General features: G+C 58.7%; 42 protein-coding genes and 1 pseudogene (1 of these 43 only partly in view). 27 read left to right on the top strand and 16 right to left on the bottom strand.

Annotated features, from left to right (window positions below; all coding sequences use genetic code 11):
* The first annotated feature begins 303 nt into the window (after nt 1-303).
* From A4E19_14410 to A4E19_14385, 6 genes are all read left to right on the top strand, one after another.
* A complete protein-coding gene (locus A4E19_14410) occupies nt 304-3906 on the top strand; it encodes a hypothetical protein (protein ID OQW37344.1) in 3603 nt (1200 codons plus the stop codon).
* 137 nt (nt 3907-4043) lie between these two features.
* On the top strand, nt 4044-4709 hold the full coding sequence (locus A4E19_14405) for a hypothetical protein (GenBank protein OQW37343.1): 666 nt from the start codon (nt 4044-4046) through the stop codon (nt 4707-4709).
* 152 nt (nt 4710-4861) lie between these two features.
* Nucleotides 4862-10933: a hybrid sensor histidine kinase/response regulator gene (locus A4E19_14400; GenBank protein OQW37342.1), complete on the top strand. Its 6072-nt coding sequence runs from the start codon at nt 4862-4864 to the stop codon at nt 10931-10933.
* A 19-nt stretch (nt 10934-10952) separates the two neighbouring features.
* Nucleotides 10953-12926, top strand: coding sequence for a hypothetical protein (locus A4E19_14395; protein OQW37341.1), 1974 nt, complete (start codon nt 10953-10955; stop codon nt 12924-12926).
* Nucleotides 12883-13323: a two-component system response regulator gene (locus tag A4E19_14390; protein ID OQW37358.1), complete on the top strand. Its 441-nt coding sequence runs from the start codon at nt 12883-12885 to the stop codon at nt 13321-13323. The genes A4E19_14395 and A4E19_14390 overlap by 44 nt, the downstream gene beginning before the upstream one ends.
* Nucleotides 13323-14954: a hypothetical protein gene (locus A4E19_14385; GenBank protein ID OQW37340.1), complete on the top strand. Its 1632-nt coding sequence runs from the start codon at nt 13323-13325 to the stop codon at nt 14952-14954. Before A4E19_14390 ends, A4E19_14385 begins: the two co-directional genes overlap by 1 nt.
* A 59-nt stretch (nt 14955-15013) precedes the next feature.
* On the opposite strand, the gene A4E19_14380 is transcribed toward A4E19_14385, so the two are convergent.
* The 4 genes from A4E19_14380 to A4E19_14365 form a co-directional block, all read right to left on the bottom strand.
* Nucleotides 15014-15637: a hypothetical protein gene (locus tag A4E19_14380; GenBank protein ID OQW37339.1), complete on the bottom strand. Its 624-nt coding sequence runs from the start codon at nt 15635-15637 to the stop codon at nt 15014-15016.
* Between the two features lie 37 nt (nt 15638-15674).
* Nucleotides 15675-16529 carry an NAD(P)-dependent oxidoreductase gene (locus A4E19_14375; protein ID OQW37338.1) on the bottom strand — a complete coding sequence of 285 codons (855 nt, stop codon included), beginning with the start codon at nt 16527-16529 and terminating at the stop codon, nt 15675-15677.
* 14 nt (nt 16530-16543) lie between these two features.
* A complete protein-coding gene (locus A4E19_14370; protein OQW37337.1) occupies nt 16544-17428 on the bottom strand; it encodes an MBL fold metallo-hydrolase in 885 nt (294 codons plus the stop codon).
* 81 nt (nt 17429-17509) lie between these two features.
* Entirely contained in the window at nt 17510-17974 is a 465-nt protein-coding gene (locus tag A4E19_14365) for a hypothetical protein (protein OQW37336.1), read from the bottom strand.
* 69 nt (nt 17975-18043) lie between these two features.
* Between A4E19_14365 and A4E19_14360 the strand changes: the two genes are divergently transcribed.
* Nucleotides 18044-18298, top strand: coding sequence for a hypothetical protein (locus tag A4E19_14360; GenBank protein OQW37335.1), 255 nt, complete (start codon nt 18044-18046; stop codon nt 18296-18298).
* A 190-nt stretch (nt 18299-18488) separates the two neighbouring features.
* On the top strand, nt 18489-20612 hold the full coding sequence (locus A4E19_14355) for a hypothetical protein (GenBank protein OQW37357.1): 2124 nt from the start codon (nt 18489-18491) through the stop codon (nt 20610-20612).
* On the opposite strand, the gene A4E19_14350 is transcribed toward A4E19_14355, so the two are convergent.
* From A4E19_14350 to A4E19_14300, 11 genes and pseudogenes are all read right to left on the bottom strand, one after another.
* A complete protein-coding gene (locus tag A4E19_14350) occupies nt 20590-21525 on the bottom strand; it encodes a hypothetical protein (GenBank protein ID OQW37334.1) in 936 nt (311 codons plus the stop codon). The genes A4E19_14355 and A4E19_14350 overlap by 23 nt on opposite strands.
* Nucleotides 21525-22223, bottom strand: coding sequence for a hypothetical protein (locus A4E19_14345; protein OQW37333.1), 699 nt, complete (start codon nt 22221-22223; stop codon nt 21525-21527). Before A4E19_14345 ends, A4E19_14350 begins: the two co-directional genes overlap by 1 nt.
* 16 nt (nt 22224-22239) lie before the next feature.
* Nucleotides 22240-22776, bottom strand: coding sequence for a hypothetical protein (locus A4E19_14340; protein OQW37332.1), 537 nt, complete (start codon nt 22774-22776; stop codon nt 22240-22242).
* 59 nt (nt 22777-22835) lie between these two features.
* Complete coding sequence (locus tag A4E19_14335) at nt 22836-23837, bottom strand: hypothetical protein (GenBank protein ID OQW37331.1); 1002 nt, start codon at nt 23835-23837, stop codon at nt 22836-22838.
* A 49-nt stretch (nt 23838-23886) separates the two neighbouring features.
* Nucleotides 23887-25623: a carbamoyltransferase gene (locus A4E19_14330; protein ID OQW37330.1), complete on the bottom strand. Its 1737-nt coding sequence runs from the start codon at nt 25621-25623 to the stop codon at nt 23887-23889.
* Nucleotides 25604-26689: a glycosyl transferase gene (locus A4E19_14325; protein ID OQW37356.1), complete on the bottom strand. Its 1086-nt coding sequence runs from the start codon at nt 26687-26689 to the stop codon at nt 25604-25606. Before A4E19_14325 ends, A4E19_14330 begins: the two co-directional genes overlap by 20 nt.
* A 47-nt stretch (nt 26690-26736) precedes the next feature.
* Nucleotides 26737-27357, bottom strand: coding sequence for a hypothetical protein (locus A4E19_14320; protein ID OQW37329.1), 621 nt, complete (start codon nt 27355-27357; stop codon nt 26737-26739).
* Nucleotides 27354-28088: a short-chain dehydrogenase gene (locus tag A4E19_14315; GenBank protein ID OQW37328.1), complete on the bottom strand. Its 735-nt coding sequence runs from the start codon at nt 28086-28088 to the stop codon at nt 27354-27356. The genes A4E19_14320 and A4E19_14315 overlap by 4 nt, the downstream gene beginning before the upstream one ends.
* Before the next feature lie 119 nt (nt 28089-28207).
* Nucleotides 28208-30025, bottom strand: a pseudogene (locus A4E19_14310) (phosphoheptose isomerase).
* An 8-nt stretch (nt 30026-30033) separates the two neighbouring features.
* Nucleotides 30034-31026 (bottom strand): transferase, encoded by a 993-nt coding sequence (locus A4E19_14305; GenBank protein OQW37327.1) that lies wholly within the window; start codon nt 31024-31026, stop codon nt 30034-30036.
* Complete coding sequence (locus A4E19_14300) at nt 31023-32153, bottom strand: hypothetical protein (GenBank protein ID OQW37326.1); 1131 nt, start codon at nt 32151-32153, stop codon at nt 31023-31025. Before A4E19_14300 ends, A4E19_14305 begins: the two co-directional genes overlap by 4 nt.
* Here A4E19_14300 and A4E19_14295 point away from each other — a divergent pair.
* The 12 genes from A4E19_14295 to A4E19_14240 all read left to right on the top strand — a co-directional run bounded on the left by A4E19_14295 (nt 32146) and on the right by A4E19_14240 (nt 43656).
* The gene (locus A4E19_14295) at nt 32146-32364 is read left to right on the top strand and encodes a hypothetical protein (protein OQW37325.1); all 219 of its coding nucleotides are present in this window, start codon (nt 32146-32148) and stop codon (nt 32362-32364) included. The two genes, A4E19_14300 and A4E19_14295, sit on opposite strands and share 8 nt — an antisense overlap.
* On the top strand, nt 32361-32759 hold the full coding sequence (locus A4E19_14290; protein OQW37324.1) for a hypothetical protein: 399 nt from the start codon (nt 32361-32363) through the stop codon (nt 32757-32759). The genes A4E19_14295 and A4E19_14290 overlap by 4 nt, the downstream gene beginning before the upstream one ends.
* Nucleotides 32760-32837: 78 nt before the next feature.
* The gene (locus tag A4E19_14285; GenBank protein OQW37323.1) at nt 32838-33359 is read left to right on the top strand and encodes a hypothetical protein; all 522 of its coding nucleotides are present in this window, start codon (nt 32838-32840) and stop codon (nt 33357-33359) included.
* Between the two features lie 60 nt (nt 33360-33419).
* Nucleotides 33420-34616 carry a hypothetical protein gene (locus tag A4E19_14280; protein OQW37322.1) on the top strand — a complete coding sequence of 399 codons (1197 nt, stop codon included), beginning with the start codon at nt 33420-33422 and terminating at the stop codon, nt 34614-34616.
* 123 nt (nt 34617-34739) lie between these two features.
* On the top strand, nt 34740-36629 hold the full coding sequence (locus tag A4E19_14275) for a malto-oligosyltrehalose trehalohydrolase (protein OQW37321.1): 1890 nt from the start codon (nt 34740-34742) through the stop codon (nt 36627-36629).
* A complete protein-coding gene (locus A4E19_14270) occupies nt 36626-38674 on the top strand; it encodes a hypothetical protein (protein OQW37320.1) in 2049 nt (682 codons plus the stop codon). The genes A4E19_14275 and A4E19_14270 overlap by 4 nt, the downstream gene beginning before the upstream one ends.
* Nucleotides 38667-39404: a hypothetical protein gene (locus A4E19_14265; GenBank protein OQW37319.1), complete on the top strand. Its 738-nt coding sequence runs from the start codon at nt 38667-38669 to the stop codon at nt 39402-39404. The genes A4E19_14270 and A4E19_14265 overlap by 8 nt, the downstream gene beginning before the upstream one ends.
* A 27-nt stretch (nt 39405-39431) precedes the next feature.
* Nucleotides 39432-39908, top strand: coding sequence for a hypothetical protein (locus A4E19_14260; protein OQW37318.1), 477 nt, complete (start codon nt 39432-39434; stop codon nt 39906-39908).
* A gap of 37 nt (nt 39909-39945) precedes the next feature.
* Nucleotides 39946-41697 carry a pyruvate oxidase gene (locus tag A4E19_14255; protein ID OQW37317.1) on the top strand — a complete coding sequence of 584 codons (1752 nt, stop codon included), beginning with the start codon at nt 39946-39948 and terminating at the stop codon, nt 41695-41697.
* A gap of 238 nt (nt 41698-41935) precedes the next feature.
* Nucleotides 41936-42541, top strand: a complete 606-nt coding sequence (locus A4E19_14250; GenBank protein OQW37316.1) for a bacterioferritin — start codon at nt 41936-41938, stop codon at nt 42539-42541.
* A 47-nt stretch (nt 42542-42588) separates the two neighbouring features.
* Entirely contained in the window at nt 42589-43107 is a 519-nt protein-coding gene (locus tag A4E19_14245; protein ID OQW37315.1) for a hypothetical protein, read from the top strand.
* 105 nt (nt 43108-43212) lie between these two features.
* Entirely contained in the window at nt 43213-43656 is a 444-nt protein-coding gene (locus A4E19_14240; protein ID OQW37314.1) for a hypothetical protein, read from the top strand.
* 176 nt (nt 43657-43832) lie between these two features.
* Here A4E19_14240 and A4E19_14235 read toward each other — a convergent pair whose 3' ends face one another.
* A complete protein-coding gene (locus A4E19_14235) occupies nt 43833-44423 on the bottom strand; it encodes a diguanylate cyclase (protein OQW37313.1) in 591 nt (196 codons plus the stop codon).
* Between the two features lie 353 nt (nt 44424-44776).
* On the opposite strand from A4E19_14235, the gene A4E19_14230 reads away from it, so the two are divergent.
* The 7 genes from A4E19_14230 to katE all read left to right on the top strand — a co-directional run.
* Nucleotides 44777-44995, top strand: coding sequence for a hypothetical protein (locus tag A4E19_14230; protein ID OQW37312.1), 219 nt, complete (start codon nt 44777-44779; stop codon nt 44993-44995).
* A 27-nt stretch (nt 44996-45022) separates the two neighbouring features.
* On the top strand, nt 45023-45829 hold the full coding sequence (locus A4E19_14225; GenBank protein OQW37311.1) for a hypothetical protein: 807 nt from the start codon (nt 45023-45025) through the stop codon (nt 45827-45829).
* Between the two features lie 9 nt (nt 45830-45838).
* Entirely contained in the window at nt 45839-46363 is a 525-nt protein-coding gene (locus A4E19_14220) for a hypothetical protein (protein ID OQW37310.1), read from the top strand.
* A gap of 5 nt (nt 46364-46368) precedes the next feature.
* Nucleotides 46369-46914 (top strand): hypothetical protein, encoded by a 546-nt coding sequence (locus A4E19_14215; GenBank protein OQW37309.1) that lies wholly within the window; start codon nt 46369-46371, stop codon nt 46912-46914.
* A gap of 308 nt (nt 46915-47222) precedes the next feature.
* On the top strand, nt 47223-47780 hold the full coding sequence (locus tag A4E19_14210) for a hypothetical protein (GenBank protein OQW37308.1): 558 nt from the start codon (nt 47223-47225) through the stop codon (nt 47778-47780).
* Nucleotides 47781-47887: 107 nt separating this feature from the next.
* Nucleotides 47888-48757 (top strand): hypothetical protein, encoded by an 870-nt coding sequence (locus tag A4E19_14205; protein ID OQW37307.1) that lies wholly within the window; start codon nt 47888-47890, stop codon nt 48755-48757.
* Between the two features lie 338 nt (nt 48758-49095).
* Nucleotides 49096-50824 carry the 5' portion of a catalase HPII gene (gene katE, locus A4E19_14200; GenBank protein OQW37355.1) on the top strand. 278 nt of this gene lie beyond the right edge of the window, so only the first 1729 of its 2007 coding nucleotides appear in the window; its start codon is at nt 49096-49098; its stop codon lies beyond the right edge, outside the window.

Here is a 50824-nt window from a genome sequence, read left to right as displayed (position 1 = left end):
GAGCGCCCGCATCAAGCGTTGGGCTATCGAAGCCTCGTCCAATATCGGGCGCAACAAGTAACTCAGGTGGCTTGATTTCAGGGAAGCACTACAGGACGTCGTACGTAATAAGAGAATAAGCCGTGGTTCGTAAGAAGAATATGTTTAGCAGGGGATGTCCCTAGCTTATTTCAGCATTGCTTTTCATTAGAAAGGTGTTCTAAACATTTCCATCTCATCGCTTCGAACGCAGGGGATCGCACGGCCAGGCCGAAGATGCCTATGCACGTAGCTCATACCTCCTTTTCCTAGCAGGAACATACAATGGGTCGGGATCGGCAGAACGCCTTGATTTTGATCGTCGACGATGCCGAGCCGGTTCGTTACGCCCGCCGCCGGATACTCAGTCAAGTCGGCTATCAGATTATTGAAGCCTCCACCGGGGAAGAGGCGCTGATCTTGGCTGTCTCACATCAACCGGACTTGATCGTGCTCGATGTCAGTTTGCCCGGCATCGACGGCGTCGAAGTCTGCCGGAGACTGAAGGCTGACTACGAGACCATTCCCATCATGGTGATGCAGGTCTCCGCTGCACGCACCTCAAAGTTGGATCTTGCGGCGGGACTCGATGGCGGTGCCGATGGTTATCTTATCGAGCCTATCGATCCGCTGGAATTGCTGGCGACCGTGAAGGCCCTGTTGCGGCTGTTGGACCGTGAGAAACGATTACGCCGGACGGAGCAGCAGTTTGCCGAGGCCACGAGCGCGGCGGACTGCGGGCTGTGGGACTGGGACATCGCCAACGGTACGCTGCAATGGTTCGGCGCGCACGAACGGCTGGCCGGCATGGTGCCGGGCGGGTTCAGCGGAAAAATCGACGCATTCTCGGAGATCCTCCATCCGGACGATCGTCCGAGAGTATGGAATAACGTTCAAAGCTTAATGGCCGCTCGCAAAGAATCTTACTCGGACGACTACCGATTCGTCCATCCGGACGGTAGCGTCCATTGGATGACGGCCAAAGGCCGGTTCTTCTATGACGAGGCCGGCCATGCCGTGCGCATGACGGGGGTGGTGCAAGACATCACCCCGCGGAAGCAGGCGGAAGACAAGCTCGCGCAATACCGGATGATCATGACCGCCGCTACCGACGGTATCGCCATCATCGACCCGAATGCCAAGTACGTCGAACAAAACCTTGCCCATCGCACCATCCTGGGATATGCGGACGAAGATCTGATCGGAAAAACTCCGGCCATTCATGTGGGAGAAGAAGTTTTCCAAAGAATTGTCAGAGAGTTGATCGATACCAGGCGGTTTCAAGGAGATGTTCGCTCTCGCCGCAAAGACGGCCAATGGGTGGATATCGCCCTGTCGGCCTTCGGCATCTACGACGACAAAGGAGAAGTGCTTTGTTACGTGGGTATGAAGCGGGACATCACCGAACGGAAACGGCACGAGGCAGCGCTGAAGGAAAGTGAGGAACGGTTCCGTGTGTTGGCTGATCAATCACCTGAACCGATCTGGGTCACCAACCTTGAGGGTCTGGAATTCGTGAACGCTGCCTATTGCAGATTCTTCGGGGTGACGACCGAAGAAGTGCGCGGGCCAAAGTGGGAACTCCTCGTCCATCCAGAGGACTCAGACCGCTATATCGGTGACTATCTTAAGGCCATACGCGAACAGGCTCCCTTCCGTTCTCAGGCACGAGTGCGAACCGCGGATGGGACCTGGCGTTGGATTGATTCGCGCGGAGCGCCCCGCTTTTCGGCGACGGGAGATTTTCTCGGTCATGTCGGCAGTAGTCCAGACATCACGGCGATCAAAGAAGCGGAAGTGGCTGTGCGTGAGAGTGAGGCGCGGTTCCGGTCGTTGGTAGAAACCGTCGGTGATGTGTTTTGGATCTCCGATCCTGAGAGCCGCAAGCTGATGTATGCGAGCCCGGCCTTTATCGAGATCTGGGGACGTGACCTCGGAGCCCTCTATGAACAGTTTGCCGTCTGGATCGACGCGATTCATCCGGACGACCAGGAGCGCGTACGGACCCATTTCTTTCGGGACATCTATGCCGGAACCTACGATGAAGAATATCGAATCATCAGACCGGATGGGACAGTCCGCTGGGTACGTGACCGCGGCAAACCCCTTGGCATCGGGAAGTTAGTCGCGGGTGTGGCTGAAGATTTCACCGAGCGCAAACAGGCCGAAGAGACGGTTCAACAACGGACTCGGCAACTCGATCTGCTGGCTCGTACCTCACGACATTTGATTCTTAGCGAAGACCCTCAGGAGCTGCTCGAAAACATCTTTGTCGAGATCGCCGAGCTGATCGACATGGAGATGTTTTACCATTATCGACTGGACAATGAATCCCCTCTCTTGCGGCTTCGCACCTCGGGCGGGATCACCGAGCAAGAACGCAACCTCTTCGCCACCATGCGATTCGGGGAGCTCATGTGCGGACGAGTCGCGGAATCGCGTCAGCTGCTGCTTGTCGAGGATTTACAGCATTCCCACCATCCCGGCTGCGAAATACTTCATGCGGCCGGCGCCACCAGTTATGCCGGCTTCCCTCTATTGGCGCGGGGACAGCTGCTGGGGACGGTGGCCTTCGTGTCACGCCGTCGTGTCCGTTTTCGCGACGGTGATATGCAGATGGTGCAAGCCATTTGCGATCTCATCGCGACAACTCTTGACCGGGCCCGATTGATGAACGACTTGCGTGCCTCGAATGAGACGCTTCGCGACAGCGAGGAGCAGTTGCGCCGATGGAAGGACGAGCTGGAAATCCGTGTGCGGGAGCGGACGAGTGAATTGCTGATGACACAAGAACGGTTGATGGCGGTCACCTCGCAATTGAGCCTCACTGAGCAACGCGAACGCCGCAAACTGGCACGGGACCTCCATGACTACCTCGCCCAGATGTTGGTCGTGGGGGAAATGAAAACCAAGATGCTCAAGAAACAAGGGCCGCCCTCACCGGCCGGCGTGACGCTGGTGGACGACTTGGACCAGGTGTTTCAACAGGCGTTGAACTATACCCGCACCCTCATCGCCGAGCTGAGTCCGCCGTCGCTTCAAGACTCCGGTTTGCCGGCCGCACTTACGTGGCTTGGGGAGCGATTTCAAAAGGACGGATTGAGGGTGGACGTGAAGGCCGATTGTGCGTCCGTGCCGTTGCCGGAAGAAGAGGCGGTGGTGGTGTTCCAAGCGGTGCGCGAGCTGTTGTTCAACGTGTTGAAACATGCGGGCGTCGATCAGGCGACGGTGGTCGTGACGCTGGACGACGAGCAATTGCGTGTGGCGGTTGAGGACAAAGGCAAGGGACTGAAGCCCGATGCCTCGCAACGATCCGTTGAGCCAGGCCATCTTGGGCTCGTCAGTGTCAAGGAACGGTTCCGCGCGATGGACGGCCGAGTCGAGGTCGTATCAGAGCTAGGACGTGGTACGACGGTCACGCTCGTATTACCTCTCCGAAAAACCGGAATAGGTAAGGCGTTAAGGGGGGAAGGATCTTCGGACGCCTCGCGCGTCATGCCTCGCGTCTTACCTGTCCGCGTTCTTCTGGTGGACGATCACAACCTCGTGCGTCAAGGGGTGAGGGACCTGCTGGCGGCCGACGACCGCATTCGTGTGGTCGGCGAGGCACGCACCGGCGAAGAAGCTCTGATACTGGCGGCCAACCTCGCTCCCGACGTGATCCTCACCGACATCAATCTCCCCGACATAAGCGGCATCGAAACGACGAAGCGGTTCAAGAGGCTGCATCCCCAGGTGGCGGTGATTGGGTTCTCAGTGCATGCGGACGAATTGACAAGAAACGAGATGATTGCGGTCGGTGCCGAGACGCTCTTGACCAAGGGATGCCTCCCCGAGGAACTCACTGCGGCGATCGTCGCGTGCAACTCGCAACGGTTACGCGCTTAAACGCCGAACCAGGGCCTTACCCGCCCTCCTCCATCCATTTCTAGGGAGATGACCAGTCGCGTCTGTCGGCCGTTTGCATTATCCCTACGCCTTGACGAACTTCCTACATCAATTCCTATGTAAAAAAGGAGGCTATCATGGCGGATGTGGCAGTCAAAAAAGGCGGAGAGCAGAGCGGTCAACAGCAGGGTCAGGAGTCGCGCTCGTTCGGCATGCCCGCGTCCCGGGGGGAAGGAAGCGTAAGTCGCCACGGTTCATCATTGTTCTCTCTGACGCCGCGCGATTTCTTTTCCGCGAGTCCCTTTGAACTGATGCGCCGGTTCACGGAAGACATGGATCGGTTCTTCGAAGGCGCAGGATCCGGTGCGGGCTGGGGTTCTTCATCGACCGGTTTATGGTCGCCGCCGATCGAGGTGAAAGAGAAAGACGGACATTTGAGTATCTGCGCCGAGCTGCCCGGTCTTCGCAAAGAAGACATCAAGGTCCAACTTACCGAGGAGGGATTGACCATCAGCGGCGAGCGCAAACGGGAAGAGGAAGATCGGCAAGGCGGTATCTATCGATCCGAACGAAGCTACGGGGCCTTTGTCCGTACCATCCCGATCCCTGGCGATGCGGAAGTCGATCAAGCCCAGGCGACCTTTGAGAATGGAATTCTGACCGTGACGGTGCCGGTACCGGAGACGACGCAACGGCGGAAAGAGATTCCTATCGGTGGCGGTGAGGCGGGGCCGCAGACTGCCTCTTCACCGCGGGCTGAAAAGGGCGGTCCCTCTCAATCCGGCCAAAACAAAGCCGCGTGACGTGATACCTGCCACATAGAGGATCGTGGTTTCCTCGGAGCAGGTTGCTCTCCGGAAACCACGACTGCCTCCAAGTCCCCGGTTGGCGAGTGAGAACAGCATGCTGGGGATATCCCTAGTTTTCATTTGTCTTGCCCTCCACTACAACGCAGATGCTTCTTGAGGGACGAAATGTGAGCACTGCAGCGACCTCCGCAAAGCCCAGAAAAGATAGAGCGCCGAAAAGGAAGTCATCGGTGAGTCACTCCCTCGCTGAAGAAGTGCTGGATCCAAGGGTACTTTTGCAGGTCTTGAAGTCGGTGCGGAGGGGAGACTTCTCCGTACAGGTTCCCGTGGAGTGGACCGGCATCGGCGGGAAAATAGCCGACGAATTGAATGCCATTATCGAGCACAACGAAAAAATCATCGAGGAAATCAAACGGGTCAGTCATGTAGTGGGGAAAAAAGGTCGGCTGTCCGAACGCGTATCGATTCCGGACGCCACGGGAGCTTGGAAGTCCGAGATTGAAGCGTTCAACGGCCTCATCAACGACCTCGTGCGTCCCATGAACGACATGGCCCGCGTGATCGGCGGTGTCGCAAAAGGGGATCTGACGCAAACCGTCTCGCTGGAGACGGAAGATCATCATCTCAAGGGTGAATTCCTCACCACCGCACGAACCGTCAATGAAATGGTCCGCCAACTGGATGCCTTTGCCGCGGAAGTCACGCGGGTGGCGCGCGAGGTCGGGACCGAAGGGAAACTGGGCGGGCAGGCGGTCGTGCCGGGAGTCGCCGGAACGTGGAAGGATTTGACCGAAAACGTCAATTCCATGGCCAGCAACCTCACTAATCAGGTGAGAAATATCGCGGAAGTTACGATCGCAGTGGCGAACGGCGACCTCTCCAAAAAAATCACGGCCGACGTACGGGGAGAGATTCTCCAGCTCAAAGAAGCGATCAATACGATGGTGGACCAGTTGCGAAGCTTCGGGGCGGAGGTCACGCGGGTGGCGCGCGAGGTCGGGACCGAAGGAAAACTGGGCGGACAGGCGGTCGTGCCGGGAGTCGCCGGGACCTGGAAGGACCTCACCGACAGCGTCAATGCGATGGCCAGCAATCTGACCGGCCAAGTGCGCAACATCGCGGATGTGACCACCGCTGTGGCGAACGGCGACCTCTCCAAAAAGATCACGGTCGACGTGCGGGGAGAGATTCTCCAGCTCAAAGACACCATCAATACGATGGTAGATCAATTACGAAGTTTTGCCGCGGAAGTCACGCGGGTGGCGCGCGAGGTCGGGACCGAAGGGAAACTGGGCGGGCAGGCGGTCGTGCCGGGAGTCGCCGGAACGTGGAAGGATTTGACCGAAAACGTCAATTCCATGGCCAGCAACCTGACCAACCAAGTACGCAACATCGCGGACGTGACCACCGCCGTGGCGAACGGCGACCTCTCCAAAAAGATCACGGCCGACGTACGGGGAGAGATTCTCCAGCTCAAAGAAGCGATCAATACGATGGTGGACCAGTTGCGAAGCTTCGGGGCGGAAGTCACGCGGGTGGCGCGCGAGGTCGGGACCGAAGGAAAACTGGGCGGACAGGCGGTCGTGCCGGGAGTCGCCGGGACCTGGAAGGACCTCACCGACAGCGTCAATTCGATGGCCAGCAACCTGACCGGCCAAGTGCGCAACATCGCGGACGTGACGATTGCCGTGGCGAACGGGGACCTGTCCAAAAAGATCACGGTGGATGTCCATGGCGAAATCCTGCAGCTGAAAGAGGCCATCAACACGATGGTGGACCAGTTGCGAAGCTTCGCGGCGGAGGTCACCCGCGTGGCGCGAGAAGTGGGAACGGAAGGCAAGCTGGGAGGGCAGGCGCAAGTCGGCGATGTGAGCGGCGTCTGGAAGGATTTGACCGACAGTGTCAATTCGATGGCCAGCAACCTGACCGGCCAAGTGCGCAACATCGCCGAGGTGACCATTGCCGTGGCCAAGGGGGATTTGTCGAAAAAAATCACGGTGGATGTCCACGGTGAAATTCTCCAGCTCAAGGATACGATCAACACGATGGTGGACCAGTTGCGAAGCTTCGCGGCGGAGGTCACCCGCGTGGCGCGAGAAGTGGGGACGGAGGGCAAGCTGGGAGGGCAGGCGCAGGTTCGTGATGTGAGTGGTGTGTGGAAGGATTTGACCGAAAGCGTCAACCTCATGGCCGGCAACCTCACCGCCCAGGTCAGAAATATCGCGGATGTGACGATCGCCGTGGCGAACGGGGATCTGTCCAAAAAGATCACGGTCGATGTGCGCGGCGAAATCCTGCAGCTGAAAGAGGCCATCAACACGATGGTGGATCAGCTCCGCAGTTTTGCCGCGGAAGTCACCCGAGTCGCTCGGGAAGTGGGGACGGAAGGCAAGCTCGGCGGCCAAGCCGCCGTCCCAGGTGTGGCCGGGACTTGGAAGGACCTGACCGACAGCGTCAATTCGATGGCCAGCAACCTGACCGGCCAAGTGCGGAACATCGCCGAGGTGACCACCGCCGTGGCGAACGGCGATCTCTCGAAGAAGATCACGGTGGATGTCCATGGTGAAATACTCCAATTGAAGGACACCATCAATACGATGGTGGATCAATTGAACGCCTTCGCCGCGGAGGTCACCCGGGTGGCCCGTGAGGTGGGAACCGATGGCAAGCTCGGCGGCCAAGCCGCCGTTCCCGGTGTGGCCGGGACTTGGAAGGACCTGACCGACAGCGTCAATTCGATGGCCAGCAACCTGACCGGCCAAGTGCGGAACATCGCCGATGTCACCTTTGCCGTCGCCAGCGGTGATTTGTCCAAAAAGATCACGGCCGACGTGCGGGGAGAGATCCTCCAGCTCAAAGAGGCGATCAATACGATGGTGGACCAGTTGCGAAGCTTCGGAGCGGAAGTCACCCGAGTGGCCCGGGAAGTGGGGACGGAGGGCAAACTGGGCGGGCAGGCGGTCGTGCCGGGGGTCGCGGGAACGTGGAAGGATCTCACCGATAACGTCAATGCGATGGCGAGTAATCTGACGGTTCAACTGCGGGACATGTCCAAAGTGGCCACGGCGATCGCGAACGGCGATCTGACCCGCAAGGTCACGGTCGAGGTGCGAGGGGAAATCCTCCAGATCAAAGACGTCATCAATCGAATGGTGGACCAGCTCGGCGGATTCGCGTCGGAAGTCACCCGCGTGGCCCGCGAAGTAGGAACGGAAGGCAAGTTGGGCGGGCAAGCCGCAGTTCCCGGCGTGGCCGGGACATGGAAAGACCTCACGGAGAGCGTCAATCTTCTCGCCGCCAACCTGACGACGCAGGTTCGTGCCATCGCCGAAGTCGCGACTGCGGTGACGCAAGGGGACTTAAGCCGCTCCATCCAGGTGCAGGCTCGCGGAGAAGTGGCGGAGTTGAAGGACAATATCAACGCGATGATTCGAACGCTTCGCGCCACCACCGATCAGAACACGGAGCAGGATTGGCTGAAAACCAACCTGGCCAAGTTTAGCCGTATGATGCAAGGCCAGCGGGATCTGGTGACGGTGGGAGAGATGTTGTTGTCGGAGTTGACTCAGCTCGTCAACGCCCAGTACGGAGTCGTCTATCAAATGGAAACGATGGACGGCACGGCGGTCCTGAAGCCGTTGGCCAGTTATGCATCCGATCAGCCGCTTCATGTGAGCCGCAACATTCCTCTGGGGAACGGCCTGGTCGGCCAGTGCGCCCAGGAAAAGCGTCGACTGCTGCTGACGGACATTCCCTCCAACTACGTGACCATTCGCTCCGGCCTGGGAGAGGCGACGCCACGGATGCTGGTCGTGTTACCCGTCTTGTTCGAAGGACAGACCAAGGCGGTGATCGAGTTGGCGTCCCTGGCCGAATTTACCCCGACCCATATGGCGCTCATCGGGCAGCTGACGGAAACCATTGGGGTGGTCGTGAATACGATCGAAGCGACGATGAGAACCGAGGGATTGCTGCAGCAATCCCAAAAGTTGGCCGGCGAGCTGCAAACACAGCAACGGGAGCTTCAGCAAACCAACGAAGAATTGGCCAACAAAGCGCAACAGTTGGCGGAGCAGAATGCCGAAGTTGAACGAAAAAACCGCGAGATCGAACAAGCGAGGTTCGCATTGGAGGAAAAAGCCGGCGAGCTCGCCCTCGCCTCCAAGTATAAGTCTGAATTCCTCGCCAATATGTCTCATGAGCTGAGAACTCCTCTCAACAGCATTCTCATCCTGGCGCAGCAGCTCGGCGACAACCCTGAGCGCAATCTCACTCCCAAACAGGTGGAATTCTCCAAGAACATCCATGCAGCCGGCGCGGATCTGCTCAATTTGATCAGCGACATTCTCGATCTTTCCAAGATCGAATCGGGCACCGTCACGGTGGAGCCTGAACAGGTTCCGTTCCTGAGAGTTCGCGAAGCGGCGGAGCGGGGCTTCCGGCACGTCGCCGATTCCCGGCATGTGGCGTTCAATGTCGAGATCGATGCGAGCCTTCCGAAAAGCATGGTCACCGACTTCAAGCGGTTGCAGCAAGTGTTGAAAAACCTATTGTCCAATGCCTTCAAATTTACCTCGCAAGGACACGTGACATTCCGAATCAGACGAGCGATGACGGGATGGAGTTTGGACCACCCTATCCTCGCGACCGTTCCTTCCGTGATCGCGTTCGAGGTGCAGGACACGGGCATCGGCATCCCGCAAGAAAAACAAAAGATCGTGTTCGAAGCGTTTCAACAAGCCGAAGCCGGGACGAGCCGGAGATACGGCGGAACCGGTCTTGGCCTCGCCATCAGCCGGGAATTGGCCATGCTCTTGGGGGGAGAAATCCGACTCACCAGCGTGCCCGATGAAGGCAGCACGTTTACGCTGTATCTACCCGAGACGTATATGGGAGACACAGTCGGCACCGTGCATGGGGATTCACGAACGAAGGGAGTGGCTTCCTCCCTGGTCCAACAAGTGTTGGTCCAACAAGCCGAGCGATTCGACGATGTTCCCGACGACCGCGAGACACTGGTTCCCGGCGAACCCGCCATCTTGATCGTGGAAGACGATCCCCACTATGCGAGAGTGCTGCTTGGGTTGGTCCGCGAGAAAGGCTTCAAAGGTATCGTGACCGCGCATGGACGGCTGGCGCTTTCACTGGCTCGTCAATACAGCCCGCTCGCCATTACGCTCGATATCTTTCTCCCGGACATGTTGGGATGGACGGTGTTGAGCCATCTGAAACAGGATCCGGAGACGCGCCACATCCCGGTTCAGATCCTGACCGTCGAGGAAGAACGGGTACACGGCCTCGGCCACGGGGCATACGCTTATATTATGAAGCCGGCGACGACTCAAGAGTTGGGAGAGGCCTTGGATCGATTGACGGCATTCACGCAACCACGCCGCAAGCAATTGTTGTTGGTTGAAGACAATGACGTCGAACGTCACAGTTTGACCATGCTGCTCGGACATCACGACGTGGACATTACGGCGGCTGGGGATGGCGCCCACGCGTGGCGGCTTCTCACGCAGCAACCGTTCGACTGCGTCGTGCTTGATTTGCGCCTGCCGGACATGTCCGGATTCGATATCCTTGAGCGCATTCGTCAAGACTCTTCGTTACAGGATTTGCCGGTCATCGTATTTACTGGTAAGGAGTTGACCGAAGAAGAGGAGTTGCGGCTCCGGCAACTCTCCCAGAGCATCGTCCTCAAGGGCGTGCAGTCGCCGGAACGGTTGTTGGACGAAGCCACGCTGTTCCTGCACCTACTCACGACACAATTGCCGCCGGAGAAAAAAGCGATGCTCGATCGGGTGCGCCGAAGCGACGACTCGCTCATCGGGAAGAAAATCCTGGTCGTAGACGATGACGTCCGCAATATCTTCGCCTTGACGAGCTTGCTCGAGCTACACGGCATGGTCGTGACAAGTTGTGAAACAGGGCAGGAAGCCATCCAACGAGTCGAGTCGGACCCCGATCTCGATATGGTGCTCATGGATATCATGATGCCCGAAATGGACGGTTATGAAACGATGCGGAGGATTCGTGGGAATCCGGTCCATCGGCTGCTCCCGATCTTGGCCTTGACGGCCAAGGCCATGAAGGGAGATCGCGAACGATGTCTGCAGGCCGGTGCTTCCGATTACATCGCCAAGCCGGTCAATACGGAAGAGCTCCTCTCTCTCATGCGCATCTGGCTCTTTGGAAAGAAGACGGTACGGCGCTGACAGTCGGCATGTATCAAAAATGTTGGTGAACGCCTCCATGAAAACGGTCGTCTCGCCCAAGGACATGCCGGACATTTCCGCGCTCACGGCGATTCCGGCGCCTATTCTGCTCGTCGATGACGATCCGAACATTCTGATCGCCATGAAGGCCCTCCTTGAGGGACCCGGTCGTATGGTCCTGACGGCGCAGACCGGCCAGGACGCGTTACGTCATCTGTTACGCCATGATTGTGCGGTCATTATTTTGGACGTGCGGATGCCACACATGGACGGTTTGGAGTTGGCGCAATTGATCCGCCAACGGGACCGTTCCCGCTTCACACCGATCATCTTTCTCTCGGGTGTGGACACCATGGAGGCAGACGTCGTGCGGGGACTTTCAAGCGGAGCCGTTGACTATCTCGTCAAGCCCGTCATGTCCGATGTTCTGCGGCATAAAGTAAACGCATTCGTGGAATTGTTCCAACTTCGAGAATGGGCCAAGCAACAGGCCCGGCGGCAGAGTGAGGAGCGATTCCGGCTGTTGGTCGAAGGAATAGAAGATTATGCGATTTTCTTGCTGGATGCCGACGGCAAGATCACCACCTGGAACAGCGGGGCGCAGCGTCTGACGGGATATGCCGGTGAAGAAATCATCGGCCGGCCCTACGCATGCTTGTATCCTCCCGCGGCTTCGGACCAAGCGGAGACTGATTTGCATCAGGCGCTGGAGACGGCGGCGGGACAAGCGGCTCGGACCGAGATCGACCGGCAGATGATGAAAAAATGCGGCGTACGGTTCGTCGCCAACGTGATGATCACGGCATTGCGCAACGAAAAGGCGACATTGCACGCGCATGCCGTCGTTATCCGCGATGTAACGGAGCGAAAGTGCGCCGAACAGGCCACGGCCTATCTTGCCGCCATCGTCACATCATCGACCGATGCCATCCTCAGCAAGAGTCTTGATGGGACCATCATGACGTGGAACGGCGGGGCCGAACGTCTGTTCGGATACAAGGCCGAAGAAATCATCGGGCAACCCGTGACGACTCTTCTGTTTCCGGATCGTGTGCAGGAAGAAGAGCAGATTTTGGCCCGTGTCCGCATGGGCGAACGCATCGAGCAGCGCGAAACCGTGCGGCGGCACAAAAACGGGCATTCCATAGACGTGTCGCTGACGTTGTCGCCCATTACGGACGCGTCCGGAACGATTCTCGGTATTTCGTCCATCGCTCACGATATCACCGAACACAAGCAAAACGAGCGCGCGCTACGGGAGGCCAATAAGGAATTGGAGGCATTCAGCTATTCCGTCTCGCACGATCTCCGCGCACCGTTGCGGTCGATCGACGGATTCGCCAAGGTGCTGGTCGAAGACTTCGGACCGTCGCTTCCGCCCGAAGCACGGCGATATGTGAACATCATCCAGAAGAGCGCGGGGCGCATGGGTGAGCTCATCGACGACCTGCTGGAGTTTTCCAGGCTGTCGCGGTCGACGCTCAACCGACAGACGGTGGATATCAAGCGGGTTATCCGTGAAGCGTGGCTGGAACTGCGGCGGCAGGATCACGAGCGTGAGGCGGAGCTGATCGTGGAAGACGTGCCGAAATGTTTGGCCGATCGTCGGCTGATCAAGCAGGTATGGACCAACCTCCTCTCCAACGCATTGAAATATTCCCGTCCTCGTCCGCGGTCCCTGATCGAGATCGGATGGCATGAAGACACACAGCAGCCCGGCAGCGTGGTGTATTGGATTCGAGACAATGGGGTGGGATTCGATCAACAGTATGCCGGCAAACTGTTCGGCGTCTTCCAGCGGCTGCATCGGGCGGAGGAGTTCGAGGGGACCGGCGTGGGGCTCGCGCTCGTCCACCGAATCGTCCAGCGCCACGGAGGACGGGTATGGGCCGAAGGACGATTAAACGAAGGAGCGATCTTCTATTTCACGCTCGAGAGGGACCATGAGCATGACCGTGCCGGAACACATCTCAGTCTTGCTGGTCGAGGATAATGAGAGTGACATTGAATTGACCTTGCGTGTGTTCAGACAGTATCACCTTGCCAACCATATTCATGTGGTGCGGGACGGGGCGGAAGCGTTGGACTGTCTGTTCGGCGGGGGGGAGTATGTCGAGTACAGCCCGTGCGACCAGACGAAATTGATTCTGTTGGATCTCAAACTTCCGAAAGTCGACGGGCTGGAAGTGCTCCGCCGCTGCAAGAGCGACGACCGAACGAGATCCATTCCCGTCGTCGTGTTGACGTCGTCGCGGGAAGAACAGGACGTCGTCGAGAGCTACAAGCTGGGCGTCAACAGCTATATCGTGAAGCCGGTGGACTTTCATCAATTCGTCGAGGCCGTGAAACAGTTGAACCTGTACTGGCTTGTCATGAATCAGTCGCCTTGATGAGCACGAGAGATCAATTGGCATATGCGGAGGGTCGTATGGCACAGCCGTTGCGCGTCTTGCTGTTGGAAGATCTGGACACGGATGCAGAATTGATGGTGCGGGAGCTGAAACGTGCCGGGTTCGACCCCGTCTGGGATCGGGTGGATACGGAGGAAGAGTTTCTTAAGCGTCTCGATCGGCCGTATGAGCTGATACTTTCCGACAATACGATGCCGAGTTTCGACGCATTAGGAGCCCTCATGCATCTACAGAGGCGCCGGCTGGATATTCCCTTTGTCATCGTGTCGGGCTCCATCGGCGAAGAACAAGCCGTCGCCTTGTTGCATCATGGGGCCGCGGATTACATCATGAAGGATCGCATCGATCGGCTGGGTTCCGCCGTCAAACAGGCGCTCGAGCGGAAGCGATTGCGCGACGATAACCGCACCGCCCATGCCGCACTGGAGACGCGGACGAAAGAACTGATGCTGTCCCAAGAACGGTTGCGTGCCTTGGCGAGTGATCTGACGCTGACCGAACAGCGGGAGCGCCGCAAGCTGGCCAGCGACCTCCATGACTACCTCGCGCAGCTGTTGGTCGTGGGCCGGATGAAGCTCAGACGAGCCGCCGCGTCCACGAGTGAGCCATCGGGATCTCAACTGCTCCAGGAGTTGGACAATATTCTTCAAGACTCCTTGCAGTATACGCGGACGCTCATTGCGGATCTGGCCCCTCCTTCTTTGCAGGAATTCGGCTTGACACACGCGCTGCAATGGTTGTCCGAGAACATGCGCGCCCATGGGCTTGCGGTGGACGTTCAGGTCAAGGCGGATCGGATCAATTTGCCCGATGATCAGGCGATTTTGGTCTTTCAGTCCGTTCGGGAATTGCTGCTCAACGTCGTGAAACATGGGGGGACGAATCGCGCCGTGGTTGCAGTGGAGACCACCCCCACCGAACTGCGCATCACAGTCACCGATGACGGGCAGGGGTTTGACAGTGCTGCCGTGACCGCCCCCGACGCGGCGTCATCCAGGTTCGGCCTCTTCAGTATTCATGAGCGGATGAGCGCGATGGGAGGACGATTCGAGATTCACTCCACGCCGGGCCGGGGCACAAGAGCTTCCATCACCGTGCCTTATTGGCCCGAGCCGGCGGCGACACCGGAATCGCGCGGTTCACGCAGTGATGAACCACGAAGAAAGCAGGCCGCCGATTCCCTTACGGGGCCCGCTCCGCAGCACCCGCGCAAACCGGCGATCACTCGAGTCCTCCTGGTCGATGACCATGTGATGGTCCGTCATGGGATCAAAACCCTTTTGGACGGGCATGAGCGGTTTCAAGTGATCGGGGAAGCTTCCGATGGAAAGCAAGCCGTCGAGTTGACGGAACGATTGCAGCCGGACGTCGTGATCATGGACGTGAATCTTCCCGTGATGGACGGCGTGACTGCGACAAGCCACATCCATGAACATTTCCCTCAGATCGTCATCGTGGCCTTGTCCGTTCATGACGATCATCAGATCGTCAAAGCGATGATGAGTGCCGGAGCGGCGTCGTTCGTGTCGAAGGGATCCGTGACCGAAGAGCTGTACGAAGCGATCACTCGCGCGTTGCTCGACAAAGACCCGCTACCCAGCGTGTCCTAGCGGCGAGGAGTTGGGGCCACCGCACGGCCGGCCGTGCGGTGGCCGTCAGCGTGAGGCGTTCAGGCGGCTTCGGAAAGAAGCTCCTGTTTGCGTTGCTGCATTTGAGCGCCCAGCATCTTGATGTCCACGCTCAGCTGAGCCTGGGCGAACATTTCGTCCTCTTCCGCCGAAACATGGTCGGCCACCGCTTGCTGTAATTCGATCATGCCTTGACGAAAGTCCGGGCTCGACGCGTCTTTCTGCTTGAGCTGCGCGATCATGTCCCGTACCGCGCGATGTTCGTCATAGGCGGTGGCAATCATGTCGTCGGTGGCCTCATCCGGCGTGTCGGCGTCTTCTTCAAGGTCGACTTCCGTTGCATCCATCTCGGATGAATCCGACGTATCCGTTGAGTCCTCGCCTTCGTCCAAGTCTTCGCTGTCTTCGAGCAGCGCCGAATCGGCGGAGTCGCCTTGACTCTGAAGCGCCGGATAAAAGAGCTCTTCCTCCAAGGTGCTGTGCACCTCGAGCTCATGGAAAATCTGCTGGGCGACCTGCTGTCTTTTTCCACCGTCGGCGTCGAGGAATTGATCGAAGAGGGTTTCGACCCTCCGGTGATCCTCCTGCAAGAGCTGGATGGCGTCGGACGGCTTCTTTTTGGACGACGGCTTCGCTTTCGTTCGGTCTGAACCGCGCTTCGGCATGACAAGTCTCCTTTCGCGAATGATGGTTTGGAGTCGACTAACCGTTCACGACCGTTCCTCCGTTGGGATGCAGGACTTGTCCGGTCATATATGAGGCGTCTTCCGAGGCGAGGAAGACGTAACTCGGTGCCACCTCCTCAGGCTGGCCGGCACGTTTCAATGGTACGTCGGACCCGAATGTGGCCACCTTCTCCGGAGGAAATGTGGATGGAATCAAGGGAGTCCATATGGGTCCCGGAGCCACCGCGTTCACGCGGATCTTCCTTTCCGCCAATGCCATCGAGAGCGAACGGGTGAACGATACGATCGCACCCTTGGTGGACGAATAGTCGAGCAGTTGAGGACTTCCTTTATAGGCGGTCACCGACGTGGTGTTGATGATGCTCGCGCCCTCCGTCAGATGCGGCAATGCCGCCTGCGCCATGAAGAAATAGGAAAAGATATTGGTGCGAAACGTGCGTTCGAGCTGATCGGGTGTAATCTTGTCGAGACTGTCTTGAGGTTGCTGCTGAGCGGCATTGTTGATCAAGATATCGAGTCGCCCCAGCTCACGTAGCACCGTGCCGACCGCCTTCACGCAGTGCTCGTGGTCCCCGACGTCCCCCGGTATGAGGATGCAACGCCGACCCTCTTGTTCGACCAGACGCCGGGTTTCTTCCGCGTCTTTGTGTTCGTCGAGGTAGGCGACGGCGAGATCCGCTCCTTCACGGGCGAAGGCAATGGCGACTGCGCGCCCGATGCCGCTGTCGCCTCCCGTGATGACGGCGACCTTTTGGCTCAATTTTCCCTTGCCATGATGCTTTTGGTCTTCCGCTTTCGGCTTCGGAGTCATTTCGGACTCGAGGCCGGGTTGTCGGTGTTGTTGCTGAGGAGGTCGTTGTTGTTCCGGCATAAGCGCGATCTCCTTTACCTGGCTGGTTTCATGGGGTGCTCCCCGGAGACGGGAGTTTCAAAGACGTAGCTGTCACCGTGGTGAAGGTACCGGATTTCGGTGTCGAGGTTGGCCTGGCGAACCTCGGCTTGGAAATCCGAGAGAGGCGATTTGAATACCGTGTAATCGTTGAAGTGAATCGGAATGGCGACCGTCGGACGCAAGAGTTTCAACAAGCCCACGCCCTGTGCGCCGTCCATGGTGACAAGCAGCCCCAGCACCCGGGTTCCCCCCAAGTGGATCAACGCCTGATCGATGGACGTATAGCGGCGCACGACCTCCTCGAGCCGGCCATAGAGCAACGTATCCCCGCTGATGTACAACCGCAACAGCACGCGGTCCGCTTCCATGAATTCCAGCATGCTTCCCATGACCGGCGGTAATAAACGTGAAATCAGCCATGGACCATGGCGTCCAGGCATGCCGGCGATCGTGAGCCGCCGGTTGTCTCGAACGAACGAGGTCTTTGCCCAGGTCTCCAACCCGATGGTGCGGCGAAAGCCTTTTTTCCCCAAGGCCGCCGCCGCAGGCCTTGTCGTGACGATCGGCACCGTATGGTCGAGATCTCGCTCGACGCGCCGATCGAAATGATCTTCATGTAAATGCGACAAGAGGACCAGATCGATGGGAGGCAGGTCCGTCAAAGCCAGCGCGGGTTCGGTCAACCGTCGAGATCGGAGCCCATACCCGAGGTGGACATATTCCCCCCGATGCAAAAAGTTGGGATCGGTCAGAACGGTGAAACCGGCATAACGGATCAACACCGTGGCCGTTCCGATAAACTGAATGGATCCTTGGCGAATATCGGGGGATCCACCCAGCGAAGGAAGAGGCGTTTCGATCGTCTGTGACTGGGTCATGGGGAGTGAGTCTCCGAGGCAGGGGAACCTCTCCGCCTGCCTCAGTTCGTCGTTATCGAAGATTTACCACGCGACGAGGTACTACCGACTGCCACCGGCTCCCCCGGATGATCCCATGCCTCCTGAAGATCCCTTTCCTCCGGAGGATCGAGTTGAGTCGGAAGATCCTGCTCCGCCGGGAGAATCGTCGATCGTGCCGCTGAAGCCGGATCCTGATTTCTTCTGGTCGGTACTGAGGGGATCAACCTTACTGTCACTGGGGATTTCTCCTCTACCTCCGCGCGTCACGATACCGCCCGGGTTTTCCGGGGTGATCACCGATGAATCCTGCCCCATCTTGCCCGACGATTCATGACCCTGGTTCATGCTTCCGCTTGATCCACCGGTGCTGCCTGATCCGCCTCCTGATCCACTCCCCATTGCGCCGCTCGAGTGGGTTCCACTCTTTTGAGTTCCACTCTTGGATTGGTCCGCCTGAGATGTTCCTCCGCAGAGTAATATTCCACCGACAATCAGCGTGAAAGTGAGACTTCGTCGCATGTTCATACCCATCCTCCTTGTGAAGGTAATGTGTGAAGGGATTTGGAATTTCCAACAACGATTCATCTCCGGTGATTGCAAAATGCAGACCCCCTCTCTCTCAGTAGCGCGATCATGCCTTCTATTAAAAGAACAGAGAATTGTGTTGAGAAGGATCCCGCGGAGAGAAGAAACCCGGTTGGAGACCGCCATGACATCCAGACAGGATGTCTTGCCCCGGACAAGACATCCGTGGACCGGCACAACGATGCGAAACCGATCAGACAAAATGTCTTCTGTGGAAACGGGAAGGATGCGAAGCAAAAGACAGAGCAGGGAAGCAAGATGTGATGGCAAATCCGACACCAGAACAGCAGTGGGCATTTGATATGCATCGAACAACGAGGTCACGCCAGGCGTAGAGAGCGACGCTGATCCGATGAAAGAATCGACATCCCGTTTGAGTGAACCGGGATTCCCGTTCCGGTTTCACCAGCCGCCTCAGCATCTCGAGCCGGCCGATCATCCTCACCGTGGTCCGATTTTTGAGCCCGGGCGCAATTGTTGGCGCGTGGAGGATGCCCGCCGGTCCGCTTTCCTGATCGATGGGCAAGAATACTTCTCCGCGTTTCGCGAGGCGGCGTTGGCGGCCCAACGCTCCATTCACATTCTCGGCTGGGACTTCGATACGCGTATACGCATGCTGATCGATCGTCCCTCTGATGGATATCCGGATCGCTTGGGGCCGTTTCTGGACGAACTGCTCATGCGGCGAAAGCGGTTGCACATCTATGTGTTGGTGTGGGACTTCCATCTGATTTATTTCAAGGAACGGCAGTGGTGGCTTCCGAAACATCTCTTGGCGCACCGACGTCTTCATTTCTGGAAGGACGGCACCCATCCGGTCGGTGCTTCACACCATCAAAAGATCGTCGTGGTGGATGACCTCGTCGCGTTCGTCGGCGGGTTCGATTTTGCCCAATGCCGATGGGATACGTCCGAGCATCGAATGGATCATCCGGACCGCGCGATGCTGCCCGATGGTACGCCGTGCCGTCCGTTTCACGACGTCCAGATGGTGGTCGATGGCGCGGCGGCGGCGGCGTTGGGAACCTTGGCGCGGGTTCGATGGGAAACCGCCACAGGGGAACGATCGATATCGCCTCAGCCCACGATGACCCACGATCCGTGGCCCGTCTCGATTCGACCTCACTTGGAAGCGATTCAGGTGGCCATTGCGCGCACCATGCCGGCCGGAGCAGACCACCCGCCGGTGCGTGAAGTGGAACGGCTGTTGATCGATCTCCTGCGAGCCGCTCGACGATGCATCTACATCGAAACGCAATACTTCACCTCCAACGTCTTGACCGAGACATTGTCCGATGTGTTACGTCAGGCGGAGGGGCCGGATATCGTCATGATTCTGCATCCCAACAGCGATGGATGGCTGGAGCAGCATACGATGGATGTCTTACGGGGAAGGGTGCTCAAACGTCTCCGCGCGGCCGATCGCCATCACCGGCTTGCCCTCTATTATCCCCGCGTGCCGGATCGAGAGGGCCGGTGCATCAGTGTGCACAGCAAAGTCTGTGTCATCGACGACAGCTGTGTACGAATCGGATCGGCGAATCTGAGCAACCGGAGTTTGGGATTCGACACGGAATGTGATGTGGCCGTTCAGGCATCGGATAACCCGAAGGTCATGGAGCAAATCGCGGCGTTCCGCAATCGCCTCCTTGGTGAACATTTGAACGTCACCCCGGATGAGGTCGCGCAGGCCCTGCGTCGGTATTCGAGGCTCATCGCCGGCGTGGAGGCCCTTCGCGGTCGAGAACGAACGCTCGAGGTGTTCGACAAACATATTCCGGACGAAGTCGACGAGTTGGTGCCGGACGAGGAGTTCATCGACCCGAGCCGGCCGTATGAGACCCAACTCGTTCCCGTCGAGCATCAGTCTTCAGTCCAGCGGCAGCTCGTCATGGGGGTGGCCGTATTGCTCGTGGTGGCGGCGCTTGCGGCCGCCTGGCGGTGGTCGCCCCTCGGAGAGTGGCTGGAACTGTCACGGCTCACGGCCTATGCGCAGGAATTCGAGCGCGGCCCGGCGGCGCCGTTCATCATCGTGGGAGCATTCGTGCTCGGCGGGCTTGTCGTCGCGCCGGTGACGGCACTGGTGGCGGCGACCATACTGGTCTTCGGTCCCCTTCACGGCTTTGTCTATAGTTTTATCGGCATGACGCTCAGCGCGATGGTGACGTTCGGAATCGGCCGGTTGGTGGGACGGCAACTGGTGGAACGTTGGTCCACTCGCCTGTATCGATTGAGCCGTCATCTCGCCACCAAAGGAGTCCTGGCCGTCGTCGCCGTGCGAGTGATTCCGGTCGCTCCTTTTACGGTGGTCAATATGATCGCCGGTGCCACGCATATTCGCGCCAAGGATTTCCTCTGGGGAACCGTTCTTGGAGAATTGCCCGGTCTATTGGCCATCGCGATGTTCGTGGACCAAGTCACGACGACACTGCGCAATCCCGGTCTGGGAAGTTACCTGGTGTTGGCGGGGTCCGCCGTCGTAATGATCGGCGCGGTATGGGTCCTGCGGCGGTGGCTGTCCAGGCGGACGCAGCTCTCCAAGGACGACGCGCGCATTACGTCGGTGACGTCGCCATGACGTCGGTTCCGCGATGCGGTGGTCGTTCGAGCATTTGAACGAGCGCTTCGGTCTGCCTAGAGATCGGCCGCCTCCGCCGCCATACCCACGACAGGCCCCTCAACGCATCGAGAAAACCCTCTCGAACGGCCGGATCGGTCTTGAGCCGGACCAATGTCCGCCTGGTTTCCCGCCAGGCGGAGCTGTAGGGGCGACGCATCCACGCCAGCCATAAGGCATTGCGGACCAGGAGACGTCGGCGCTGTGCCGCGTCTCGATGGGGCGACGGCATGTGCCGCACGGTCGCTGCGGCCAGGTACAGCATCGACCATCCGGCATCCGCCAAGTCATAGGCCACCAGTGCTTCCTCCCCTCCCAAGAAAAAACGCGGTTCAAAGCCGCCGACCTCCAGGAACGCGGACCGACGTACTAAGGATGCACCGGCCAGAAATCCAAGAATCGTCGGCCCCGGTAGATCGGCCAAGCGGGGGAGTGGACTCCGGGCCATGGCGCGGCATGTCGAATCCTCGTGCTGATCGGAACCTACCAGAACTCTGGCGGTGACGACCGCCACGCGCTCGTGGCGGTCCAACACGTCCGCCGCAATCGCAAGAGACCCGTCCGTCCACCAGGTGTCATCGTCACAGAGGGCGACATACTTCGTTGTCGCATGTCGGATTCCGGCATTGCGCGCCGCTGCCCCCAGGTTCGTGCGCATCGGCAAGACCTGAACGGCGGGGTAGCGGGTTGCGATCCGCGCGGCGGTCCCGTCGGACGAAGCATTGTCCACGACGATGATCGTCGGTTCTTCCGGCATCCGGGCCAGGTGACCGATCGTGCACAGCACCTCATCGGCGCGATCGTGGGTCAAGACGACGGCGGTCGTTCGGTCGTCACGATGGGGGTGGCTCGAAAGAGGGCGATCCTGTTCCATCACGGCTGAATCATCCAATACCGTTCAGGGAGAAACACATCTTCGTAGCCGGGACGTCCGGGAGTCGTAAGGGCCCGGAGCTGGGAGACGTAGCAATGGACGGCGGACCGTTTACGATCCGCCGATGGAGAGCCGAGCAAAAGGTTGAGATTGATCCGTCTGGTGCGAATGCCGCTGGTTCGGAGGGAGGCAAGGCGTTCGGCCAGAAGATTCGGAATATGCCGATACAGGGCGTCTTCATAAAAATGCCATGTGAATCCGGGGTATCGGTCCCTCAGTGCGAGACAGGCTTGGGAGGTCAATCGATGATCACTGTGAAAAAGACCCAATGGGGCGAACAGGCTATGCGATCCGACCGTCTCGACCACCGCGGACAAGGCCCGCACGACGTCGGAGCACGACACCGGGTTGTGGTACTGGCTGTCGTAAAACGGCAACCAGAGGCCGTATGCTCCCAACAGCGACAGCGCCCGCGCATCCTCTTGGCGCCGGAGTGCCATGACGTCGTCGCCGGTTCGAAAACCGCTCGCTCGATCCCATTCCGTGAGTGATCCGCCCGGGCCCGGGCCTTCGCCGCAGACCGTCACGACGGTGGAGCCTGGATACGTGGCGAGCAGCGAGCCGCAGGCGAACACGGCATCGTCACAGTGCGGAGAGACGACGAGTATTCGACGACGCGATGGAGCGCTGCGTGACATGGTGCGAGGAAGGTGCCTATTTCATCGCCTCGACGAACAGACTTTCTCGAGGCCGGTTATCGAGGTGGACGATCTCCGCATAGCCGCTTTCGGTCCGGCGGAACTCGCAGCGGTGGACATGATGAAACCCAGCGCGCGTCAGGAGTTCCACGATGCAGTCGAACGTGAACGGCGTTCGCACGGAGCCATACCAAATGATTTGCGTCACGAGTTTCGTGCCGATGGCGAGGGCATCGCTGTCCGGTACATGGAAGTAGCCGTGATCGCCGGCAAGGTAGGCACGGATCGCCTTGTCCAAATCCGGCAACCCCAGCCGCAATACGCCGTCGGGGGTAAGGACCCGTTTCAGTTCTTGCAGGACGACGGGGATATCCGGATAAGGCACATCCTGAAGCATGTGCATGGCCACGATATAATGGATGCTGTCGGCTTCCAGAGCGAGGCCGCTTCGGATGTCCCCCGCCAGATCGATTCCGGGACCCGGGTGGAGGTCTGCATTCAACCATCCGCGAATGTGTTGAGGGCCGCATCCGACATTCAGACGTTTGATCATGACGCAGGTCACAAGAGTTCGACACCCATGATCGTTGAGCCACCCGGCATCGTCAGTCGTTACAAAAAGGCCACCTGGAATCTCCAGGCTCCTTGGAGCCGCCAAAATACGGCCAACGGAGGAATCAGCGCCGACGTCACGACCATTTCAAGAATGTGGCCGGGCCGGCGGGATGTCTCGCGTAAGCGCTTCGCACTCAACCATGCCGTCATTACCAGCCATAACACCAGGCCGACCCATATGCCGGTCGTCCATTGGGCGATGGTTGCCGCGGCGGTGAATAACAACGCCGCCACGGTTACATAATAGCGCCAGGGTGGCTGTCGCTGAATCCGTGACCGATAGAGACGCGGGTGCTTTTTGTACAACAACGCGTTATAGAGGTTGTTACGCTGTTGCCCGAGGCTGATCCCCCATGGGGCCAAGCGGGCCGGATGAAACACAACGGCCTGCGGGCAAGATGTCATCCGGTGTCCCTGTTCCAGCAACGTGAACTGCAGGTCGCTGTCTTCCCGCCACGCCGCCGTAAAGCGCTCGTCGAACCCGCCAACCGCTTCCAACGCCGTTTTACGATAGAAACAGTTGGCCGTGGCCCCCGGCGAGTGCTCCAACTGTTTCGTGTTCCACTCATGGTCGGTCGGCTCAGCGGGGATCGGAACGACGATGCGTCCCCACAGCCCGGAGACCCGATGGTCATCCGATAAGGCCGCCCAACCGGCTTCGAGCCAGGTGGGCTGGACGATGCAATCGTCGTCGGTAAATGCGATGACTGTTCCGCGCGCCGATTGCCAGCCGAGATTCCGGGCGGCGGCCGGACCACGGTGAACGGGACATTCAAGGTACCGCAATTCGGGTGTCGGCGTGGTCTTCCGCAATTGATCGACGACTTCCTGCGTCGCCGTGGATGGCCCGTCGGCGACCACGATGACCTCGTACGACGGAGGGGCCATGGTTTGATCAACCAGGGATTCCAGACAGCGCCGCAGTAGGGCGGGACGATCGAAGGTGGGAATAACCACGCTGATCACTAGGCACTCTGCTTGAGGGTTCGCGGATTCCATGACGACTGCCGCGTCGGAAGTAGCATGATGCTTCATCGAACGACCCTTGTCATGGGCGGCGGCCGTTCTTAGTCAGGAGAAACGGACCGATCACCAGCGCGTCCAGTGGTGAGCTGCTATAGGCTTCCACGGCCTCGCGCGGGGTACAGACGATCGGCGCGCCTCTCGTATTGAACGACGTGTTGACCAATACCGGGACGCCCGTCCTGGCTTCGAACGCTTTGATCAGATCGTAATAACGAGGGTGTTGCAGACGCGTGACCGTTTGTACCCTCGCCGATCCGTCGACGTGTCGGACGGCGGGGATTCGATTCGCTCGGTCAGGCCGCACTTGATAGGTAAAGAGCATGAACGGCGAATGTGCGGCACCCTCGAACCATTGAGCGGCGGCCTCTTCCAACACGACGGGCGCCACCGGTCGAAAATCTTCTCGATCTTTGATGTCGTTCAATCGATCCTGCATGGTCGGGTTGATCGGGGAGGCGAGGATCGATCGGCTTCCCAATGCGCGGGGGCCGAATTCCATCGCGCCTTGAAACCAGCCGAGAATATGATCGCGCGCCAATAACTCGGCGGTTTCTCCTTCGACATCGACCAGGCGGCGGAACGTAAGTTTGGCGCGACGCAATACGGATTCGATGTCCTCTTCGCCGTACGAAGGTCCCCAGAACGCATGGTCCATCTGGAAGGATCGCGGCCCCGTCGGCGATCGTTGCGCCGCGTCGATCATGAGCGCCGCCCCCATCGCGGTACCGGCGTCACCGGCCGCCGGCTGGACCCAGATCGATCCAAATGGGCCGTGATCACGGAGATAGGCATTCATGACGCAGTTCAATGCCACGCCCCCGGCCATGCACAGGTGTCGCGAGCGGGACGCCTGATGCATCCACTCCGTCAAGGCCAATGCCGTCTCTTGCAATACGTCTTGCAATGAACGGGCAAGATCATAATGCCGTTGCTCGAACGGTGACCCGGGCCGGCGCGGGGGTCCAACGATGTCGTCAAACCGATGGGAGCGGATCCGATATTGGCCGTTACCTTGGACCTGCACGATGTCTTGGAAGAACCGTTTGAAGCTGGGTTTCCCGTAGGAAGCGAGGGCCATGACCTTATATTCGTCCGACGAGTGCAGAAACCCCAAGTAGGTGGTCAGCTCCTCATACAGCAATCCCAACGAGTGCGGCATGTCGACTTGACCGAGTCGACACAACTGGTGACCTTCACCCACATGATACGTCGTGGTGGCCCGCTCCCCTCTGCCGTCAAGCGTGAGCACGGCGGCGTGGTCGAAAGGCGAAGGCAGGAAGGCGCTGGCCGCGTGGGCTTCGTGATGATCGACCCAGTGCCATTGAAAAGGACCCTGGGCGGTCACGCCGGTGAACCATTCAAGCAGATGATGCGGGGCGCCTGCGGCCAGATGCCGTGGCGCATTCACGATGGAAGAAAGAAAAAGCGGGTCCCAGGGCGATTCCCATTCGGCCGCAACCGGATGGGCGCTCGGTTCCATCGGCAACGTCAACGACGCGTCGCCAATATGGTCGCCCAGCTTGCCGGTAGGGTCGTAGGCATAGGCGACATGGTCGACGTCCTTCAATGTGATGCCGGCGCGGCGTAGACAAAAGGCGACGGCATGGAACGGCAGTTCATAGGTGCTGAACGGGATGGGACGCTTGGCATGCTTGACCCGCGTAAACCGCTCTTCTTCGGCTGCGGCGAGGACCATTCCATCATGGACCAAGCAGGCCGAAGAGTCGTGAAACGCCGCGTTAAGCCCGAGTGTGTACAAGGTGTAATCCTTTCTCGGGCGGCGATCCCGATTTGAGGCCGACCAGTTCCGCCGCGGCCTCGACGATTTCGTCCGGCGTGATCAAGCGCAAGCAATCGTGGTGCGTTTGCGGGCATGTGCTTTTGTAACAAAACTTGCAGGGAACGTCGTGGAACAAGACGCGGTGGGGGACCCGCCAGGGCGTGTGTTGGGGATTGGTCAAGGCATAGAGATCGACGACGGGCGTGCCCATGGCGGCGGCGACATGGACCGTGCCCGTATTGTTCGAGATCAAGACCCGTACGCGGGTCAGCAATGCGGCCAGTTCAGGAAGGGCAAGCCGTCCGACGAGCGAGTATGCGGGGGTGTTCATTCGGGCCCGGATCGACTCCACCAGCGCCCGCTCGCTCTCGACACCGGTAAAGATAATCGGCGCATCCAATGTCCGGGCCAGCCGATCCGCCGCGACGGCGAATTGCTCGGCCGGATAGCGCCGGCTGGCGGCCGTCGCGCCGGCGTGAACGGCCACGGCCCCATCCACCTGTGTGCGGAGCCGTCCCACAATCTCGTCGAGTGTATCGAATGCCGAATCGGGGATCTGTAAGAAAAGACGCTCGTCTGTGGTTTCGGCGCCGATATGGCGGACCAGGTCCAGCTGACGCCGGACCTCATGGCGGATGTATGAGTCCGGCTCCGGTTCAGGAATCCAGTCCGTAAGCAAATGGTACGGGTTTTCCCGGCAGTGCGCGGCACGCAGCGGAATCTCCGCAAACCAGCACATCAAGGCGGCGGGAAGCGGGTTCTGACTGTACACGGTGAACACGATGGCCGCGTCGAATGCGCCGAGGCGCAGGCGGGAGATCATCTCTCGGTCTGCCGCAGCCGATTCGCCCGTGGGGTGGCCCTTCATCCACGGTGCTTCATAGACCCATACCTCGTCGACGCAAGGCAGAAGACGACCGGCCTGAGCGCCGCTCGGAGAAGTCAGGAGGGTCACCCGGCGGTCAGGGGCCGACCGCTTCACCGCCTCCAGCGCCGGGCTTGTCATAATGACATCACCCAACGCATCCAGCCGCACACAGAGTATCCGGCGTGCCTTCCGCCACGGATGGGCTCGAGATCGGTCAATGGAAATCACCGTTCGGGGTCCTTCGATCCGTCTTCCTGCGCGGACGGTCGCTCACTGGTCGCCGTCAGGTCGGTGAATGTGATGAGTTGGGCTGCTTCAAACACGTCGTCCGCTATGAAATCAGGCCATCGGCAAGCCGTGAGGTTCCATTCGGTTTCATTGCCGTTTGTGAGCAACACGGTTCGGCAGCCGGCTGCACGGCCCGCTTCGATGTCGTGCAGGATATCGCCGACCATCCAGGAATGCGTCAGATCCACGTTGAGTTCACCGGCTGCTTGAGTCAGCAGGCCGGGATAGGGTTTTCGGCAATAGCACTCCATGGTGAACGAGGGCACCGTGCCTTCTGGATGATGAGGACAGTAATAAAACCCCGCGAGAGGAACCTCGAACTTTGCGAGCTCGGCCCGGAGCGCGATTTGCTCGTGCATCAGATCTTCGACCGTGAACCAACCCTGTGCGATGCCTCCCTGGTTCGACACGACGATGAGTGCATAACCGGAGCGGTGCAAGAGGCGCAAACCATCGATGGCTCCCGACATCCATTGGATATGCTCCGGGCCCCGATAGAATGGGCGATTCTCGATCAATGTTCCGTCTTTGTCCAAAAACACCGCTTTGGCGATCATGGCCACGACGTCTCCCGCATCGGAATGACGGTGATTTCCGGCACGACCGTTTCGGCGGGCAGTCGAAGAATGCACAGAACGGTTTCGGCGACGTTGCGTGGATCTTGTAGGCTCGCCAGGTCGATGTCAGGAAACCGATCGAGTAAAAACGGCGTACGCATGCCGCCGCTGATGACCGCCGTGACCTTTATGCCGATGGATCGCGCCTCGACGTGGAGCGCGTGGCTGAACCCCAGCAGGCCCCACTTGCTGGCGTGATAGGCTGAAGCGTTGGCCCAAGCCCGTTTGGCGGCCGTCGACACGATGTTGACGATGTGACCGGTACGCCGTGGGGCCATGATGGAGAGCGCGAGTTTCGACATCACGAACGGGCCGCGAAGGTTCGTCGCCAAGATGCGGTCCCACTCCGGTATGGTCAGCTCTTCCACGGATACGGTCTTGTCGATCGCGGCGTTGTTGACGAGGATGTCCAAGCTGCCGTACCGGTCGCAGAATCGACGCAGGGCCAGTTCCGCCGCCTTCTCATCCGTGACATCCATCGGTACGGCGATGGTGTGGAAACCGTCGCTGTTTAACTTCGAGGCGAGGGTGACGGCGTTGTCACTTCGGATGTCGGCGATGGCGACGGTGGTGCCGTGTTGCGCCAGCGTTCGACACAGGGCTTCACCCAGACCCTGTGCGCCCCCGGTCACGAGCGCCACTTTGCCGTGCAATGAAGAAGTCGGTGTCATCGTCAGGGTCTCCGGGCCGAAGGTTGAGCGGATGGACGGCGGCTTGTCGTACGGGTTCTGGCACGGCGGGGGAGTTCGGCGATCGAGTGCAAGGTGCCTACGGTGGAGCTTCGGTCCGTGGCGCACACGCGCTGCTGGACGATGCCGCACAGAATGTGGAGGAGGACGAGGTAGAGGGATTCGCGCGCGTGTGTATGCGGAGAGCTGATCGCGACCGTGACGTGCGCCTCGTATTGTTCCGAATCGGTTTCATTCCCGACAATGGCGATCGCTTGGAGTCCGCGTTGCGCCGCCGCCTCGAAGGTCCGCGATAGGGATGTACCGACTCCATCAAGGCCGATGCCGATGATCACATCACCGGGCCGGGCAAAGATGTCCACTTGTTCGGCGGGGCCGAGGTCGTCGCTTGGGTCGCCGGATGCTCGCTCGTACGCGTGAATGGCGATGGCCGGCAAGCCGGGACGCCCGCTGCCGGCTGCGTGGAGCAGCTGTTGCACCAGCATGTGGGCTGCCCAGGTTTGTCCGGGTGAGGCGCAGACCAGCGCCTTGCCGCCTCGGGCAAACGCGTCGCTCAGGAGGTGGGCTGTCTCCAAGATGGGCACGGACATGGGGCGTTGATGGTCCTTCAGCGACTTGATGACGCCGTCGAATTGCGCCTCCACGAAATCTCGTTCGTCCGTCCGATAGGTCCCGGTCAATTGTTTGTCGGCGAGGACCTGCTCGTACAGTCCCTTCAATCCTTTGACGACTTTATTCCAGGTAAAGAGATCGTTGACCCGTTGTATGGCCTGTCGGCTGAATACACCGAGCAGCTTGGGATTGGCATAGAGGTACGCGATCTTTTCCGCCAGGCCGTCCGGATCTCGCGGCGCGACCAGATACCCGGTTTCTCCGTCACGGACCGTGAATTTGATGCCCCCGACGTTTGACCCGATGACCGGGGTTCCGCAGGCCATCGCTTCCAACGGAGTGATGCCGAACGGTTCATACCACGGGGTCGTCACGAACATGTCCGCGGCGCTGTAGTAGTATTTCAAGACCTCCCGCCCGCGCCGGCCGACGAACGTCACGTGGTCGGCGATGTGTTCCTCGCGGGCGATGTTCTGCAATCGCGCGATTTCCGGGGTGGCGTGCGGATCCGGATCGTCGCGGTCACCTCCCACGATCAATAATCTCGCCGACATCCGATGGCGATGCAGGAGCCGTCCGAATGCACGGATGACCGTCTCGGTTCCCTTGCGGGGAACCAAACGGCCCAGATGAAGGACGACGCGTTCCTCCGGCGGTAAACCGAGCGAGATACGGGCCAGGGTCTTGCTGATCGGCGCCAGTTCGGCCGGATCGAATCCGCATGGGATCATGGTGATGTTCATGGGATCGGCGTTATAGAGCCGGATGAGGTCTTCTTCGTCTTGCGGGGCTTCCGCGATGATGCGGTCGGCTTCTTCCACCAGACGGTCCTCGACGTCGAAACGCTCGTCGGGGAATTCATCGGCCTGGCGCTGAAATTGACGCCGGACGCGGCCCAACGCATGGAACGTGATGACGAAGGGGATGCCCAACTGCTTCTTCAGCTCGGCCGCCACCAAACCGGACATCCAGAAATTGGCGTGTATGAGGTCGTAGGCCTTCCGTTGACAGCGGCAGAACTGCAGCATGTACTCCGTGAAAGAGCCCATGTAGGGCAGCAGGTCTTCCTTTCGGACATAGGTCGGGGGCCCGGCCGGGACATGGATGATCCGCACGCCGTTCACCCACTCGGCGGTCTCGGGGAGGATGCTGCTGTCCCGTCTCGTGAAGACGTCGACGTCGCACCCCATCGCGGCCAGGCATTTGGCGACTTGGCCCACGTAGAGGTTCTGTCCGCCGCAGTCGACGCCGCCGAGAAGACTGACGGGGGACGCATGTTCGCTGATCAGGGCGATTTGCCGCTTCATGTCTTTCCTTATCCTGCCAAGAGTGGCTCAGTCTGGCGCGGTCTCTCATACGCCGTTCCTTGACGAAGGGCTGCGGCGAATACCGCATTCCAATCGTCGATGAAGCGAGTGATGTTGAAACGGCGCTGTCCTTCTCGACGGGTTTCGAGACTCGCTCGATGCGCCTCGGCCGGATCGGACAAGAGCATTTGCATGTAACCGATCAGGCGGCGGAGATCGGTATGGACATAGCCGGACCGACCCTGTGCGATGAGCGTCGCCATTTCAGTGGTGGCCAGGCCGACGACCGGCACACCAAGTGCCATGGCTTCGCACACCGACAGACCAAGACTCGTATAGCGGATGGGATTGAACATGAATCGGTATCGGCACATCAGCTGCGGCAAGGCGTCATGTGACATTTCTCCCAGCCCGCCCAATTCCTCCGATTCCATCCCGACAAGATCCAACGGGATTTCCCGTCGCACCCGCTCGAATACGTCGCTGCCGAGGCGGCGCCCGCGTCGCCGCAGTCCGTTCACGACGACAAGACCCTTGGGAATCTCCCCGGTGTACCGAACGCCGTGCGGCACCAGGACCCCGTGCTCGATGATCCTGGTCGGAGTTTTCCCGTTGTCCCACATGAGCTCGTTGAACGGCGTGACGTGCACGAGCAACATGGAGGGATCATCGACGACGTGGCGGGTGTTGGTGGGATGTTCCTGGGGAGGATCATGTTCGAGAAAGATGGCCGGCAGGCGACGTTGCCGAGCCGTCAAAATATCGTATTGATCGCGCAGGTAATGCGTGCGGGACTGGAACAGTATGACGTCGAAGTCGAGTCGAGGGATCTCGTCGATCGGCAAGTCGTGAACTCGTGCCGACCAAGGAAAACCGGGAGCGGCTCCGGCATACCCCGTTCCGGATCCGCCGATCGGCAGATAAAACTCGTGCGGCCCCTGAGTCAGGTAGTACAGGTAGTTCCCATGTACATGCCATGTGAAAATGCGCAGCGGTCTCATCGCAGGCCCGATACGTTAGACTGTTGACTCTCGCGCGGGGATGGTCGGTTCAGCGAGCCATACGCCCGGAAGTCGGCGATGATGTGTTCCAGGCAATTAACGCTCTCGGTCCTGGTGGACCGGTAGAAAGATAAGGCGTCCAGCGCCTGAACCTCCGCCAGAACTTCTTCGACGGTCGTGGCCTGCCCGATGAGCACGCGATGCAAGACGCGATCTTGCGGACCCCACCGAATCGGATCGGAACCGACGCACACGATGACGCTGGGGACCTGGAGGGCCGCCGCCAGGTGGGAGACGCCGGTATCGTTGGCGATCAACTGAGCCGATCGGCTCAAGAGGACCGCCAGTGTGCCGAGATCCGTTTGTCCCACCAGATCGGTCGCATTCTCACGCATGTGGGTCATCACGACTTTCGTGACCGGACGCTCTTCTTCCGTGCCGGTGATCACGACTCGATACCCTTGCTTGACCAATCGATCCGCCACGGAGCCGAACAAATGCGGAGCCCATCGGCGGGCGGAGCCTCGTCCACCGGGATGCAGACATATATACGACCCTGCTTCAAGCCCGTGGACGGATTGAAGACGACGGAAGGTCGCCGTGTCCTGTCCGTTCAGCGGGAATTCCAAGCGGTGGTCATAGGCGGGAATGCCGAGATGGCGGAGCAATGCCAGATGGCGCTCGGGCTCAGGTACATGGTCGGGATAAGGCATGAAGAGTCCTTCGTCGGGACTCTGGTCGCCTGCAGGCACGAAACCGGCTGTCATTTTCGCGCCGAGGAGGGTGAGGAGCTGGTTGGTGTATTGGCCGCTTCCATGCATTTGAAGCGCGAGGTCGAATCGACGCCGTTGCATGGCCGTTAAAAAATCGGGAATCGCGGACACCGCGACCGGCTGCTCGGGGAGCCCCGGGTAACCAGGAAATTCGATGAATTCATCAAGATACCGGTCAAAGCGATCGACGAAGGTTTTCGACCATGGAAGCCCGAGGAGCGCGATGTGAGCCGTGGGGAAAGCGATCCGCAACGAGCGGAAGGCCGGAACCGCACACAATAAATCTCCCAATTGCAGCGCCCTCAGTACGACGATGGTCCGTGGAATCATCGGGAGCCGCGTGTCAATGATCATGTCTGTTGCTCTATCCAGGATCAGTGCAATAGTCGTCAGAGTACTGCCTCACACCATTTCCACGTACTGGGCAGAACCCCCGGCAACGTTTCGTTACCCGGGGAAACTCCTAGATCGCAAACTGGTCCGATTGGTTTATTTGGATTATATGGATGACGGAAGTAGTGGAGAGATCGATTGGATCGCGAAAACTGCGAGGAGGGTCGCATGAAACGAATTCCAACAATCTTAGGAGTTGCATTGTGTGGCGCCGTGTTGTTCCTTGGCTTGTCTTCCTATGTTCAGGCCGAACATGCACCGAGTCCTTCGGACACGATGAAAACCGACTCGTTGACGAATACCCAAAAGTATGGATTTCAATCGGATGATGATAAGCAGCGACATATCAAAGAGGACAGTGCCGAGGCAGGCGGTGCGAAGACCATCAGGGGAGAATTGTTCCGCATTGATGACGCCGAGTATTTCGTCAAGACCAAGGAAGGAGGAGAGGTTCGTTTACACACCGATAAAACGACCGACATGAAAGGGACGATTAAGAAAGGCGATCAGGTAGAAGCCAAGATCAACGAACAGAACCATGCCCTCTCGATTCGAGCGATCAAATAAAGGCGAACGGCATGGAAGCACAGTCGGCCCCGAAGTCGTCGAGACGAGGCTATTCGCGACTCAACGAGATGGCAACGCATGACTCTCTATGACTCGCATATGCTGACGGTGTCCCCACGCCCCCGTTCAGGAATTTTCGGGGAATCCACCAATGATGAGGCCTATCGAGTACTGCCGGGCGAGGACCGCCTTGTCAGGGACCTTATGACTCAAGAGATCGCGACATCCGCGGCTTCCGCCACCGTCAGAGAAGCGATTGAAGTCATCAAAAGTCAGAACGTGCCTATCCTGGTCGTGTGTTTGGAGACAGAACCGGTCATTGCCCTCACGGAATATGATCTAGCGATCCATGTCGTCGCCGAAGACAAAGCGGGCTCGACCCCGCTCCATGAGCTGCTCAAACAACGTATGGTCGTCCGATGCCGCGAGGACGCCATTCTCGCCGACGCGATTTCCGCCATGCTCCACCATCGCATCCGTCATGTTCCGGTCGTGGATGTAAATGGAGACCTCGTCGGGGCTCTTTCGCTCGTGGATGCCGTGGGAGCCATCACGCCGGATGCCGCAGCCGCTTGGCAAACGAAGTTCGGACAATTGTAGACTGCTCATGGGCCGAGCGAAGCCCGTATCGATCGGCGCTATAGATGTGAGCGACCGGCTGTGCCTCAGGTCGTTCCGACGCCCTGGACCATGGGCATCATCGCTCAGGACGTCCCGATACTTCAAACGATGGAGTCGATAGGGAAGCATGTCGAAGACTTCCGATCGAGCGCACGTTCGAGCGTACTGGGATTTCTGACCCTTTTCGTCCTGTTCGGGACCTTCATCCTCGATACCGGATTGCCGGATGGAATCGCAATTTGGGTTCCTTACTCAACAGCCATCGTACTGGCTCTGTTGTGGGACGGTGCGCGTACCATTGCGTCGGTGACCGCAGCGGCACTGGTCCTCCTACTGATCGGACTCTGGATCGGTCCGCTGGGAGATTTTCAATTGGCCGCAGTGAATCGCGCCATCGGCGCCGCGACGATTACAAGTCTCGGTTTGGCGTGCCTGTACGTTGAGCGAACCAGGCGGCAACTCCTCCAGTCTCATGACGAGCTTGCCTCCAGTCAACATCAACTCCATTCGTTCGTCGATGATATGCACAACGTCGGCATCGTGTTGGTGAATCTTCGCGGGCGCGTGACCGAATGGAATCAGGGCGCGCAAGTTCTCACCGGCTACCCGAGCGACGACATCAAGGGCCGGCCGCTCTACCGTATCTTTCCTGGAAAGGCGAATGCGGCGGCTCGATGGGGACATATCTGTCGTCGGGCTCGCCATGAGCGAAAGGTCGTGCGGCAAGAAATCTTCCAGCGGCGAGATGGTTCCTGGTGCGTGATGCATATGGTGGTGAAACCCTTGCACAATCGATTGAGACGTCACCAAGGGTATTCGTTGGTGATACACAACCTCACGAGTCCGCCCTCCCTGACGAAAGAAGGCGGCTCGGCGAGTCCGTTCGCCAGCTTGCTTTTGAGGAATACCCGAGATGTCCTGTTGTACAGATGTCGCTTCGAGCCGCGTCGGACATTGGACTATATCGATGCCGCGATCACCCAATGGCTCGATGATCCCGGTGCGGGAGAGGGGGCCATTCATACCCACGCGCTCGGTGACTGGGTGCATCCGCTTGATCGGGATCGAGCGTGGAATACCATAGAGGAGGCGGTCACGGCACGACGTCCGTATGTGCTGGTGTATCGGCTCGTCAGCGTCACAGGCCACGAAAAGTGGGTATGGGACGAGGGAGAAGCCGTCACCTCCGACGATGGACGCGCAATCGGCTTGAAAGGATTTCTCGCCCGTCTGTGATTCCTCCAGCTCTGTATCTAGGGGGGTGCCGAGTACGAGTTCTGCCCCGAACCCGATAGGTACAGGTGTCGCGATGCAGCCGTGCAACTTCACGACAGGCACGACCACGGAATCACAGCTTCCATGACACCTCACATGAGTCTGCTCGGAGCGCAGGTAGTAGAAAAGGGTGTGCAGTTTCGGGTGTGGGCTCCCAAAGCCGAACGCATCGACGTGGTACTCGGGAGCGGCCATACGCGACCGCTCGACAGAGACGGTGACATGGGTCACTTCACGGGAATCGTTTCAGATGCGAATTCCGGAATGACCTACCGCTATCGGATCGACGAAAAACAGGACTATCCCGATCCCTGTTCGCGTTTCCAACCCGAGGGGCCTCACGGTCCTTCGCAAATCGTGGACAACTCCTCCTATCGATGGCGGGACCACGATTGGCCTGGTGTCCGGATCGCGGGGCAGGTCATCTATGAACTCCATATCGGCGCGTTCACCGAGGAGGGTACCTTCGATGCCGCGATTCAAGAACTGGATTCGCTCAAGCGTCTTGGGATCACGCTGCTGGAAATCATGCCGATCGCGGAATTCCCCGGTCGATGGAATTGGGGATACGACGGGGTGTGTCTGTTCGCTCCCTCACATATGTACGGGGACTATGACGCCTTCAAGCGCTTTGTGGACGCCGCTCATGAGAAGGGACTGGGGGTCATTCTCGACGTGGTCTACAACCATTTTGGACCGGATGGGAATTACTTGTCGGCATTCAGCGATGATTACGTCACCGACCGGTATTCGAATGAGTGGGGGCAAGCCCTCAATTTCGACGGGCCGAGGTCGGAGGGCATGCGGGAACTGGTCGTCCGGAATGCCTGTTATTGGATCGACGAATTTCATCTCGATGGTCTCAGGCTCGACGCGACCCACGCCATTCACGATGCCAGCAAGGAGCATATCCTGGCGACACTCTCTTCAGAGACGCGGCATGTGGCGGGCCGGCGATCCATCGTCTTGATCGCGGAGAGTGAATCGCAGGAGATTCGAGCGGTACAGGCCGTCAACGAGGGTGGATGGGGCATGGACGCCGTTTGGAGCGACGACTTTCATCATGTGTCGAGGGTGGCGGCGACCGGTCGGAGCGAGGCCTACTACACGGACTATCGCGGTACGCCGCAGGAATTTCTCTCGGCCTTGAAGCGCGGATTCTTGTATCAAGGCCAGCGGTACCATTGGCAACGCAAAGCCAGAGGTACCGTCGTGAAACATGAGCCGGCCGCTCGCTTCGTGTTCTACATTCAAAATCACGATCAGATCGGAAATACCCTGACCGGCAACCGCCTTCATACGTTGACGAGCCCGGGACGGTACCGAGTGCTCACGGCGATCAACTTGCTGGCTCCGCAGACCCCCATGTTGTTCATGGGACAGGAGTACGGCGCCTCGAACCCCTTTCTGTACTTCGTGGATTTCGCCGGCCAGGAGATCGGTCCGAAAGTGACACAAGGACGGCGGGAGTTCCTGAGTCAATTTCCCAGCTATGCCTCCGAGGAAGCCCAACGGTCGATGTTCGATCCTAACGACCCCATGACGTTCGAACGATCCAAGCTGGACCGCACCGAACGTCATGCGCACGGTCCCCTCTACCGGCTCTGCCGGGACCTGTTACGACTGCGTCGCGAGGATCTCGTGTTCTCGGCGCAGTCCCGTGAGGCACTCGATGGAGCCGTCTTGGGGCCGCAGGCCTTGGCCGTCCGTTATTTCGAAGAAACGGGCTATGACCGGCTTGTGGTGATCAATCTAGGGGCGGACCTCCACTTTGTTCCGGCTCCCGAGCCGCTGTTGGCGCCGCCACCGGGCGGATATTGGACGCTTCTCTGGTCGAGCGATCATCCGCAATACGACGGACCGGGAATCGTCAATCCACTGACCGAAGAAGGCTGGCATATCCCCGCCGAGTCGGCGACGGTTTTTCGCATCGAACGGGATGTCGCGGCCGGCGCTCAAGAGCAAAGCCCATGAGCGACGCGATAATTGCATCACCGCCTCAATCCGAGCCGGCGATCACTCTGCCATGGAACCGAAATGGGGATGTGAATGCTTTTTTGTCTCTCGAATGGCTGGTGACAAACGGGTTGGGAGGGTACTCATCCAGCACGGTCATGCAGATTGCGACACGCCGTTATCACGGAATATTCGTCCCCGACTTGCCTGCGCCGAGGGGACGCACCACGGTGATTCCCCGGCTTGATGAAGAACTCGATGTCGGCGGGCAGTCCGTGCGGCTGAGTGGTGCGGAACACGCGGATGGCTCATTGGACACGGACATCTTCGAATATCTTACGGTTTTTCGCCGAGAATGGCGAACTCCGATATGGAGCTTCTCATGCCACGGTCGCGAGGTGCTCAAGCGCGTCATCATGCCGTATGGCCAGAACACGGTCTATGTGGAATACCGGCTGCGTGCCGGAGAGCCCCTCACGTTGCGGCTGCGACCGTTCATCACCTTTCGCATGCCCGACGCGCCGCTCAGTGAGGCGCGTCGAGGTCCATTTCTTCTCACGGCCGTGAGAGAACGTTATGAAGTACAGGTATGCGAAGGGGTGGCTCCCTTGAAACTCTGTTTAAGACCGCATGCGGGCGTGTTCGTGATGGACTCATACATCAGCCATGGCGTGTCGTATCGAGTCGACCGAGATCGCGGATCTTTGTATGTCGAGGATCTCGAGAGTCCCGGCTATTTTTCAGTGCAGTTAAGGCAAGATCAGCCGGTCGCGTTCGTGGCCAGCATGGAACCATGGGAGAATCTTCAATACGACCCGGCCGCCATATTCGACGCCGAGCGCGCTCGGTTAGTAAAGCTCGTTTCTCAAACCCGACCGACCGACCCCTTCGAAGTGCGGCTTACCCTCGCGGCGGACCAGTTCATCGTGTTCCCCGGTAGTCGCATGGAAGAACATGCCTTGGCCCAGGCCTCGGGAGATGAAGCGCGGACTGTCATTGCCGGGTACCATTGGTTCACCGACTGGGGACGGGACACGATGATCAGTCTGGAAGGACTCACGCTGTGCACCGGCCGTCATCGGGAGGCTCGAGCGATTCTCCGAACCTTCGCCCGGTACATCAAGGACGGACTCATCCCGAATTTGTTTCCCGAGGGGAAACGCACCGGACTGTACCATACGGCGGATGCCACCTTGTGGTTCTTTCACGCACTCGATCGGTATTACGAGGTGACGGGCGACCGGGACACGCTGATGGTGTTGTATCCGGCATTGAAAGGAATCATCGAGCATCATCTGACGGGAACCAGTTTTGGGATCGGCATCGACGAACGTGACGGCCTCTTGAAGGCCGGAGCGCCGGGCTATGCATTGACGTGGATGGATGCCAAGGTGGAGGACTGGGTGGTCACGCCGCGGCGGGGCAAGCCGGTGGAGATCCAGGGGCTCTGGTACAACGCCGTCCGATTGATGGGACGGTGGGCCGCCGACCTGGGAGAACGCTCGGACCGATGGGACGGCTTGGCGAAACGCATCGAGGATTCGTTCAACGATCGGTTTTGGTACGCCTCCGGAGGATACCTCTATGATGTGGTTGACGGCGAGGCGGGGGATGATGCCAGTCTGCGCCCCAACCAGGTCTTTGCGATCTCGCTTCGATATCCCGTTTTGCGGAAAGAACGGTGGACCTCGGTCCTGACCGTCGTGCGGGAGAAACTGCTGACCCCGTTCGGACTCCGCAGCCTTGCGCCGGGTCACCGCGACTATAAACCGATGTACTTCGGAGATCTGCGGGCACGGGATGCGGCTTACCATCAAGGAACGGTCTGGGCCTGGCTGATCGGTCATTTTATCGACGCCTCGTTGAAGGCAGGAGTGGATCGGTCAGAGTGTCGCCGCCTGTTGGATGGGTTCGAGGGGCACATGGCCGATGATGGAATCGGCACCATCAGCGAAATCTTCGATGCCGATCCCCCTTACGCGCCACGCGGATGCATCGCGCAGGCCTGGAGCGTCGCCGAAGTGCTGCGTGCCTATCAGGCCACCAAGGAATCGGATGAGTGAACGGTGCATGGAACTGAGGATCGGGACATCGGGGTGGCATTATCGGCATTGGAGAGAACGGTACTATCCCGCGTCGTTGATGCCTCGGAACATGTTGAGTTTTTACGCGCGGGATTTCGATTCCGTGGAAATCAACAACAGCTTTTACCGCCTTCCCAGTGAACAGGCGATGGACAGGTGGCGTCTCTGCACTCCCGTGGACTTTCGCTTTGCCGTGAAGGGAAGTCGCTATATCACGCACCGAAAAAAACTTGCGGACCCGGAAAGTGCGCTGACGCGGTTTCTGCCGATCGTCGATCGATTGGGGCGGAAGCTCGGCCCGATTCTTTTTCAGCTGCCGCCTCACTGGCATTGCGATCTCGAACGACTCAACGCGTTTCTCCACGCGCTTCCCGCGGGACATCGCGTCAGCTTCGAATTGCGGGATCCCACATGGCATACGGCGGAGGTCTATCGGGCGCTTCGTCGTCACAATGCGGCCTTTTGCCTGTTTGACTTGGCGGGTTTCCAGACCCCGGTCGAGTTGACGGCCGACTTCGTCTATGTGCGGCTCCATGGTCCGGGGGACAAGTATCAAGGGGACTATTCACCCGCCGATTTGGCGAAATGGGCTCGGCGTCTCGAACGCTGGAGTCCTCGGTTGAGGGCGGCTTATGTCTATTTCGACAACGATGAAGCCGCCTATGCCGTGAAAAACGCGAAAGAGTTGAAGCGGCTCATGGCGTCCTAAGAACGTGCATCACTAACGGAGGAGAATATGTCTACACCGGCCAGCGTACATGGACATCCGATCCATCCCATGATCGTCCCGATTCCGATCGGGCTGTGGATATTTTCCCTGGTTTGCGATGTCGTCTATGACTTTGGTCTGGGAGGTCCGCTTTGGAAGACCATCGCCCACTACGCGCTCGTCGGCGGCCTCATCGGAGCGATCATGGCGGCCGTGCCCGGTGCAGCGGACTATCGGTCACTGTCGAATCCTCGCGTGGTTTCCATCGCGCGGCTTCACATGTTGCTGAACCTTTCGCTCGTGTTTCTGTACGGCGTCAATGCCTGGCTCCGATACGTCGGCTCTCCGGACGCTCTTGTGCCGTCTTTGTTGTCGTGGGTCGGCGTGGTCGTCTTGGGCATCTCAGGTTGGCTCGGGGGAGAGTTGGTGTACGTGCGCCGTGTGGGAGTCGGAACGGAAAGCGGAGATCACGAGGCGTCGAGAACACAGCAACGCGCCGCGTAAACGTGGACTTCATCAGAGAGAGAAAGGCAGGACAACCATGGCGGCGACGGTCGCGGACATCTTGGTGGAACGCCTCATCGATTGGAACGTGGATACGGTGTTTGCCCTTCCCGGTGACGGGATCAACGGTCTTTACGAAGCCTTGCGGACCCATCGAGACGCCATTCGGGTGATACAAGTCCGCCACGAGGAAGCGGCCGCATTGGCGGCGTGCGGCTACGCCAAATTTACTCGAAGGCTGGCTGTCTGCTTGGCCACGTCCGGTCCGGGCGGAATCCATCTTCTGAACGGCCTCTACGACGCCAAATTCGACGGGCAGCCGGTATTGGCCATCACCGGACATACGTACCACGATTTGATCGGCACTCATTATCAGCAGGACATCGATCTCGACCGCGTGTTCAGCGATGTGGCGGCCTTCAGCGGGCGCGTCATGGGTCCCGCTCATGTGTGTAATGCGGTGGATCTCGCCGTCAAAACCGCAATCTCCAAACGCACTGTCTCTCACATCACGATTCCCAAGGACATCCAGGATTGGCCCGCCGAAGGAATGCGATCCAAGGCGAATGTCGCCGAGCACAGCGGTGATCGGATCAGCGAAGCGTTGCCGCTCCCCGGAAAGGCGCAGCTGGAGCGCGCGGCCGCGTTACTCAACCAAGGAACCAAAGTCGCCATTTTGGCGGGGCGGGGTTGTCTGTCGGCGCGTGATGAAATCGTCATGTTGGCCGAAAAGCTCGGCGCGCCGATCGTGAAGCCGCTGCTCGGGAAAGCGGTGGTGCCGGACGATCATCCCTACACGACCGGGGGGATCGGGTTATTGGGCACGGCTCCGTCGCAAGACGTGATGGAGGAGTGCGACACGTTGATCATCGCGGGGAGCAGCTTTCCCTACCTCGAATTCTATCCGAAGCCGGGCCAGGCCAAGGCCATCCAGATCGATCTGGATGCGGCCCGGATCGGATTGCGGTATCCGGTCGATGTCGGACTCGTCGGACAATGCTGGGACGTGTTGCGTGCCCTGTTGCCCTTGGTCGATCCGAAATCAGACCGGCGGTTCCTCGAACGGGCGCAAGAGCGGAAGACCCGGTGGGATAGGCTCATGGAAGAACGGGGTACGCGCGACGACATCCCCATGAAGCCACAGGTCATCGCCCATGCGCTCAACGACGTGCTCGCCGAGGATGCGATCATCTGTTGCGATACCGGAACAGTGACCACGTGGGCGGCGCGGCACATCCGCATGCGCGGTTCCATGCAGTTTTCCGTATCGGGAACCTTGGCGACGATGGCGAACGGACTGCCGTACAGCATCGGCGCGTCGGTCGCCTTCCCCGGCCGGCAAGTGGTCTGTTTTGCCGGGGACGGCGGGTTCACCATGTTGATGGGGGACCTAGCGACCGCGGTCAAATACCGTCTGCCGATCAAAATCGTCGTGATCAAGAACAACTCCCTCGGAATGATCAAGTGGGAACAAATCGCCTTCGAGGGAAATCCGCAATATGGCGTCGATCTGCAGGCCATCGATTTCGTGGGGTTCGCTCGCGCATGCGGGGCAGTCGGCTATTCCGTGAGTGATCCGGCTCGCGTGAGGGAGACCCTACGAGACGCGTTTGCGCAGCCGGGTCCCGTCGTGATCGAAGCGGTCGTCGATCCTTATGAACCGCCGTTGCCCGGCAAACTCACGACCGACCAGGCCTGGCAGTTCACCAAGGCCATGGCTCGAGGCCAAAAAGATCGCTTGGAAATCGTGAAGACGGTCATCGAGAACAAGATCCGTGAAGTGGTGTGACGCGGTCATCGAACAACCGGTGGAGCCATCGGTTTCTTCATACAAGTTGTCCTTCATCAGACAGATTGTCCGCGACGACGGTCGTGTCGCGTCGTGTTCGGCTTATGTGAGAAACGCTTTATGGGGACATGCCGTTATGTTTTCAAGGGTACAGATGCCACCGGCGCTGAGGATGGGCAGGGCAAAGTTTGTGCAATCCACACAGTGGCTAAGTCGGCCGGAGATAGACCGCCGGGATATGGAGAGGGGGACGGATATGGATTTTGTGGCAAATATCGAAGAAATCCGAAGACGGGCTCGCCAGCATATCGAAGAGGGCCCGTTTACTCACGATTATTCGCTCGATCGTAACCAAGCCGTACGCATCCTCAATGACGCATTGGCCACGGAGTACATGTGCGTGCTTCGTTACCGCTTTCACTATTTCATGGCGACGGGCATCCATTCGGCCGCCGTGGCGACAGAATTTCTTGAGCATGCCCAGGAAGAACAGGGCCATGCCGATCGCCTTGCGGAACGCATCAAGCAGTTGGGGGGGAAACCGGAATTGCATCCGAACGCGATTGCAGAGCACAGCCATAGCGAGTACCGGGAAGGAACCTCTCTCGTGGATATGATCCGTGAAGATCTGGTGGCCGAGCGCATCGCGATCGAAACGTATCGGGAAATGATTCGGTATTTCGGACAGGGTGACCCGACCTCGCGGGTGTTGCTGGAGGAAATTCTGGCCAAAGAGGAGGAGCATGCCGACGAATTGGCGGACCTTCTGTTTGCCGTCCAACCTGATGCCAACGAGGGGACCCGTAAGCTGTATTTTCAGGACGAGGTGCCGACGAAGCAGTAGATGACTGAGCCCCGTACATCGGTATTCATTCACCACAGGAGGGTTGCATGGCACGGAAGCAAAAGGAAATCGAACAAGACGAAGAAGAAATGTCCGAACAGGAATCCGTCAATGTTCTGGAGATGCTGAAAGAAGACCATCAGAAAGTCCAAGAGCTTTTCGAGCAATTCGAGAATGCGGACGGCCGATCCAGGCAAGGAATCGTTGAAGAAGCGCTGAAGGAGTTGGAAATCCACACCAAAATCGAGGAGACCCTCGTGTATCCGGCTATTCGCGAGGCGATCGAGGAAGAAGAGACCGTGGACGAAGCGAATGAAGAACATCACGTCGTCACGTTGCTGAGCAAAGAACTGCGGAAGATGAAGGGATCGGCCGACGGTTATCGGGCGAAGTTCAAAGTTTTGAGCGAGCTCGTGAAGCACCACATCGAAGAGGAAGAGACCGAAATGTTTCCACAAGCGGAACAAGCCGAGATCGACTGGGAGGAGATCGGACAAGAAGCGATGAAAATCAAAGAACGGATGATGAAACAAAAAGGAGCAAGCGGCCATCGACGGGCGGCATGACGTCTTTCCCACCCACAGCAGGCGGCTGCCGTATCGGCATGTCCGCCTGCCCCGCCGTCTTATTCGGACTTCCTCACGAATCTCTGAAAGGAGGTGACAGTTTGCATGCCGAGTCGAAGATTTGCGCAAATAGTCGGGGGCTTGTTTCTCTTCATAGGATTCGTGGGTTTCATCCCCGGAGCGGTATCGAATCCTCACCCAACCGCTGTGCCGGGTCTCTTCGCGGACGGAGGCTATGGTCTCTTATTCGGTCTGTTTCCGGTGAACTGGATTCACAATCTGATCCATCTTGGAGTAGGCATCGCGGGTTTGTCTTACGCCAGCAGCGTGAGCAATGCCAGGGCCTTCGCTCGCGGGCTGACATGGTTCTACGGCGCCCTGGCCGTTATGGGGGTCATCCCGCCGCTCAGCATGGCGTTCGGCCTGGCTCCGTTACATGGGTGGGATGTATGGCTTCATGGGGGGACTGCGGCTCTTGCCGCCTACTATGGGTACGGCAAGCGTGCGCAGGCGGATGAAATAGCCGAAGGTTATCGTCGAGCTGCCTGACCATTCCTTCACGTACGTCATGAGACAACGAGCCGCAACGCGGCCGTTGTCTCATGTGACGCCTACGCATATTGTCTCGCTTCCCACGGGGCGAGAGCCTCCCCAACGATCTTAACCGATTCTGGCATCGGCCCCATCGGTCTGCCAGGTATCGCGGATCGATTGTGCATCGAGAATCAAGCGGCTTTCGTCAGCGGATTCCGTGGGATACGGCGGCGACGAGCGGTTGAGATACATCGCCAGAGCTCTTCACCGTAAGGCACGACGATGAACAGTGCGATCGAACTGAAGAGAGTCACCAAATAACCCACGGGCAAGGGATCTGTCTTTGGCTCAACGGCAAAGCGGGGAGCCTCGGGACCGAGGCCGAATAAGGCCAGGAACTGATTCCAGTACAGCACGGTGACGAAGGACGCCGCCATGATGGGAAGGACTTCCAGGAAACTATGGACGTGCTGTTCCCACGGACTGATGTATCGGCGCGTGTGCGCATAATAGACGTCCCACAAGGCCGTCGCCTCATGGACCACCAGGGCGATCAGCATGATGGCAATGACCAGGGCGTTGATTTCGAAGAGCAGCGCCACGACCACCGGGAATCCGGCTTCTCCGAGTTGGAGTAGGTGCAGAACCGATTCCTTCGTACCCGTGTTTTCTTCGATGCGGGTACGTTTATGCAGAAAATAATCAGTAAGACCGGCCAGTACCCATAGAGGAAGAATGAAATAGAGCAGATAGTTTCGGACTAAAAGAGCCGGATCAACCATGAGGTACCTCCATGCATATTCCTTTCATGCATATTCCTTTCCATAGCGGAAGGTGTGACCCGGCGGACCGGGAATCTCTACAAGCGAACGGCTGTGGCGCTGTAAATGTAAAGTGGGCCGGCTGAGTGATGAAGATGGTGGAATTCTCGTCAGAGCCATGCAACTAGGGAGTTCCCATGTGGCCTACCACGCCTGGTAGGTATACACATTTCAACTCCAGGTAACCGGGAGAACGTGTTCCATGAAGACAGATCGCGCGATGGGCCTTGTTTCTTCCTTGAGCAACGCATGCGCAGGCACGGGATGATTCTCGGTGAAGCGGCCTGCCTCTTGCACACCGAAAGAGCCTCATGATGCTCAATATGGATAGGGAAATATCGTATAGTCCGAAAGCTCATGATTGGGATTTCACCTTATCGGCAAAGCGAGAAATCGCAACCGGGGGAGGTACTGTGCAAGCGACCATTCCTGTCCCCGTCAAGCCCGTTCACACGTTGGTCCGGCGGGGAGCCGATGTCGTCAAGATGATCGGACGGCACTTCGTACAATCACTCCAACGAATAGTCTCATGACATGATTGTCACACGAGGAGGAAGACGATGACGACTGAGAATTTGTCGGGACAAAAACCATATCGAACCAATACGCAAGATATGGGATGGAATGAAGAACGAGCCGGTTTCGATGATGAGCGGGAAAACATAGGCGATGGTCAGCGGATGCTGTCAGGCATGGCAGGGATGGCCTTCCTCGTGTCCGGGCTGTCTCGTCGTGACTGGACCGGTGCGGCGCTGGCCATGGTGGGAGGAGGGCTCCTCCATCGGGCGATCAGCGGCCATTGCCCCGCATTCGAGGCCATGGGAATCGATATGAGCTCCAACGATCAACGGAGGCCGGCAAGCGACACGAATCGATTGGGCCGACGCAAGGTCCATACGAAACGCGCGACAAAAATCCAACGGGCCATCGAGATCGATCGTCCTCCGAACGAAATCTACCGGTTTTGGCGGTCGTTCGAGAATTTGCCCCGCATCATGACCCATCTTGATTCGGTGCAAGTGGTCAATGATCGGTTGTCCCACTGGGTCGTGAAGACCCTGCCGGGTGGTCCCAAAGTGGAGTGGGATGCCGAAGTCATCAACGATGTGGAGAATCAACGCATCGGATGGAGGTCGCTCAAAGGTTCGGACGTGGACAATACCGGTTCGGTCGAGTTCAAGCCGACGGCCGATGGAAGACGAACGTGGTTGACTGTGACGCTGCAGTATGAACCTCCGGGCGGCAAGGTGGGAACGGCTGTCGCCAAGTTGCTCGGAGAAGACCCGAACACCAAGATCGCCGAAGACCTGCAGCGATTCAAAGAACAGATGGAGACGGGTGCCTTTTCGCACGCCGACGCTCGATAGGAGTCCGCCATGTCACAGGTCACGTTTTCCGGACATCCCCTCCACCCGCAGTTGATCGTCATGCCGGCCGGGCTGTTGCCATTCAGCTTGGTCTTGGACCTGCTCCATGTGTCGACGAAGAACCGGTCCTTCGCCGACGCGTCCTACTACACCATGCTGGGCGGTTTGCTGGGAGGTCTCGTCGCGGGAACGGCCGGAGCGATGGACTATGCGACGATTCCTCGAGACCACCAAGCCAAGCGGCTTGGCCGTCTGCACGGCATGATGAATGTCGGATTGCTGACGTTGACGGCTTTCAATGTACTGATGAGGCGGCGCAATCGCACGCCCCGCACGTTGCCCATGCTTCTATCGTTGTTGGGCAATGTCGGTCTATTTGTGTCGGCCTGGTACGGCGGGCATCTGGTGTACCACCATGGGATGCGCGTGCGGGGCACGGAGCTGTCAGGCGGATCGGACGAAAATAAATTGCCCGGCGACGAGTCGCTGGCCAGGGTGCTGGCATCCACGGCTCAGGGGAACGGAGAAGTGTAGGTTCAATGCAAAGAGAAGCGCGCAGCGCGCTCGCCAAATATGATCTCCTCGTGTTACCGGACGATCATGTGGTCGGGCCCGCGGCGGCGCCCATGACGCTCATCGCCTACTGCGACTTCGAGTGTCCGTATTGTCGAGAAGCGCAGCCCCTCCTTCATCGCCTCCGTGAGCGACATTCCACCCGCCTCCGGTTCGTCTATCGGCATTTCCCACTGGTCAGGAAACACCCGCATGCCCAGCTTGCCGCGGAGGCTTCCGTCGCGGCTGGGCTGCAGGACCGCTTCTGGCCGATGCATGACGTGCTGTTCCAAAACCAAGATCATCTCGAACTCGACGATCTCTATCTCTATGCCGCGATGGCTGGATTGGATGTGCCCCATTTCAAAGGAGACCTGCACGCGGGAGTCGGCGTCCTGAAAGTACGGCGTGATGTGCTGTCCGGCCATCGCTGCGGAGTACAAGGGACACCCACTTTCTTCGTCAATAACGTGTTGGTATCCAACAGCGATGAGCTCGAGCAGGCAGTGTCGAGACAGGCGAAAAAGGGATGATCTATGAATGATCCTCGGAGCCGTTCGCGTCGTCCTTTATTGACGGTTCCACGGTGCGCATAAGAGAACATCTGTCCCATCCAGGAACAGATTGTCTGCGAATGGTTTCGTGCTCGGACTTCCGACCGGTTTACGGCTCTGATAAGTCGCGGAGGATCGGCCATTACTTAGTCCTCGCTTCGTCATAGGGTACTGATTCGACCGGCTCAAGTTTTGCACGGGGGCGGTTGAACATGGCGCCTTAGTATCAGTAATGGAAGGGAGAAGTTCCCGACCAGCGGCAACTCACATTATCCAAGGAGCATCCCATGTATCGGATGATCGCCGTCGGCCTGTTTATCGGTGTCGCATTCGGTTTCTTTGCGGGAGGGCTGGGAGCCCAGGTGGATGTGAAATCAGACCCGGCAGGAGTGCAATTAGACTCTAAATCAGATACCCAAACGTTTCTGACGATCGCCGCCGAGGAACAACAAGTGGCGATCGCGCTCGGTCAACTGGCTGCACAGCGGGCGGAGAACAAGCAGGTGAAGGAGTACGGATCGAAGGCGGTCGAGGATCATAAGAAAGTCCGCCGGGAGGCGGAACAACTCGCATCGAAACACAAGGTGCCGCTGCCGACGAAGCTCACTGCGGAAGACCAGAAAAAAGTCGACGAAATGTCGAAATTGTCCGGCCATGAGTTCGATCGGGCCTATATGAATTTTACCCTTCAGAATCACGAGACGACGTTGGAGGAATACCAGCAGCACATAGACACCATGAGATATCCCGATCTTCGGGAATATTTCACCTCGACTTTGCCCGTTCTGAAGGCGCATCGCGACCAGGCACGCATGGTCAAGGCCTCTCTCCAGACCAATCCCTAGCATGAGCTCCGATCGAGGACGCGCCTCCGGGGGCGTCCTCGACCGAGTCCTTCGGACAGTAAAACGAGTCGTCATCGATATGTGTCCGAGGATCAGTTCGAGGGCTTATGAGATACGACACGTCCGTTGTTCCCCTGATCCAGCGCGTCCTGCTCCCGACCGATCTCACCGAAGAAGGCCGGAGTGCGTTTGCCCACGCGTTGATCGTCGCGCTGATCGCCAAGGCCAAGTTGACCATCCTTCACGTATCCGATAGCCGGGACGAGTCGTGGGCCGACTTCCCCGGAGTCCGCGATACGCTCGAGCGTTGGAGACGGCTTCCCCAAGACAGCGAACGGACCGACGCCGTCACTCGAGGCTTCTCCGTTCAAAAGGTCCGGATGGTTCACGACGATCCGGTCGAGTCCATCAGGACCTTTCTGAAGACGCACGGCACGGATCTCATGGTCTTGGCCACGGATCAGCATAAGAGCGGCGTTCCATGGCTCAACAGATCCGTTGCGGCCAGCGTCGCCGGCAGATCGCGAGAGATGACGCTCTTTATTCCCAAGGGTATGGAGGGTTTCGTCTCGCTCGATAACGGCTCGATTTCTCTGGAAACCATCTTGATTCCCGTCGCGCCGATTCCATCCGCCCAGCCGGCCGTTCACGCCGTCGCCAGACTGGTGTCCGGTCTCTGTTGCGAAACCGGCACGATTACTCTTCTGCATGTCGGAGACGAAGATGCGATGCCACAGGTGGTTTGTCCGGACATTGCCGGGTGGCGCTGGAACCGAGAGACGCGGAGCGGCGAGGTGATCGAGATCATTCATCAAGTCGGCAACGAGATCGGTGCGGACCTGATCGCGATGGCCACGGACGGTCGCAACGGCCTATTGGACGATCTGCGCGGAAGCCATAGCGAGCGAGTGTTACAGGAGTCGACCTGTCCCCTCCTCACGATCCCGGCCGACGGATTCATCACCGCAGTTTTGTAAGAGCTGCCATACAGCGGCTCCCCTCATTCCCCATAGAAAAGGGTCACAAGCATTATTCCGCCAAAGTAAGGGGCGCAAGTTCCATTTCTCCGGGGGTTTACTAGTCGCCGGCGACCGGTATTGACGATACAAGTTATAGAAGCTCTCGGGACTCTTACGCCCGATGAGCGCGGACGAGCGGCAGATCAAAGGGTTAAGAAGGAGATCACACGATGTTACGTCAAGCTTTCAAATCGATTCAGAACAAAAGTCTCGCGTTGGCGGCGGGCCTTGTTTTCAGCGGTCTTCTGACCGCCCAGGTGTCCTGCGCCGCCGACCGCGAGCAGAGCAAGTCACCCGTGGCGCCTGCCGACGCGCAGTTGCCGGCGGTCGCCGAAGGGAATGTTTTGACGACCAATCAAGGCATGCGCATAGAGGATGACGCGAATTCGCTCAAGGCCGGAGCGCGAGGGCCGACGTTGATGGAAGACACCCAGTTCCGGGAAAAAATCATGCACTTCGACCACGAGCGAATGCCGGAACGAGTCGTCCATCCGCGCGGTTCCGGCGCGCACGGATACTTCCAGGTCTATAAGCCGTTGACTCGCTACAGCAAGGCGGCGGTGTTCAGCGATCCTTCCGTGAAAACTCCGGTATTCGTTCGGTTTTCGAACGTCAATGGAAATCTGGGTACGGCGGACACCATTCGGGATGCGCGGGGGTTCGCCGTGAAATTCTACACGCACGAGGGCGTGTGGGATTTGGTGGGCAACAACATTCCGGTGTTCTTCATTCAAGATGCGATCAAGTTTCCCGATTTGGTCCATGCATTCAAGCCGGAACCCCATAACGACATTCCACAGGCTTCCACCGCGCACAACAACTTTTGGGATTTCATCTCGCTTTCGCCGGAATCCATGCACATGATCATGTGGGTCATGTCGGATCGGGGAATTCCCCGGAGCTATCGCATGATGGACGGATTCGGCGTCCATACCTTTCGATTGGTCAACGACCAGGGCAAGTCCACCTTCGTGAAGTTCCATTGGAAGCCCCTGCTCGGAGTGCATTCGCTCGTGTGGGATGAGGCGCAAAAACTGGCAGGCAAAGATCCGGACTTTCATCGCCGGGATCTGTGGGAGGCGATAGAGAATAAAACGTATCCGGAGTACGAGCTGGCGCTCCAGCTCTTGCCGGAGGAAGAGGCGGACAAAGCGCCGTTCGACATCCTCGATGCCACCAAGATCTGGCCGGAAGATCAATTTCCGCTTCAGCGTGTCGGCAAGCTGACCTTGAACCGTAACCCGGATAATTTCTTCACCGAGACCGAGGAAGTGGCGTTTCATCCGGGCCATCTTGTGCCCGGCATCGACGTGACCGACGACCCGTTGCTGCAAGGCCGCCTCTTCTCCTATCTCGATACCCAACTGAATCGATTCGGTACGCCGAATTTCACACAACTTCCGATCAACCAACCCAAGTCGCCGGTCAACAACTTCCAACAGGACGGCATCATGCGGTTCAACAATCGCCCGGGTCGAATCAATTATGAACCGAACTCCGGGGATAAGGTGCCGAGTCAGGTGGATGCGAAGAAGGGGGGGTATGTTCACTATCCCGCGGCGGTTCAAGGTCAAAAGGTCCGCGAGCGCAGCAAAACTTTCGGCGATCACTACACGCAAGCGGCGCTGTTCTACAACAGTCTCTCTCTGCCCGAGCAAGAACATATCGGACAAGCGCTGATTTTCGAGCTGGGAAAAGTATCGGACGTCAAGATTCAAAAACTCATGCTCGACCATCTGTCGAAAGTAGACGGCACCTTGGCCTCGATGGTCGGAATGAAACTCGGATTTGAGGCTCCGAAAGGTCCATCGGCGAGTCGTGCCGGCAAGACGAAGGGTTTGAGTCAGGAAGAGGGCCCGAGGGACTCGATCAAAGGTCGAAAAGTCGCGGTATTGGCAGGCGACGGCGCGGCTGCTTCCGACATCAAGCAACTGGAGACGGCCCTGAAAAAAGAGGGGGCCACGATGGAAATCATTGCGCCGCGCCTCGGCGAGCTCAAAGGTGGTGTGAAAGTCGATAAGAGTT

This window comes from Nitrospira sp. SG-bin1 (assembly GCA_002083365.1).
Lineage (GTDB): Bacteria > Nitrospirota > Nitrospiria > Nitrospirales > Nitrospiraceae > Nitrospira_D.
This window is presented reverse-complemented; position numbering and strand designations above follow the sequence as displayed.

Coding starts and splice junctions, on each gene's coding strand:
- A4E19_14410 (OQW37344.1), top strand. CDS start 304: ATGGGTCGGGATCGGCAGAACGCCTTGATTTTGATCGTCGACGATGCC.
- A4E19_14405 (OQW37343.1), top strand. CDS start 4,044: ATGGCGGATGTGGCAGTCAAAAAAGGCGGAGAGCAGAGCGGTCAACAG.
- A4E19_14400 (OQW37342.1), top strand. CDS start 4,862: ATGCTTCTTGAGGGACGAAATGTGAGCACTGCAGCGACCTCCGCAAAG.
- A4E19_14395 (OQW37341.1), top strand. CDS start 10,953: ATGTTGGTGAACGCCTCCATGAAAACGGTCGTCTCGCCCAAGGACATG.
- A4E19_14390 (OQW37358.1), top strand. CDS start 12,883: ATGACCGTGCCGGAACACATCTCAGTCTTGCTGGTCGAGGATAATGAG.
- A4E19_14385 (OQW37340.1), top strand. CDS start 13,323: ATGAGCACGAGAGATCAATTGGCATATGCGGAGGGTCGTATGGCACAG.
- A4E19_14380 (OQW37339.1), bottom strand. CDS start 15,637: ATGCCGAAGCGCGGTTCAGACCGAACGAAAGCGAAGCCGTCGTCCAAA.
- A4E19_14375 (OQW37338.1), bottom strand. CDS start 16,529: ATGCCGGAACAACAACGACCTCCTCAGCAACAACACCGACAACCCGGC.
- A4E19_14370 (OQW37337.1), bottom strand. CDS start 17,428: ATGACCCAGTCACAGACGATCGAAACGCCTCTTCCTTCGCTGGGTGGA.
- A4E19_14365 (OQW37336.1), bottom strand. CDS start 17,974: ATGAACATGCGACGAAGTCTCACTTTCACGCTGATTGTCGGTGGAATA.
- A4E19_14350 (OQW37334.1), bottom strand. CDS start 21,525: ATGGAACAGGATCGCCCTCTTTCGAGCCACCCCCATCGTGACGACCGA.
- A4E19_14345 (OQW37333.1), bottom strand. CDS start 22,223: ATGTCACGCAGCGCTCCATCGCGTCGTCGAATACTCGTCGTCTCTCCG.
- A4E19_14340 (OQW37332.1), bottom strand. CDS start 22,776: ATGATCAAACGTCTGAATGTCGGATGCGGCCCTCAACACATTCGCGGA.
- A4E19_14335 (OQW37331.1), bottom strand. CDS start 23,837: ATGGAATCCGCGAACCCTCAAGCAGAGTGCCTAGTGATCAGCGTGGTT.
- A4E19_14320 (OQW37329.1), bottom strand. CDS start 27,357: ATGATCGCCAAAGCGGTGTTTTTGGACAAAGACGGAACATTGATCGAG.
- A4E19_14315 (OQW37328.1), bottom strand. CDS start 28,088: ATGACACCGACTTCTTCATTGCACGGCAAAGTGGCGCTCGTGACCGGG.
- A4E19_14305 (OQW37327.1), bottom strand. CDS start 31,026: ATGAGACCGCTGCGCATTTTCACATGGCATGTACATGGGAACTACCTG.
- A4E19_14295 (OQW37325.1), top strand. CDS start 32,146: ATGATCATGTCTGTTGCTCTATCCAGGATCAGTGCAATAGTCGTCAGA.
- A4E19_14300 (OQW37326.1), bottom strand. CDS start 32,153: ATGATCATTGACACGCGGCTCCCGATGATTCCACGGACCATCGTCGTA.
- A4E19_14290 (OQW37324.1), top strand. CDS start 32,361: ATGAAACGAATTCCAACAATCTTAGGAGTTGCATTGTGTGGCGCCGTG.
- A4E19_14285 (OQW37323.1), top strand. CDS start 32,838: ATGACTCTCTATGACTCGCATATGCTGACGGTGTCCCCACGCCCCCGT.
- A4E19_14275 (OQW37321.1), top strand. CDS start 34,740: ATGACACCTCACATGAGTCTGCTCGGAGCGCAGGTAGTAGAAAAGGGT.
- A4E19_14270 (OQW37320.1), top strand. CDS start 36,626: ATGAGCGACGCGATAATTGCATCACCGCCTCAATCCGAGCCGGCGATC.
- A4E19_14265 (OQW37319.1), top strand. CDS start 38,667: ATGAGTGAACGGTGCATGGAACTGAGGATCGGGACATCGGGGTGGCAT.
- A4E19_14260 (OQW37318.1), top strand. CDS start 39,432: ATGTCTACACCGGCCAGCGTACATGGACATCCGATCCATCCCATGATC.
- A4E19_14255 (OQW37317.1), top strand. CDS start 39,946: ATGGCGGCGACGGTCGCGGACATCTTGGTGGAACGCCTCATCGATTGG.
- A4E19_14250 (OQW37316.1), top strand. CDS start 41,936: ATGGAGAGGGGGACGGATATGGATTTTGTGGCAAATATCGAAGAAATC.
- A4E19_14245 (OQW37315.1), top strand. CDS start 42,589: ATGGCACGGAAGCAAAAGGAAATCGAACAAGACGAAGAAGAAATGTCC.
- A4E19_14240 (OQW37314.1), top strand. CDS start 43,213: ATGCCGAGTCGAAGATTTGCGCAAATAGTCGGGGGCTTGTTTCTCTTC.
- A4E19_14235 (OQW37313.1), bottom strand. CDS start 44,423: ATGGTTGATCCGGCTCTTTTAGTCCGAAACTATCTGCTCTATTTCATT.
- A4E19_14230 (OQW37312.1), top strand. CDS start 44,777: ATGCTCAATATGGATAGGGAAATATCGTATAGTCCGAAAGCTCATGAT.
- A4E19_14225 (OQW37311.1), top strand. CDS start 45,023: ATGACGACTGAGAATTTGTCGGGACAAAAACCATATCGAACCAATACG.
- A4E19_14220 (OQW37310.1), top strand. CDS start 45,839: ATGTCACAGGTCACGTTTTCCGGACATCCCCTCCACCCGCAGTTGATC.
- A4E19_14215 (OQW37309.1), top strand. CDS start 46,369: ATGCAAAGAGAAGCGCGCAGCGCGCTCGCCAAATATGATCTCCTCGTG.
- A4E19_14210 (OQW37308.1), top strand. CDS start 47,223: ATGTATCGGATGATCGCCGTCGGCCTGTTTATCGGTGTCGCATTCGGT.
- A4E19_14205 (OQW37307.1), top strand. CDS start 47,888: ATGAGATACGACACGTCCGTTGTTCCCCTGATCCAGCGCGTCCTGCTC.